This is a genomic window from Achromobacter sp. ACM02 (assembly GCF_014851605.1).
Lineage (GTDB): Bacteria > Pseudomonadota > Gammaproteobacteria > Burkholderiales > Burkholderiaceae_B > Achromobacter > Achromobacter aegrifaciens.
Map to the genome: position 1 here is coordinate 55,747 of NZ_JACUZY010000011.1, position 57,207 is coordinate 112,953.

Below are 57,207 nucleotides of genomic sequence, written 5' to 3' on the forward strand. Positions count from 1 at the left end.
GCGCCAGTCCTTGATGAACTGCAGGCGCTTGTTCTGTTCCAGGTAGTCCAGCAGCGTTTCGTTGACCGGAATCGGCTTGAGCGAGGCGCCCAGCTTCTTGGTCATGCCGTCCACATCGTTGTCGCCTTCGATGTCGTCGCGCACGGAGGCCAGGTCGGCCTGGTTCGCCAGGATGGTCTGGCCCTTCTGCGACAGCATGTAGTCCATCCACAGCTTGGCGGCGTTGCGGTTCTTGGCCTTCTTGCTGATGAAGGCCACGCGCGACAGGACCAGCGCGTAGTCGGTCGGGTAGGCCACGCCCAGCGACGGGTCGCTCTTGGCGCGCGTTTCGGCGTAGGAACCCAGGATGTTGTAGCCGATCAGGTTTTCGCCGGAGGACACGCGTTCCATCATGGTGCCGGTGGACGATTGCACGATCAGGCCGCCCGCGGCGATGCCCTTGAGCGTTTCAAAGTACTTGGGGTCGTTGACCTTGTCCTGCACCGCCAGCATGAAGCCCACGGCCGACTTCTCGATATCGTAGGTGGTGACCTTGTTCTTGAACTTGTCCGGCTGGCTGGCGATCAGCTTGGCCAGGGCGCCGTGCGTGGTGGGCACTTCGGCGGCGGGGATCAGGCGCTTGTTGTAGATGAACACGGCCGGTTCGTAGGTCGTGCCGTAGGCGGAATCCTTCCACACCGCCCAGGCCGGCAGCTTGCCGACTTCCGGTGACTTGTACTGCAGCGCGTAGTCGCTGGCCAGTTTCAGGGCCGAGTCCATCGACGAGCTCCAGACGACGTCGCCGCTGGTGCCGCCCGCCGCCTGCTCGCTGATGTAGCGGTTGTAGAGCTCGGTGCTGTTCATGTCGTTGTATTCGACCTTGATGCCCGGATACAGCGCTTCGAAGCCCTTGATGACGGGGCCAGCGGCCTTGGTATCGGTGGTCGAATAGATGACGACCTTGCCTTCCTTCTTGGCGCCGTCCAGGATCTTCTGGTAGTCGGCCGGGTAGCCGGCCGGCACTTGCTGCGCAAAGGCGCTGCCGGCGGCAAGGGCGAATGCAGCGGCGCAGGCGGCCGCCAGTTGGGACTTGGCAAGCATGGGTGTGTCTCCGATGAGTCTTGTGGTTGGAGCGGGATCCGTGTCCAGCTTGCGGGCATCTTAGGAGCCGGCGTCTGTCGTCGTCCTGTCATGGCGGCAGGATGCGTCTAGGGGAAATCCCTGGGCGGCGTGGGCGCGAGCGCGTTCGATCCTTACGGCCGCGCGGGCGTGTCCGTCACCAGCCGGATCCAGTTCTGCACGAAGCGCGAATGGCGGCGCTGGTCCAGGCCGACCAGCAGGGCCGGGCTCAGCACCACCGGCTGCACGATGCCCTGGGAACGCGCCAGCACCGCTTCGGAGGTCCAGCGGCCAGGCGTGTCTTCCATGATGGAGCCCAGCGCCGCATGGCTGGACGCCACCTGTTGTCCGGCCGGCGACAGCAGCCAGTCCACCAGCGCCCGGCCCAGCTCAGGGCTGGGTGCGGTGCGCGCGATCAGCACCGAGCGCGCCAGCACCAGCACGTAATCCTGCGGAAAGACCACGCCGATGGGCGCGCCCGCGGCCTGCCGCGACAGCGCGTAGGAGCCGAGGATGTTGTAGCCGATGTCGATCTGGTCGTTCTCGATGGCGTCCAGGATCTCGGCGCTGGTGGCCGACAGGCGCACGCCGGCCTGGCCCATGGCGTTGGCCAGGCCCCAGAAGTTCGACGACACCAGCTCGTCCTGCTCGGCCAGCAGATAGCCCACGCTGCTGGCTGCGATGTCATAGGTGCCGATGCGGCCGCGCAGCTTCGCGGCGTCGCGTTCCAGCAGGCGCAACAGGTCCTGGCGCGAGCGCGGCACGGTGGCTTCGGTATAGCGCTTGGGGTTGTAGACGATGACGGCCGGCTCGAAGGTGAAGCCATAGACCTCGTGGCGCCAGATGGCCCAGGAGGGCAGCTTGGCGGCGTAGGGCGAGGAATAGCTCAGCGCATAGCCGTCGTTGGCCAGCCGGATCTGCAGGTCGGAGGCCGAACTCATCAGCACGTCCACGTCCTTCAACTGCCCGGCGACGGCCGCTTCGTAGAGCTCGCGGCTGCCCATCTCGCGGTACACCACGGTGACGTCCGGCCGTTGCGACTGGAAGCCCTGGATCAGCGGCGCGACCACCGGCGTGTCCGTGGGTCCGGCGATGGTCAGGACCCGGGACGTGGGCTGCGGCGCGGGGTAGCGGGTGACGACTTCCGCGATGTCGGCGGCGCGTACCTCGGCGGGGGCCGAGCCCAGCAGCAGGCCCGCCATGCACAGCGCGCCCAGGCAGGCGGCTGCTGCGCGCCCCGGCGCGGAACGCGCCAGCGGCAGGATCACGCGCGCCGTCAGGCCGCCGCCCGGACGGTCCTGCAGCCAGAGCGAACCGCCGTGGGCGGCCGCCACCGAGCGCACGATGGAAAGCCCCAATCCCGACCCGGGCTGCGTTTCGCCGGCGCGGCCGCGGGTGAAGCGCTGCTGCACGGCGTCCTTTTCATCGTCGGCCACGCCCGGCCCGCGGTCCGACACGGTGAGCGCCACGCGAAAACCCGCCACGGGCGTGGCCTGGATGTCCACGGGGCCGTCGGGCGCATAGCGCAGGGCGTTGTCCACCAGGTTGCGCAGCATTTCGCGCAAGGCGACCCGGTCGCCGGCGATGCGGGCGCGGCGGACCTCGGGCGCGATCTCTATGCGCAGGCGCTGCGCTTCCAGCGGGCCGATGCGGCGGCGCGTTTCGTTGACGGTCTCGGCTACGCCCACCAGCGTGCGCGATCCCTTGCCCAGGCGGTGCGTGATGGTGGCATCCATCAGCAGCTGATTGATCAACTGGCTGGCATGGGTGGCGTTCAGATGGATGCGTTCGAGGCGCGCGTGCAGCCTTTGCTGATCGGTTTCTTCCAGGGCGACTTCGGCTTGGGCGCGCAGCGAGGCCAGCGGCGTACGGACCTGGTGGGCGGCATCCGCCACCAGGGTGTTGAGCGTGCCCATGACGCCGGACAAGCGCTGCATGAAGGCGTTCAGCGCTTCGACCAGCCGTCGCACTTCTTGCGGCACAGGCGTCACCAGCGGCGCCAGGTCGTCGGGCGCGCGGCTGCGCAATTCGCGCTCCACCACGGCCAGCGGCGCGAAGGCCCGTTGCACCCCGAACCACAGCAGGCCCAGCGCCACCAGGGACACCACTACCAGCGGCAGTGCGGTGCGCCCCAGGATCTCGTCGGCCAACGCCTCGCGCGAGCCCAGCGTCTCGGCCACTCGCACCGTCACCCAACCCGCATGCTGGCTGGCGGACACCAGCCGGCCTACGGTGGCGACGCGCACGGGTTCGTCGTGATAGCGCAGATAGGCGAACACCGGCGTGGCCGACTGCGCCAGCGGCATGCCGGGCGCCAGGTCGTCGTAGCCGGTGATGAGGCGGCCGTTCGAGGTGCGGGCCTCGTAGAACACGCGCTCGCCGCCGGACAGCATGGCCAATGAGGACACCGGCGGTTCGACGGTGACGTTGTTGTCTTCGATCTGCACCGAGCCGGCGATGGTCAGCGCCGACGCCGCCAGCAGCCGGTCAAACGCCTGTTCCGCCGCGCGCTGCGCGTAGCCGCGCAGGAAGAACACCAGCCCGATCAGCGCGCAGGCCAGCAGCAGCACGCCCAGCGCGAAGACACGGCGGCGGATGGAAAAGTTTTCAGGGTTCTTCATGGCTGCGGGCCTGATAGCCGACGCCGCGCACGGTGACGATATCGATCGAGGCGCCCGTCAGCTTCTTGCGCAGCCGCGATATCAGCAGCTCCAGCGCATTGAGCGTGCCGTCGTCCAGGTCGAAGAGCTGGTTCATCAGCCGTTCCTTGGCGACGGTCTGGCCCAGCTTGCCGAGCAGGATCTCCAGCAGACGAAATTCGCGCCGGCCCAGCTCCAGCGGCGCGCCGGCCACGCTGACATCGCGGTTGGCAAGGTCCAGGCTGAGATTGCCATAGACGGTGACGCTGCTGGTCTGGCCGGCGGGGCGGCGCATCAGCGCGCGCAGCCGGGCTTCGAGTTCGCGCAGGTCGAAGGGTTTGACCAGATAGTCGTCGGCGCCCAGGTCCAGCATGTCGATCTTGTCTTCGATTTCGGAACGCGCGGTCATGACGAGCACAGGGGCTTCCAGACCGGCGGCGCGCAGTTCCCGGATGACGGTGAAACCATCTTTGCCGGGCAGGTTGATGTCCAGCACCAGGGCATCCCAGGTCTCGCCCAGGCCCCAACGCAACGCCGCCACGCCGTCGCGTACCCATTGCACGCTATGGCCGGCGAAACGCAGCTTGCTTTCCACGGCATCGCCGAGATCGAGATTGTCCTCGACCAGCAAAATGCGCATGTGTTGTCTCCGTGTCTTTTGTGGCTTTCGGGGGAGTGTAAAGGGCTGGGATGGTTCTGTGGGTTTGGGGTTTGGTGCTTGCGGTGGTGGTAGGTTCTTAAGGCGCCTGTCGCGTCGGCGGCCTGCGGGGCGCGGGGCAACGATTGCGGTCCGGAGCGTTCGCTCCGGACTTGCCTCGGCGGCCCCCCCCTTCGTCATCTTCGTCCAGGCCTTCGGCCTTCCCTTCAGATTCCCTCGGGCTTATCGACGCCCCGCGCCCCGCAGGCCGCCGACGCGACAGGCTCTGTCAGTTGAATCTTCACGGGCGCTTGGGGCGGTCGGTGTGCTTGGCGTCCTTGCCACGGCTAGTGGGTTGGGGCGTGTCTTGCGGGGCCCGCCCCAGGCCGGCCGCGCGGGCGGCCTTTTGGGGCTTACGCGGCGTCTTGCGTCGCGCGATGGCGCTGCGCGCTGGTGGAGGGGGGCGTTCTCGTGGTGACACGCATGGCAAGTGAGAACCGGGTCCGGGTTTGGTAGGGGGCTGTATCGGGACGATGGCCACGCGCTCGCGTCGGCCCGTAATCGTCACTTCAACGCGGATGCCGGATGGGTGGCGCGCGTCCGGATCTGCATGCGCAAGCGGCTGTCCGTCGCGCGCCACCCATCACCACCATCCCCCAAGAGCTGGAGACCAATAGCAAACCATTCGTCGCATACGCGCAAGCGAACACAATCGAAATTCAGAAAATCACGTATGTCATTCACGGCCGCCCGCGCGGCCGAGAATGACGGGCAGCACAAGAATCGCCCCTGACCACGGCTCTAGCAGCGCATGAGTCCAAGACGCACGTAGCCCGTCAGCGCGGGCGCCTGAGGGGTGGGCAACCTCGATGCGCCCGAGGGAATCTGAAGGGAAGGCCGAAGGCCTGGACGAAGATGACGAAGGGGCAGTCCGGAGCGAAGGCTCCGGACCGCAATCGTGGGCGCCCACCCCTCAGGCGCCCGCGCCGACGGGCGGCCTACGAAGAAATCGCAGCGCATCGCCCAAAGACGCCGGAGCAAAAGAAACCTACTCCTGCCCACCCACAGCCGGACTGATCTCTCCGATATACCGGCAATCCAGCTCCAGAGACAACTCATCCATCCCCAGAATATCAATCTCCACCGCAGTCCCCCGCTCCAGCTCCGGCATTCCCCCCACCCGAGTCACCAGCGGCGCATTCGCGAACCGCACCAGATCCTCGCGCAGCACGTGCGCCACCGTGCGGGTCACGTTGTGCTGCTTCAGCCAGCGCAGGCACCAGTAGCGTTCCATCGCGCTCTGGAACTCCGCCCAGGCCGCGTATTGCGCATCGAAGGCGCCGATAATGGCGAACAGGTCCGCGTCGCGCGGCTTGAAAGGGGCGACCAGGCGGGCGGACACGCCGTGCTCGACCGCAGCGATCAACTGCCACTGGTTCACCAGGTCCACATAGCGGCGCAGCGGTGAAGTGCTCCAGGCGTACTGCGGCACGCCGATGGCCTCGTGCGGCAGGGCCTGGGTGCTCATGCGCACGCGGCCAGCCTGTTGCGAGCGGTAGATGCCCGGCACGCCATGCTGGTGCAGCAGGCCGCCCCAGAGGTTGTTCGCCAGGATCATGTATTCCGCCACCATGCGGTCCAGCGGCGCGTTGCGCTGGCGCGGCACCAGGCGTACCGGCGTGTCGGGATCGTCGGGGTTGCCGTCCAGGTAGAAGCTGTACTCTACCCGCGAATTGTTCTCAGGCTTGCCGCGCACGTTCTCGCGCTGCGCCGACAGGGCCTGGGCCAGCTTCCAGAGCGGACGCAGCCAGTGGCCGTAGGGCAGGTCGGCCGACGGATCGGACAGGCTGGCTTCCGTGACCTGGGCGTCCAGCATGTTGTGGCGCAGATTCTCGCGCACCACGATACGTTCCAGGCGGGTTTCCGATTCGATGATTTCGCCGGTTTCCGGATCGGCCACCACGTACAGGGACAGCGCCGGCACTTCGCGGCCGGCGTCCAGCGAAAACGCCTGGATGATGCTGTCCGGCTGCATGGGGATCTTGTCGCCCGGCATGTAGACGGTGGACAGGCGCGCGCGCGCCAGCTTGTCGAAATCGCTGTCGCGGGTCACGGTAATGCCCGGGGCCGCCACGTGCACGCCGACGCGCAGGCGGCCGTCGGGCAAGGTGGAGACGGACAGCGCATCGTCGATTTCCGTGGTCGTGACGTCGTCCACCGAATAGATTTCGGCGTCGGACAACGGCAGCTCGCGGTCGATGGCAGGCAGTTCCAGGTCCGGGAACGCCAGTCCGCGCGGGAAATTCACCGCCAGGAAGCGGCGCTTGTGCAGCGCCAGCGCATGCGGCCAGGCGCCCAGTTCCAGCAGCAGGCGGTCGGGGCTCTTGCCCAGCTTGGCGCAGGCGGCGTCCAGCGCCTTCCATTGCTGCGAATTCTTGTCCGGGCGGATCAGCAGCGACTCCGCGGCCTGGGCGATGGGCTCGGGCAGGCGTCCGGCAGCCATTTCATCCACCCATTCCTGCTGCTGCTCGGCCTGGCGCTGCTTTTTCTCCAGCGCGGCCAGGGCGGCGGCCAGAATGTCCGGCGGGGCGGGGCGGTAGCGGCCCTTGCCGCGACGGTGGAAGTACGCCGGCGCGCCGTGCAGGCGCATCAGCAGCGCGGCCTGTTCCACCGGCGTGGGCGCGTGGCCGAAGTAGTCGGCGGCCAGCGCGGGGGAGTCGAATTCATCCTGCGGCGCGCATTCCCACAGGAATTGCAGGTCCAACGTTTCGGCGGTCGCGGCCGCCTGGCTCATCAGCGCGGCCGGTTCGGGCGCGGCGAAGTTGAACAAGGTGTTGGCGCGCTTGATCTTGCTGCGCTTGCCGGATTCCGATTCCACCTGCAGGCTGGCGTCGGTCTCGGACAGGATATTGCCGGCCTTGAAGCTGCCGTCGTCTTCGTAAAACACATACATGGTGGGGATCGTCCTGGGCGGCGCGCACGCGCCGCCTTGCGCTGCTTATAGAGTGTAGAAGTCTGATACTGATTATTGGGGGCGAACCTGCTTGTCGCCAAGGGCGAATTCAAGCACTTCGGGCATCCAGTCCGCAAAATCGGACAAACCGTGGTCGCTGCCTTGCACGATGCGCTGGCGGCAGCCCGCGTAGCGGTCGCGCATCTCGCGCCAATCCAGCACCTCGTCGCCGGTGGCCGCTACCAGGAGGTAGCGGTCGGGCTGGGAGATGCGGGGGACATGGATGGCGGCCAGTTCGTCCACGTATTCGGGCAGGAAGACGAACGGCGCGTCGGAATGATACATGCGGTGCTCGCCGATCTGGGTGGCGAGGTCGCGGGCGGCCTCGACCGCCGGATTCAGCAGCACCGCCTTGCAGCCCAGCTGTTCGGCCAGCCAGGTGGCATAGAAGCCGCCCAGCGACGAGCCGATGATGGTCAGCGCACGGGGCGAGTCCGCGCCTGCCAGCTGGCGCCGGGCGATGTCCAACGCCTGCGCGACGGCTTCGCGCGGGCTGGCGGGCAGTTGCGGGCAGGCCCAGGCCGCCGACAGGCCGCGTTCGGCCATGGCGTCGGCCATCATCCGGGCCTTGAAGGAGGTCGGCGAGGAACGGAAACCGTGCAGATAAAGAATCATGGCTCGCCTTTGCGGTGTCTTTGCCGGAATCAGCCGCGCGCCTGCAAGGCGTCCAGCAGCTTGCCGTGCACGCCGCCGAAGCCGCCGTTGCTCATGACCAGCACCTGGTCCCCCGGACGCGCCGCGCCCGCCACGGCGGCGACCAGCGCGCCGATGTCATCGTAGCTGGAAGCGCGGTCGCCCAGGGGCGCCAGCACTTCGGCCGGATTCCAGCCCAGGGCGTGCTTGCCGCAATGGGCGCCGAAGCAGAACACCAGATCGGCGTCGGCCAGGGCCCCGGGCAGGCGGGCGGCCATGGTGCCCAGTTTCATGGTGTTGGAGCGCGGTTCCAGCACGGCCAGGATACGGGCCGGCCCGACCTGGCGGCGCAGGCCTTCCAGGGTGGTGGCGATGGCGGTGGGATGATGCGCGAAATCGTCGTAGACCTTGATGCCGTTGACCGTGCCGCGCAGTTCCATGCGGCGCTTCACCCCCGCGAAGCGACTCAGGGCCTCGATGCCCTGGGCTGCCGGCACGCCCACGTGTTCGGCGGCGGCCAGAGCCGCCAGCGCGTTCATGCGGTTGTGCTCGCCCGTCAGGTTCCAGCGCACGGTGCCGGCAGTCACGCCGCCGCGCAGCACGCTGAATGCGCCCTCGGCATCCGGAGCCGTCGCCTGCCAGGCACCATCGGCGCCGAACGTGACGGTTTCGGACCAGCATCCGCGCGCAATCACGCGGTCCAGCGCCGCGCAGTGGGCCGGGCGCACGATGCGGCCCGATCCAGGGATGGTGCGCACCAGATGATGGAACTGGGTCTCGATCGCTGCCAGATCGGGGAAGATGTCGGCGTGATCGTATTCAAGATTGTTCAGGATGGCCGTGCGCGGACGGTAGTGCACGAACTTCGAGCGCTTGTCGAAGAAGGCGGTGTCGTACTCGTCCGCCTCGATCACGAAGGGGCGGCGCGACGGATCGAAGCGCGCGGACACGTGCAGGTCCTGTGCTACGCCGCCGATCAGGAAATTGGGCGCGAGCCCCGCGGCTTCCAGCACCCAGGCCAGCATCGAGCTGGTGGTGGTCTTGCCGTGGGTGCCCGCCACCGCCAGCACGTGCTGGCCGGGCAGGATGTTGTCGCCCAGCCATTGCGGGCCGGACACGTAGCGCGCGCCCGAATCCAGGATGGCCTCCATCAAAGGATTGCCGCGGCTGACCACGTTGCCGATCACGAAGAGATCGGGCTTGAGCGCCAGCTGTTCGGCGCCGAAGCCTTCGATCAGCTCGATGCCTTGTTCGGACAGTTGCGTGCTCATGGGCGGGTACACGCCCGCATCGCAACCAGTGACCTTGTGGCCGGCGGCGCGCGCGATCAGCGCCAGACCGCCCATGAACGTACCGCAGATGCCAAGAATATGCAGGTGCATTGAAAACTCTCCTGTCCTGCATTGTATATATATAGAGTGGCGGCCAGCCGCGGCCCGCGCGGCGCAAACCTGCGGCAGCGGTTATGATCGCGCCATGAATCGACGCCTACTTCTTTCCGCCGGCGTGGCCATAGCCGCCACGGTTGCGGGCGGCTACACCCTGATGGGCCGCAAGACCTCGACGCCCTCGGCCGCAGCCGATGCCGGCGATCCCGTCGCCGCCCTGATGCAGATGCCGCTGCCCGACCTGAACGGGGCGTCCCATACGCTGGCGGGCTGGAAAGGCCAGCCCATCGTGGTCAATTTCTGGGCAACCTGGTGCGCGCCGTGCGTCCGAGAAATGCCCGAACTCGACGTTTTGCAGAAAAAGTACCCGCATGTACGATTTGTCGGCATTGGTGTCGATTCGGCTGCGAATATGCAAAAATTTGTCGAGAAAGTACAGGTTTCCTACCCCTTGTGGGTGATAGGGGCCGGCGCCATCGATACATTGCGTAAGCTGGGAAATCCCAGCGGCGGCCTGCCTTTTACTATTGTTTTCAATGCAGATGGCGGAATTAACCGGAAGATATTGGGTGAAATCCAGCCCGACGACCTGGATCGCACCCTATCTGGTTTAAAGGCGTAAGTCTGTTGGACAAATAGTAGGAATTGGCGTAAAAAGCTGGTTTATCGGCTGTTTTGCCAACAATTGGCAAACCACTCATTGGCAAGCGCATGGCGCAAAACATACTGGTATTGCATGGCCCGAACCTGAACCTGCTCGGCACCCGAGAACCTCACATCTACGGCAGCCTTACGCTGCAACAGATCAACGAGGGACTTGAGCTGCTCGCAGGCGAACTGGGCGCCACGCTGACAGCGTGGCAAGGCAATCACGAAGGCGCGCTGGTTGACCGCATCCAGGCGGCCCGGCAAGACGGCACCGACTTCATCATCATCAACGCGGCGGCATATACGCACACCAGCGTCGCAATTCGCGATGCGCTGGCTGGGGTCGCGATCCCATTTATTGAAGTACATTTGTCCAATCTGTATAAGCGAGAGCCCTTCAGGCATCACTCTTATCTGTCCGACTTGGCGGTAGGCCTCATCAGCGGCCTCGGCGCGGATGGCTACGAGGCGGCTCTGCGTTACGCAGTGCGGCACTGATCTCGCACCAAACCACAGCATTTACATCTTATACGGCGCGGACCCGACGCTGGGACGTCGCCGACACTATCTCGGGAAGCAGCTTCTATGGACCTCCGAAAACTCAAAACCCTGATCGACCTGGTGGCTGAATCGGGCATCGCCGAGCTGGAAATCACCGAAGGCGAAGGCAAGGTGAGGATCGTCAAGTTCTCGCAGACCTTGCAACCGGTCGCCTACCACCACCCCGAAGCCGGCGTGCCGGCGGCGCCGGTGGCCCAGGCCGTCGCTCCGGCCGCGCCCGCCGCCGCCGAAGCTGCGCCGGTGATCCAGGGCCATGTCGTGAAGGCTCCGATGGTCGGCACGTTCTATCGCGCGCCGAACCCGGGCGCCGCGCCGTTCATCGACGTCGGCGCCACCGTCAAGGAAGGCGATCCGCTGTGCATCATTGAAGCCATGAAGCTGCTCAATGAAATCGAAGCCGACAAGTCCGGCGTCATCAAAGAAATCCTGGTCGAAAACGGCGAGCCCGTCGAGTACGGTCAACCCCTGTTCGTCATTGGCTGATAGCTGAAAATGTTCGAAAAAATCCTGATCGCCAATCGGGGCGAAATCGCCCTGCGCATTCAGCGCGCTTGCCGCGAGCTGGGCATCAAGACCGTGGTGGTGCACTCCGAAGCCGACCGCGAAGCCAAGTACGTGCGCCTGGCCGATGAATCGGTGTGCATCGGGCCCGCGCCGTCGCGTGAAAGCTACCTGAACATGCCGGCCATCATTTCGGCGGCCGAAGTCACGGATTCCGAGGCAATCCACCCGGGTTACGGGTTCTTGTCCGAAAATGCCGACTTCGCCGATCGCGTCGAAAAGAGTGGCTTCGTCTTCATCGGTCCGCGTCCCGACACCATCCGCCTGATGGGCGACAAGGTCAGCGCCAAGCGCGCCATGATCGAAGCCGGCGTGCCGGTGGTGCCGGGTTCGGAAGGCGCTTTGCCCGACGATCCGCAGGAAATCGTCCGCATTGCGCGCGAAGTCGGGTATCCGGTCATCATCAAGGCGGCAGGCGGCGGCGGTGGCCGCGGCATGCGCGTGGTGTACACCGAGGCTGCGCTGCTGAACGCCGTCACCATGACGCGTTCCGAAGCGGGCGCCGCGTTCAACAACCCCGAAGTCTATATGGAGAAGTTCCTGGAGAATCCGCGCCACGTGGAAATCCAGGTGCTTGCCGACGGCGGCCGCAACGCGGTCTGGCTGGGCGAGCGCGACTGCTCCATGCAGCGCCGTCACCAGAAGGTCATCGAGGAAGCGCCGGCGCCCGGCATCGCGCGCCGCCTGATCGAGCGCATCGGCGACCGTTGCGCCGATGCCTGCCGCAAGATGGGCTACCGCGGCGCGGGCACGTTCGAGTTCCTGTATGAAAACGGCGAGTTCTATTTCATTGAAATGAACACCCGCATCCAGGTCGAACACCCGGTTACCGAGCTGATCACCGGCGTGGACCTGGTCCAGCAGCAGATCCTGATCGCCGCCGGCGAAAAGTTCACGCTGCGCCAGCGCGACATCACCTTCAAGGGCCACGCGATCGAATGCCGCATCAACGCGGAAGATCCGTTCCGCTTCGTACCCAGCCCCGGCCGCATCACCAACTGGCACACGCCGGGCGGCCCGGGCGTGCGTATCGATTCGCATGCGTTCAACGGTTATTTCGTGCCGCCGAACTACGACTCGATGATCGCCAAGGTCATCACCTACGGCGACACGCGCGACCAGGCACTGGCCCGCATGCGCACCGCGCTGTCGGAAATGGTGGTGGAAGGCATTTCCACCAACATCCCGCTGCATCGCGAAATGCTGCAGGACGCCCGCTTCATCGAAGGCGGCACCAGCATCCATTACCTGGAACACAAGTTGGCTCAGCGTCCCTGACCGCGATCCGGGGGCTTTCCGCTCCCGGGCCGCTCCTGTTTTGTTTTACGGTCAACGGGCCGCGGCGCAAGCCGCGGCCCGTTGACCAGATGGAAGAATCATCATGCGTGAACTCGTGCTCCATTGCCTGGAGGCGCAGGCCGAAGCCCTCTCGGATGCCCTGCTGGAAGCAGGCGTGCTGTCGGTATCCGTCGAAGATGCCGACCTGGGCACCGACGACGAGCGTCCCTTGTTCGGCGAACCGGGCACCGAGCCCGACGTGCAGGCCTGGGACCGCAACCGCGTCGTCGCCCTGCTGCCCGACGGAGCCGATCCCGCGCAGATCATGGAAGAAGCCGCCGCAGCGGGCGAACTCGATCCCGCCGTGTTCGAGGGCTGGAGCCTGCGTGACGTGCCCGACGCCGACTGGGTGCGCCTGACACAGTCGCAGTTCGGCCCCATCCATATCGCCGAACGCCTGTGGATCGTGCCCAGCTGGCACCGCGACAATCCCGATGTGCCGGCCTTCGAGCCGGACGCCGCCACCCAGGAAGGCGCAATCCACATCGAGCTGGATCCGGGCCTGGCCTTCGGCACCGGCAGCCATCCCACGACGCATCTGTGCCTGGCCTGGCTGGAAGCCGAGTTGCCGGCCGGCGCCACGCTGCTGGACTACGGCTGCGGCTCGGGCATCCTGGCGATCGCCGCGCGCAAGCTGGGCGCGGGTCCGACTCAGGCGGTGGATATCGACGCCCAGGCAGTGCAGAGCACCATCTTCAATGCCGAGGTCAACCACGTCGAGCTGCAGGCCATGCTGCCCGACGGGCTGGCGGATGGCACGTTCGAAGTGGTGGTCGCCAACATCCTGTCCAACCCCCTGAAGGTGCTGGCGCCCATGCTGGCCGGACGCGTCGCCGCGGGCGGCCATCTGGTCTTGTCCGGCGTGCTGGAACGGCAGGCCGAGGAAGTGGCCGCCGCCTACGCGCCCTGGATCGCCATGTCGGTCTGGCGCGCGCGCGACGGCTGGGTGTGCTTGCACGGCCAGAAGGCCTGAGCGCTGCCACCGCTGGATCGCGCCATGGCCCTGACCACCCGTTGCCCGCAGTGCGGCACCACCTTCAAGGTGGTGCCTGACCAGCTGCGGGTCCGTAATGGCCTGGTGCGCTGCGGCGCCTGCTCGACCGTGTTTGACGGGCGCGCCTGCCTGCTGCCGGCCGCGGGCGCGGCGCCGCAATCCGTGCCGCCGGCCGCACCGCCGATGCCGGTGACGCCCGCCGCCAGCCAGGCCGCACCAGTCTTGGCGACGCCCGTTGCGCCGCAGGTGCCGGTTGCCCCCATTGCGCCTCTGCCTCCCGCCGCACCGCCGCCGGAGCGTCCCGCGCCCGCGGTGGATTTTTCACAGATCGCGCCCTGGGACGACGAGCCCGAACCGCCGCGCGCACCCGTGGCGGCGCCCTACAGTCCGCCCGCGGTGCCGCCTGCCGTGCTGCGCGGCCGCGACGATATCCGCCGGCGCGCCGAACCGATCCCAGGCGAGGAAGATGCAAGGCGTCATGAATCGGACGACCTGGCCGACGACGACGTAGGCGATGACGAGGATCCGCTGCGCTGGACTGCGCCCGCGGCTTCGAGGGCGGGGCATCATGCCGACACGGCCGTGCGCGGCCAGCATGCGGAGCCGTCCTTCACCATAGGCCGCGCTCGCGCCGACGTGCGTGACGAAGCGCGCGACGACGAATATGACAACGAGTACGCCGACGAGCATCGCGACGACGACCCCGACGATTACCGGGAACACTACCGCGACGATCACGGCCCCGATCGCGAAGACGCTGGCGAGCCCGTGCTGGGCGACACCCGCACGCGTTATTCCAGCGCCACCGACGTGGGCCGCGCGCCGCCCGAATTCCTCGACCAGGACCGCGAGGAGCGGCAAGGCCTGCTGCGCAAGCTATGGGGCTACGCCTGCCTGATCGGCCTGATCGCGCTGGGCCTGCAACTGGCATACGTGTACCGCACCGATATCGCCAATTCCGTGCCCATTCTGCGGCCGGCGCTGGAGATGGCGTGCCAGCCGCTGGGCTGCACCGTGGGGTACGCGCGTCGCCTGGAACTCATACACATCACTTCCTCGTCGCTGCAGCCGCCGACCGGCGCGGCAGCGATCGATGACGGCCGCAGCCGCCTGGTGCTGACGGTGGTGATGCGCAACCGTCACGACAAGCCGCAGCACTGGCCCGCCCTGATGCTGGACCTGAACGACCTGTCGGACACGGTGGTGGTGCGCCGCGCGCTCAAGCCCGAAGATTATCTGACGCCCGAGCAACTGCGCGGTCCTTTCGCGCCTCAGGGCGAATTGAAGATTTCCGTGCCGATTGAAGTGACTGGCGTCCAGGTCAATGGCTTTCAAATCAATAAATTCTTTCCTTAAGGGATGACTCGCATGGCTACCCCAGTTCTGGTTTGCGGTTCGATGGCGTTCGACACCATCGCGGTGTTTGAAGGACGTTTCAAGGAACACATTCTGGCCGACCGCATCCAGTCGCTGAGCGTGTCGTTCCTGGTGCCCAGCATGCGCAAGGAATACGGCGGCTGCTCGGGCAACATCGCCTACAACATGAACCTCCTGGGCGGCAAGCCAGTGCCTGTCGCGACCGTGGGTGAAGACGCGGGCGAGTACATGGAGCGCATGGCTGGCCTGGGCATCGACGTCAGCCGCGTGAAGGTGATTCCGGAAACGTTCACCGCGCAGTGCTTCATCACCACCGATCTGGACGACAACCAGATCACTGCCTTCCACCCGGGCGCCATGTCGCACGCGGCGGAAAATGATCTGAGCGACGCCGACGCGGCCTGGGCCATCGTTGCGCCCGACGCCAAGGAAGGCATGTTCGCCCATGCCGAGCGCCTGCATAAGCGCGGCATTCCGTTCATTTTCGACCTGGGCCAGGCCATGCCGCTGTTCGACGGGGCGGACCTGGAGCGCATGCTCAAGCTGGCGCAGGCGCTGACGGTGAACGACTATGAAGCCGGCGTGGTGGAACAGCGCACGGGCCGCAGCATGGACGACATCGCCCGCAGCTTGCAGGCCGTGGTGGTGACGCGCGGCGCGGAAGGCGCCACGTTGCTGACCGAAGGCAAGACCATCCAGATTCCGCCGGTGCGCGCGGCCCAGGTGGTCGACCCGACCGGCTGCGGCGACGCGCAGCGCGGCGGCCTGCTTTACGGCCTGACCAGCGGCTGGAACTGGGAAGACAGCTGCCGTCTGGGCAACGTCATGGGCGCCATCAAGATCGCTTCGCGCGGCCCGCAAAACCATGCGCCATCGCGCGCCGAGATCGACGCCGTGCTGCACGCGACCTACGGTATTCATCTGCCGCTCTAAACCCCTCGGGAACCCTGCAGTTGCGCTGCGGTCGAAGCGTTGGCGAGGGTTGAAGACGCCGTGTTCCGGCGTCTTTTGCGGCTGTGTTTTTCAGCTTCTGGCGGTGCGTTTCAGTGTGTTGCAGCATCGCTGGCCCCAATTCGGGGCCAGGGTATGATGAGTACATCGTCGGCAACGGCCGATCGAGGAGTCCAAATGAATCAAAGCAAAACTTTTTCCCTGGTGACGCCGCGCGCGGGGCGCTGGCTGGCGATCGCCGCCGTCGTGACCTCGATGGCGGTCCTGGGCGGCTGCGCCAACCGCAGCGCGTCCAGCGGCGTCTACAGCTATGACCAGGCGCAGCGCGAGCAGATCGTCCGTACCGGCACGGTCACCGGCGTGCGTCCTATCGTGATCCAGAACGACAAGTCCAGCGGCGTCGGCATGGTGGCCGGCGGCGCGCTGGGCGGCGTGGCGGGTAACGCCATCGGCGGCGGCACCGGCCGCACCATCGCCACTGTGGGCGGTGTCATCCTGGGCGCGCTGGCGGGTAACGCCATCGAGAACCAGACCGGCAAGAATTCCGGCTACGAAATCACCGTGCGCCTGGACAACGGCGAAACCCGCGTGGTTGCGCAGGAAGCCGATGTGCCCATCAGCGTGGGACAGCGCGTGCAGGTGATCAGCGGCTCCGGCCCGACCCGCGTTACGCCGATGTAATGACCAGTCCAGCGCCGCTTGCGGCGCGGCCACGCAAAAGCCCCCGTCAGGGGGCTTTTTTATTGCCGGTGCATGGGGCGAAAAGGGGGGCAAGGCGGCAAAAGCTGGATAAGCGTAAAAATCTGTCGCTCGGCCGCAACGCGGCGCCCAGGGACTTACCCGCGAACGTTACGTTTGCCAGCGTTTTCTCGCGATTTCCTCCAAAAGCGTCATGGCGATTTGACGAACGTGGTGCCATGATTGCGCCTGCGATCGACGTCGCATTGCGAAAATCATGTAACTGAGTGCATCGGAACGTCGATTGCCGGGGGGCTGGATATTCAGCCTGGTTTCAGCAGTTTCTCTGTAATCTCGTCGTCCTGAATCCCGGGGCGGGGGATTGTTGGCCGATCAGGCCTGTAACGCCGCACTATCTATGCATACCGAGCAAGAACTCCACACCAAGATCGGCGAGATCGTCGAGTCGATCGTCATGAAGAAAGTCACCCCCGATACGCAGTTGATTGCCACAGGCCTGGTCGATTCGCTCGCCGCCGTGGACATCACGCTGGCGGTCGAGTCGGAGTACGGCTGCAGCATTCCGGCTCCCGAGATCGCGGAGCACCTACAGTCGGTCCGCACGCTTGCCGGCTATGTCGCTGCCCATACTTCGTAATACCCGGCTGTTGTCTCACGTCGCGGCAGCCGCGACGGCGGTGGCTCTGGCGGTGGGTACGTATTGCGGCGCGGACGATCTGCTCAGCCGCGTCGTGAATCCCATGTCGGCGCCCTCGGCCGCGGGCTCCGCCAAGAGCAACTACCTGCCCAACCTGGGGCCGGACTGGGGTACGCAGCACGTCAACCTGAACCGCCTGGGCAACGCCCTGAGCGATGGCACGCTGGTCGTACTCGGCTCGTCCGAACTGTCCAGCCACGACTTGCGCTTCGTGCCTTACCGCTTCTTCCCCGAAGAGCTGAAAGTGCCGACGCTGGCCTATGGCCACGCCATGTTCCAGTCCTATGGCATCGTCAGCGTGCTGGAGTCGGTGGCGGATTCGCTCACGCCCAATACACGGTTGGTGATCATGCTGTCGCCGGCCTGGTTTGCCTCGGGCGGGCAGTTGCCGCGCAGCGCGTTCGCGGAGCACGTCACGGGACCGGTCTGGGACCGGCTCTGGGACCAGCCCAACACGCGCGAACAGATGCAGAACTGGATCAGCGACAACGCCAATTGGGGCCTGCTGTGGCTCATCGCCAATGGCCAGGTTGCCGAGCTGAAGGACAAGCTGGCGCTGTGGTGGCATGCGCGCAAGGAACCTGCACCCGATCGTCCGCGCACCAAGCTATCCGTGCCGGCGCACCGCTACGTGTCGTGGCCGTCGGCCGCACGCCTGGACCAGGGCCAGTGGGGCCGGCTGACGCATCAGGCGCGCGTGGTCGAACAGGACCTGGGCGGCCATAACCCCTACGACGTGCGCGACGATTACTACAAGCAGTACCTGGCGGCGCTGTATTCGCCAGCCCGCAACGAGTTCGCCGACATCGATCCGATCACCCGCACGGAACTCGGCGACCTGTCGCGCGTGATGGCCTTGCTGCAGAAGCGCAAGGTCCACGCCTACTTCGTCATCCAGCCCTTCAATCCCAAGCTCATCCTGGACGTGGAACGCTTCGACCCGGTGGTGGCCGCCATCACGGGCATGTGCGAGCGCTACCAGATGGGCTGCCTGGATCTCTACAGCATCCCCTTTGAACCGGGCATGCTGCGCGACGACATGCACCTCGCCGAACTTGGCTGGGCCATGGCCGATCAAGGCATTGCGGAGTACTTTTCCCGATGAGCAAGATTCTTCCCGCGGCCGCGCCCGAGGCCGGCCGCGCTGTTGAAGGGCAGGAAACCCGCAAGGCGGCCGTCGCCTGGGGCCGCCGATTTCTCTGGCACCTATGCCTGTATATCGGCGTGATCCTGGTGTTCGTGCTGCAGGCGCAGCCCACCACGGGCAGCGGCGGGCCGATCAAGGTCGAATTCCAATACCAACAGTTCTGAGCCCGCCATGGAATTGTTCGCAAGCTTGAGCTTTTTCGGCGGCGCCTTGTGCGGCGGCCTGGGCCTGTTGGCCTACCGTTCCTTTGGCATGCCGTTCCGTATCGGCTACCGCCACATCATCGGCGTGATCTGCCTGGGCGTGTGGATGGCGGTGTTCTGGGCGCGCCCGTATCAACCCATCGCCTTGCTGGCCATTTCCGGCACCGCGCTGTGGGCGGTGCGGCGCAACTACATCCCCACCTGGCTGGCCGTGATCATCACCATGACGCCGCTGCTGCTGGTGAAGACGGGCGTGTCGCACCTGGGCGCCATGCTGGGGCTGTCCTTCGCCACGTTCCGCGCCATCGACGTGCTGCTGTTCGCGCAGCGCAACGAACGCGTGTCGCCGCTGGACTACTTCATCTACCTGTTTTTCCCGCTGACGTTGCTGGCCGGTCCCATGTACCGCTGGCGTAATTTCCAGGCGGACCTGAAGCGCGGCTACGAAGGCGTGAACCTGAACACCTGGCTCAGCGGCCTGGAGCTCATCATGCTGGGCGTAATCCAGAAGTTCGGCGTGGCCGAACTGATCTGGCGCTACGGCCTTGCGACGCTGGACGCGCATGACTATTCGTTCACTGGCGTGGCGCTCAACGCTACGCTCTACAGCGCCTATCTGTTCTTCGACTTCGCCGGCTATTCCACCATGGCGATCGGTATCGGCATGCTGTTCGGATTCACGTTGCCGATCAACTTCCGCAATCCGCTGGCCACACTGAACCCGCAGGATTTCTGGCGCCGCTGGCACATCAGCCTGTCGGAGTGGTTGCGCGACGTGGTGTTCATGCCCATCTACAAGGCGCTGAGCAAGACCAAGTTCTTTGGACGCCACCGCATGGCGGCGCAGAACATCGGCATCTTCGCGACCTTGCTGGCCATGGGCGTCTGGAATGGCCTGTCGCTGCACTACATCGTCAGCGGCCTGATGTTCGGTGCGTACTCGGTGGGCCACAACCTGCTGATCAACGCGGCGCGCACCCGCCCCGCCTTGCAGGCTGCGCTGGCGCAGCCCGTCATGCGCTTTCTCGGGCGCGTGCTCACCCTGATTCTTGCTGCGCTGGCGCTGTACGTGTTCAGCGGCCGCAGTCCCATCTGACGCCGGGAGTTTCGGCATGCGTTTCGATCTGAAGTCTTTCCAGTTCACAGATACCGGATATGCGCCCGACGCGCCTGCGGTCGTCGCCGCCGACCGCAGCCTGAGCTGGTCGCAATTGCGCGCCGAGGCAGGTGCCTGGGCCGACGAGGCGCGCAGGCAGGGCGTGGCGCCGGACGTGCCGGTGGCCATCTATGGTCACAAGGAAGCTGCATTCTTCGTCGCCATGGTCGGCGCCTTGCTGATCGGGGCGCCGTTCGTGCCGGTGGATACCATCTATCCGCAAGAGCGTTTGCGCCGCATCGTCGAGATCGTGCGCGCCGCCGCCGTGTTCGATGCCGCCAGCGGCAGCTTCACGTCGGGCGAGGGCGCCATGCTGGCCGAGCGCGGCCTGGCCTACGTCATGTTCACGTCCGGCAGCACGGGTGACCCGAAGGGCGTGCAGATCGGCCGCGAAAGCGTGGGCCTGCTGGGCGACTGGATGCTGGGCAGCTTCGGTCTGGGCGAAGCGCCCGTGTTCATGAACCAGGCGCCATTCAGCTTTGACCTGTCCATGTACGAAGTGTTCGCCACCTTGGCTGCGGGCGGTTGCTGCGTGCTGAATGCACGCGAACAGATTGCCGCGCCTGCTGCCTGGATGGCCCGCCTGGCGGAGCACGGTGTGACGGTCTGGGTGTCCACGCCGTCGTTCGCGCATCAGCAACTGGCCAACCGCGATTTCTCGCCGGCCGCATTGCCTGGGTTGCGCACCTTCCTGTTTTGCGGCGAGCCGCTGCCCGCGGCGCTGGCCAAGAAGCTGCGCCAGCGTTTCCCGGACGCCGTCATCCTCAATACCTACGGCCCCACGGAAGCCACCGTGGCGACCACCTGGATCGAAGTCACGGACGCCGTCCTGGCCGCGCACGACCCGCTGCCCGTGGGGCATGCCAAGCCGGATAGCGTGCTGATCGTGGACGAAGGCGAGATCTGCATCGTGGGCGACCACGTCATGCGCGGTTATCTGAATCGCCCGGACCTGAACGAAGCCAAGCTCTACACCTACGCTGACGGCCGCCGCGCCTTCCGCACGGGCGACCTGGGCCAGATGGAGAGCGACGGCCTGCTGTTCTGCCGCGGCCGCATGGACGACCAGATCAAGTTGAACGGCTATCGCATCGAGCTTGCCGAGATCGACGAAGCGCTGCATGGCCTGCCGGGCGTGGAGGGCGGCGCCTGCGCAGTGCTGCGCAGGCCCGACGGCACGGCGGTGCGCTTGATCGGATTCGTGGCGGGGGTGGAGGAGCAGGCGCCGCGCATTTTGGCGCCTGAGGCGCTGGCGGGCTGGAAAGAGCGGCTGGCGCAGCGCTTGCCGCCTTATATGGTGCCGTCCGAGCTGGTGGCCTGCGCGGCGCTACCGATGTCGAACAATCACAAGATCGACCGCAAGAAGCTGGTCGAGATCTACGCCGGCATTCCGGCGTAAGGGCCGGCGGGGCGTGGCCCCGCCGCTTTACAGACCCACCATGCGCTGGCTGATGTTGGACAGCACCATCAACAGCACCTGCGCGACGATCAGCAGCACCAGCGGCGAAAAGTCGATCGCGGTGCGCGGCAGCAGGCGGCGGATGGGGTCCAGCATGGGCGCGGTCAGCGCCTGCAGCAGCGGCATCATGGGCGCCATCGGATTCACCCACGACAGCACGGCCTGGATCAGCGTCAGCCATACCACCAGGTTCAGCGCCCATTTGACGGCCATGATCAGCGCCGAGCCCATGACCCTGGGCAGGTAATCCAGCGGAATCAGCGCACCGATCACCACCAGCCAGATCAGCACCAGATAGACCAACGCGGACAACCACACGGCGACGAGGCTGGTCCAGTCGATCTTGTTGCCGGCGGGAATGATCTTGCGCAGCGGCATCACCAGCCAGTTGGTGACTTGGTAGATGAAGCGCGACAACGGGTTGAAGGGGTGCAGCCGTATCGCGTGCATCCAGGCGCGCGCAATCAGCGCCGCGCCAAACAGCGTGAACACGATTTCGAGAAGGAAACGCAAGATTTCATCGAGCATGGACACGGTCACCCTGAAAAAGAGGAGTCAATTGTCGCATGCCCAGGCGAAAAATCGCCTGCAGGCCGCGCGCGCTCGCCGTTCTGGAGGATGCTGGCCGATGCCGGACCGCGCGGACACGAAAAAGCCGCCCGGCTTAAGCCAGGCGGCTCTGCGAAGCTAGTGCTTCGAACCGTCCGGATTAAGGACGGCCACCCGTCGGGAACGGCCACGACGCGGCGGGGTTCAGCGCGGTCTTCGCGCCCGGAGCAGCAGCCGTGGACGGCGGCGTTGCGGGCTTCTTCGGAGCGGCTTTCTTCGCAGCGGGCTTCTTGGCGGCAGCAGGCTTCTTGGCAGCAGCAGGCTTGGCTGCAGCAGGAGCCTTCTTGGCAGCGGGGGCCTTCTTGGCAACAGCCTTCTTGGCGGCAGGCGCCTTCTTGGCTACGGCCTTCTTGGCAACCGCCTTCTTGGCAGCAGGAGCCTTTTTGGCGACGGCCTTCTTGGCTACCGCTTTCTTGGCGACGGCCTTCTTGGCGACGACCTTCTTGGCTACGGCTTTCTTGGCAACCGCCTTCTTGGCGACAGCTTTCTTGGCCACGGCCTTCTTGGCGACAACCTTCTTGGCTACCGCTTTCTTGGCTACCGCTTTCTTGGCGACTGCCTTCTTGGCGACGGCCTTCTTGGCTACCGCTTTCTTGGCGGCGACCTTCTTGACTGCCGGCTTCTTGGCGGCAACCTTCTTCACTGCCGGCTTCTTGGCAGCGACTTTCTTGACGGCTACCTTCTTGACGGCAGCTTTCTTGGCCGGTGCGGCCTTCTTCGCTACTGCCTTCTTGGCGGCGGGCTTCTTCACCGCTTTCTTTACGGCTTTCTTGGCTGTTGCCATGGTCATGCTCCTTAGGTTCAGGGGTCCCAGAACTTAAACCCGTGCCCCGATCCGCCAACAAGGCGCATCGTGCCCGGGCTATTCATCGGCGCAAGCCGCTGTTCTGTGCGAGCAACAGCTACTACGGTTTGCGCTAATGAATTCGGCACAGCCATTTGATATGGCCCCCGCTCCTTTGGCGCGAGCCATTTCAAATGGCGCCGGTAGACGACCTGATCACAGGCCGCCGACCGCTTGTTCTACGTGTGTTCGATTGCCCCCACGCCGCGCCTTCGGCTTGCTGCCCCCCGAGGGGGCGCGTTTTGCCTTGGGGCGGCCCGGCGGCAAAACACCCTGACCAGGGAGAACATCATCAAGCCTGTCGCGAACGCGACGCTCCTTGCATCTGGAGCGTGCCCGCGCCGGGCCTGATGACGTACTGCTTTTACTCCCAGCTCAGCGTGCCACCGGTTTGGTATTCGATCACGCGAGTTTCAAAAAAGTTGCGTTCCTTTTTAAGATCGATCATTTCCGCCATCCACGGGAAGGGATTTTCTTCCTGCGGGTACAGCGGTTCGATACCGATTTGCTGGCAACGACGGTTGGCGATGAAGCGCAGGTAGGATTTGAACATAGGTGCGTTCAAGCCCAACACGCCGCGCGGCATCGTGTCTTCGGCGTAAGCGTATTCGAGTTCGACCGCTTTGCGGAAGAGTTCTCGAATTTCTTCGCGGAATTCCGGCGTCCACAGATGCGGATTTTCCAGTTTGACGGTGTTGATCAGGTCGATGCCGAAATTGCAGTGCATGGATTCATCGCGCAGGATGTACATGTACTGCTCGGCGGCGCCGGTCATCTTGTTCTGGCGGCCCAGCGCCAGGATCTGCGTGAAGCCAACGTAGAAGAACAGGCCTTCCATCAGGCAAGCGAAGACGATCAGCGACTTCAGCAGCGTCTGGTCGGCTTCGGGGGTGCCCGTCTTGAAGTTGGGGTCCGCGATCGCGTCGATGAACGGGATCAGGAACTCGTCCTTGGCGCGGATGGACGGCACTTCGTTGTAAGCGTTGAAGATCTCCGCTTCGTCCAGGTCCAGGCTTTCGACGATGTATTGATAGGCGTGCGTGTGGATCGCTTCTTCAAACGCCTGGCGCAGCAGGAACTGGCGGCACTCGGGCGCCGTGATGTGGCGGTAGGTGCCCAGCACGATGTTGTTCGCGGCCAGCGAGTCGGCGGTGACGAAGAAACCCAGGTTGCGCTTGACGATGCGGCGCTCGTCCTCGGTGAGCCCGTTCGGGTTCTTCCAGAGGGCGATGTCGCGCGACATGTTGATCTCTTGCGGCATCCAGTGGTTGGCGCAAGTCGCCAGGTACTTCTCCCATGCCCACTTGTACTTGAAGGGCACGAGCTGATTGACGTCGGTCTGGCCGTTGATGATGCGCTTGTCGGCAACCTTCACGCGTTGCGAGGTGGCGGAGCCGCTGGCGGTCAGGCCAGCCGCGTGTTCAGGCGCGGCAGGCGTCGGCATGGCGGTGTCGCCGAAAACACCGGTCGCCGCCCGGACTGCGGGCGCAGCCTGCCCGCCCGCCGCGGGTGCGGGCGATTGTGCAGGTTGCGTGGCGATGGTGTCGTCTTCCCAATTAATCATGATTCATTCTCCGGAGGCGGTTATTGGCAGGCTTCGCACTCTTCGAAGCCGGGGTCGCCCGGCCGCATGGTGCAAACCGCCCCGAGAACTTCGGGTTCCGGCAAAACAGGTGCAGCAGCGACAGCAGGACCAGCGGACGGTGCGCCCGCCGAGACGGCGTTCAATTCGCCGCCGCGTCCCGTGGACTTCTCGGCGCTGGTGGCGCCAAGCGTACGCAGGTAGTAGGTCGTCTTCAGGCCGCGCTTCCAGGCCAGCTTGTAGGTGTCGTCCAGCTTCTTGCCCGACGCGCCCGACATGTAGATGTTCAGCGACTGTGCTTGATCGATCCACTTCTGGCGGCGCGACGCGCATTCAACCAGCCAGCTCGGTTCGACTTCGAACGCGGTGGCGTAGAGGTCGCGGAGTTCGGAAGGTACGCGATCGATGCGGGACAGGCTGCCGTCGAAGTACTTGAGGTCGGCGACCATGACTTCGTCCCAGAGACCGAGTTTCTTCAGGTCACGCACGAGGTAATCGTTAACGACCGTGAACTCGCCGGAGAGATTCGATTTGACGTACAAGTTCTGGAAAGTGGGTTCGATGCACGCAGATACACCAATGATATTGGAAATAGTCGCGGTTGGGGCGATTGCGATGCAATTGGAGTTGCGCATGCCATGTTGTTTGATGCGCGCGCGCAACGTATCCCAATCGAGCGTGCTCGACTCATCAACTTCAACGTGACCACCGCGTTCATCGCGCAGCATCTTCAACGTGTCTTGCGGCAAGATGCCGCGCGACCACAGCGAGCCTTCATACGATTGATAACGGCCGCGCTCTTCAGCGAGCAGGCTCGAGGCCCAGTACGCGTGATAGCACACGGCTTCCATCGAACGGTCGGCGAATTCGACAGCGGATTGTGATGCGTAAGGCACGCGCATCATCTGCAGGCAGTCCTGGAAGCCCATGATGCCCATGCCCACCGGACGATGGCGCGCGTTGGAATTGCGGGCCTTGTCGACGGCGTAGTAGTTGATGTCGATCACGTTGTCGAGCATGCGCATGGCGATGCTGACCGTGCGCTTGATCTTGTCGTGGTCGAGTTCGAAACCGCCGCCGGCAGCCGGCTTCATGTGCGCGACCAGGTTCACAGAACCCAGGTTGCACACCGCGATTTCGGATTCGTTGGTGTTCAGCGTGATCTCGGTGCACAGGTTCGAGCTGTGCACGACGCCGACGTGCTGCTGCGGCGAACGGATGTTGCAAGGATCCTTGAACGTGATCCAGGGGTGGCCGGTTTCGAACAGCATCGACAGCATCTTGCGCCACAGGTTCAGCGCCGGCATTTTCTTGAAGAGCTTGAGCTCGCCGCTGGCGACGCGCGCTTCGTAGCCCACGTAGGCTTCTTCAAAGGCGCGGCCGTACTTGTCGTGCAGGTCGGGGCAGTCGGACGGCGAGAACAGCGTCCACTCGCCGCCTTCCATGACGCGCTTCATGAACAGGTCGGGAATCCAGTTCGCCGTGTTCATGTCGTGCGTGCGGCGGCGCTCGTCGCCGGTGTTCTTGCGCAGTTCCAGGAATTCTTCGATGTCCAGGTGCCACGATTCCAGGTACGTGCAGACAGCGCCCTTGCGCTTGCCGCCCTGGTTGACCGCGACGGCGGTGTCGTTGACGACCTTCAGGAACGGCACGACGCCCTGGCTTTCGCCGTTGGTGCCCTTGATGTGGCTGCGCAGCGCGCGCACCGGGGTCCAGTCGTTGCCCAGGCCGCCGGCGTACTTGGCCAGCAGCGCGTTTTCCTTGATGGCGTCGTAGATGCCTTCCAGGTCGTCGGAGACGGTGGTCAGGTAGCACGACGACAGCTGCGAGTGCAGCGTGCCCGAGTTGAACAGCGTCGGCGTCGAGCTCATGAAGTCGAACGAGGACAGGATCTCGTAGAACTCGATGGCGCGGGCTTCGCGGTCGGTCTCGCGCAGCGCCAGGCCCATGGCCACGCGCATGAAGAACACCTGCGGCAGTTCGATGCGCGTGCCGCGGATGTGCAGGAAGTAGCGGTCGTACAGGGTCTGCAGGCCGAGGTAGCCGAATTGCAGGTCGCGCTTGGCGTTCAGGGCGTGGCCCAGCTTGGTCAGGTCATAGCTGGCCAGATCGGGCGACAGCAGGCCGCCTTCGATGCCGCGGGCGATGAAGGTGGGGAAGTACTCGGCGTAGCGGGCGGCCATGCCGTCCTGCGAGACTTCTTCGCCCAGCACTTCCTTGCGGATCGTGTGCAGCAGCAGACGGGCGGTGACCTGGCTGTAGGCCGGGTCCTTTTCGACCAGCGCGCGCGCGGACAGGATGGCGGACTTGAACACTTCGTCGACGGGGATGCCGTCGTAGAGGTTCTTGACTGTTTCCTTCAGGATCGCTTCCGTGTCGATGAATTCGGCCAGGCCTTCGCCGGCGGCTTCGATGGTGGCGCGCAGCTCAGCCAGATCCAGCGGGCGGCGCACGCCGGCGTCGGTCACGTTCAACACGTGTTCCTGCGGGGCGGCGGCCTTTTCCTGGTTGTCGGCGGCGGCGGCAGCGGCGGCAGCGCGTTCCTGCGTGCGCTTTTCGCGGTACAGCACGTAGGCGCGGGCGACGTCGTGTTCGCCCGAGCGCATCAGGGCCAGTTCGACCTGGTCCTGGATGTCTTCAATATGGAAGGTGCCGCCGTTGGGGCGGTTGCGCACCAGCGCGTTGACGGCCTGGCCGGTCAGGTTCTCGACCAGCTCACGCACGCGCGCGGAGGCCGCGCCCTGGCCGCCGTTGACGGCCAGGAAGGCCTTGGTCATGGCGATGGCGATCTTGTTGGGTTCGAACCCGACCACCGAGCCATTGCGGCGAATGATGTTGTAGCTGGCCCATTGCCCGCCATTGGGGTCGGCAGGGGAATCGGTTTGGGAGGGCGGCACGGCCGAGGGCCGGGTCACAGAGGCGATCGTAGTCTGCATGGAAGCTCCTGTGCGAAAAGCGCGTAGATAGCGACATGACGGCGTCATGTCAGGTACAAAATCGGATCTTTTGAGGGGGTCGTAACGCTAGGACGGCTTAGTCCAAAAGGCGTGGCCGACGGGAATCAGCTCTTAAGCGACCACAACATATAGTGTAGCATCCCTCGTTGGACACTAATTCTAGTGATCGAGTACGACAGGGACAAGAAAAAAATAAGACGAAGTTCACAAAAGGTTGTTACCAAATGCACTAGGCGCGCCCAGCAAGGCGCGCCCAGGAAGGTGCCGCTCGGAGCGAATGTTTATGCGGTCTTCCGCAGGGGCATATCGCGCGGGGCAGGCGCCGTATAGGTTTGCATCAAGCGGCCCAACTCCGTCCGATACTTCTCGACGTTTGCAGCCTTCACGTGACCGAAGCCGCGGATGGTTTCTGCAAGGCCGGCGATTGTAGCCGCTTGAGCCAGCTTGTCGCGGGTCAACCCTGCGAGCAACTGGTCTATGGTCTGGCGGTACTCGCGCACCAGCGCCCGTTCCATCTTGCGTTCGGCGGTGTGGCCGAAGGGATCGAACCAGGTGCCGCGCAGGCCCTTCAGGCGCGTCAGCATTTTCAGCGCGGTCATGGTGCGCGGGCCCAGCGTCATCTTGCGCGGCACGCCGGTGCGCGGGTCCTTGCGGGCGAAGATGGGCGGGGCCATGTGAAAGCGCAGGCTGTAGTCGCCTTCGAACTGGCCCTGCAACTGCGCCTGGAAGGAGGCGCCCGTGTAGAGCCGCGCGACTTCGTACTCGTCCTTGTAGGCCATGAGCTTGAAGAGGCCGCGTGCGACAGCGAGCGCCAGGCGCGGCGTCTTGGCGTCGGGCGCCAATTCGCGTTCGCGCGCCGCGACGGCCTCGACCACGTCCTGGAACTGGCGGGCGTAGTCGGCGTTTTGATAGGCGGTCAGGTCTTCGATGCGGCGGGCGACGGCGCGTTCGAACGATTCGGGCACGTGCAGTTGCACGACCTGGGCGCGCGGGCGCAACGCGCCTTCCAGCGCGTCGGGCTGGTGCGCTGCCAGACGGCCGCTGTCGAAGGCAGCCCGGTTGGCGGCCACGGCCACGCCGTTGAGTTCGATGGCGCGGTTGATGGCGGCCTGCGACAGCGGCACGCCGCCGCGCTGCCAGGCATAGCCCAGCATGAACATATTGGACAGGATGCTGTCGCCGAACAGCGCCAGCGCGGCCTCGTGCGCGTCGATCGCGACGGTGTTGGATTCGCCCGCGGCGTGGCGGATCTTGGCCAGCAGCGCTTCGGGCCGCATGGCCGCGTCCGGGTTGCGGGTGAAGTCGGAGACCGGGGCCACGTAGCTGTTGACCGTGACCTGGGTGTGGCCGCGGCGCAGCGCGCCCAGCGAGTCCGGCGCCACGGAGGCGACCGGGTCGCACAGGATCGCGGCGTCGGCCTGCTGCCAGTCCAGGCGTACCGGGCCGGCAGGCGCGCCGGCAGGCGCCAGGCGGATGTGGCTGACGACCGTGCCGCCTTTCTGCGCCAGGCCGGTCAGGTCCAGCACCGCGGCGGACAGGCCTTCCAGATGCGCCGCCATCGACACGATGGCGCCGATGGTGATGACGCCGGTGCCGCCCATGCCGGCGACCAGCAGGCGATAGGGATGGTCCAGCGCGGGCATGGCCGGCAGGGGCAATTGCGCGATCAATTTCTGCAGGCGTTCCTGGTCGGCCTTGGGCGCCGCGCTCTTCTTGGGCTTGCCGCCCATCACGGAGACGAAGCTGGGGCAGAAGCCTTCGGCGCAGGAATAGTCCTTGTTGCAGCTGGACTGGTCGATGGCGCGCTTGCGGCCATAGGGCGTTTCCAGCGGCACCACCGACAGGCAGTTCGATTGCACGCCGCAGTCGCCGCAGCCTTCGCAGACGGCGCTGTTGATCAGCATGCGGCGCGCCGGGTCGGGAAATTGGTTCTTCTTGCGGCGGCGGCGCTTTTCAGCGGCGCAGGTCTGGTCATGGATCAGCACGGTCACGCCGGGGATCTCGCGCAGCTCGCGCTGCAGCGCGTCCAGTTCGCGGCGGTGGTGCACCTTGATGCCGGCGCCCAGGTCCACGCCTTGGTACTTTTCGGGTTCGTCGGTGGTGACGACGATGCGGGCGACGTTCTCGCCGCGCAGTTGCTGGCAGATGCTGGGCACCGAGATCGGGCCGTCGATGGGTTGGCCGCCCGTCATGGCCGTGGCGTCGTTGAACAGGATCTTGTAGGTGATGTTGGCCTTGGCGGCCACGGCCTGGCGGATGGCGAGATAGCCGGAGTGGTAATAGGTGCCTTCTCCCATGTTCTGGAAGATGTGCGGCATCTTGGTGTAGCGCGACAGGCCGATCCAGTCCACGCCTTCGCCGCCCATCTGCGTCAGGCCGCCGGTGTCGCGGTCCATCCAGGCGGCCATGTAGTGGCAGCCCACGCCCGACAGCGCCTGGCTGCCTTCGGGCACCTTGGTCGAGGTGCTGTGCGGGCAGCCCGAACAGAAATAGGGGCGGCGGCGCATGCCGTCGGCATCGTTGGACAACGGCGCCTGGCACGCGAATGCGGACAGGTCCGCCGCCAGCGGCAGGCCGGCGGCGCGGCTGAGCCAGCTGGCCAGCGGCTGCGCCAGCAGGGAAGGGCGCAGCTGGCCGGCCGAGGGCACCAGCGCTTCGCCGTCGAAGCCTTTCTTGCCGATGACGGTGGGGCGGTCCGGCAGGTTGAACAGCAGGTCCTTGATCTGGCTTTCGACCACGGCGCCCTTTTCCTCGATCACCAGGATGTGCGAGAGGCCGCGCGCGAATTCCAGCAGACGTTCGCTATCCAGCGGCCAGGTCAGGCCGGGCTTGTAGATGCGCACCGGCGCGTTGGCGGTGACGGTGTCCACGCCCAGGCGCGACAGCGCTTCCATGGTGTCCAGGTGCGCCTTGCCCACCGTGACGATGCCGACAGTGGCCTTGGGCGCCGGACAGGTCAGGCGGTCGATGCTGTGGCGGCGCGCGAATGCGGCCACGGCCTTCATGCGCAGGTTCATGCGCGTTTCGATCGCCAGCGACAGGAAGTCGCGCGCGGAATATTCCAGCGATTCGGGCGGCATGTCCGGATCCGCCGGCATGTCGTAGCGCTGGGCAGGGGCGGGAACGAAGGAATGCCCGCATTCGATGGTTTCGGACACGGCCTTGAAGGCGACCCAGGTGCCCGAGTAGCGTGACAGGGCCCAGCCCCACAGCGCGAAGGTTTCGTATTCGTCGATGGAGGCGGGATGCACGATGGGCATCTGCCAGCCGATCAGCGAGGCCTCGCTGGAGTGCGGGATGGAGGACGAGACGGCGGTGTGGTCGTCGCCCACCACCACCAGCACGCCGCCGTTGCGCGATGCGCCCGCGGCGTTGCCATGATGCAGCGCGTCGCCGGCGCGATCCACGCCGGGGCCCTTGCCGTACCACATGGCATAGACGCCATCGACGTTGCGGTCGGCGCGCACGCCGGCCTGCTGGGTGCCCATGACCGCGGTGGCCGCCATGTCTTCGTTGATGGCGGGCAGGAAGGTGATCTGGTTGGCGTCCAGCGCCTTTTGCGCCTTCCACATGGCCATGTCCACGCCGCCCAGCGGCGAGCCGCGGTAGCCCGAGACGAAGCCGGCCGTGTTCAGGCCGCGTTCGCGGTCCATCCGGGCTTGGGTGAGCATGATGCGCACCAGCGCCTGGGTGCCGGTCATGAAGATGCGGCCGGAGCTGCGGGTGAGGTTGTCGGCGAGCTGGTACTCGAGGTCCAGCTGGGGTTCGGCGGCGGGGGTACCGTCCATGGTGAATACTCCTGGTTTCGGCACCATGATAGGTTCGCGAGCCATCAGGTTTATTGCGTTTTTGGATCGTGCTATCCCTATAATTCGCAATGAACGTTTCGTGTTCGATAAAAACCAGGAGACTAAGCGATGGACAAGACCGATATCGGCATCCTCAAGGCCTTGCAGGAGGACGGCCGGGCCTCGGCGCAGCAGCTTTCAGAGAAGGTGGGGCTGTCGGCCGCGCCGGTATGGCGGCGGGTGAAGGCGATGGAGGCCAGCGGGGTGATCCAGGGCTATAGCGCCCAGGTGGACCGCAGCAAGGTGGGGCTGGGCTGCATGTTCGCGCAGATCAGCCTGGAACGGCACTCCGCCAATACGGTCGAAAACTTCGAGCGCTCGGTGCGCGACGCGCCCGAAATCCTGGAGTGCTACGCGGTGACGGGGGATTCGGACTTCCTGCTGAAGATCCTGGTCGAAAGCCCGGAGGCCTATGACCGTTTCCTGCACCGGTTCCTGTTCAACATGCCGGGCATACGGCAGACGCGCACCATCGTCGCGCTGCGCGAAATCAAGCACGAGCAGCGCCTGCCGCTGTAGATAAAGCGGGCCCTCTCTATATAGATATAGGAGGGCCCCGAATTTATTGGGGTTGGATGCCCGAGATCCGGATCCATTCCTTCCAGCGCGCGGTGTCTTCCTTCACAAAGGCATCGAAGCGCGCCACGTCCATCGATTCCGGCGTCAGGCCCAGGGCGCGCAGCTTCTTCGCAGTCGCTTCGTCCTTCACCGCCGCCTGCATGTGGGCGTTCATCTTTTCCACGATGTCCTGCGGCGTGCCTGCCGGGGCCGACAGGCCGAGCCAGCCGGCAACGACGAAATCCGGATAGTAGGTGGCCATGGTCGGCACGCTGGGCCAGGCCGCATGCGGCTGGGCGCCGGTGACGGCAATGGGGATGAGCCCCTTGCCGTCGATCTGGCCCATTGCGGTCAGGTAGTCGACGAAGGCGAAGTTGATCTGCTTGCCGCGCAGGTCGGTGATGATCTGCGTGATGTTCTTGTAGGCAGCGCCGGTGATCTCGATGCCGGCGCGTTGCTTCAACAGTTCGGACGGCACTTGCGAGGACGAGCTGTAGTAGCCGAAGAAGACCTGTCCGGGATGCTGCTTGGCATAGGCGACCAGGTCGGGCACCGTGCGGTACGGGCTGTCGGGCGACACCACGCCGACCGTGCCGAAGGTGCCCAGCATGCCGACCTGGCGGAAGTCCTTCTGCGCGTCGTAGGGCAGGCTCTTGTAGAGGAACTGGTTGGCCGAGTGGGTGGAGTTGGTGGACAGCAGGAAGGTATAGCCGTCCGCCGCGGCGTTCTTTGCGGCGTTGGTGCCGACGATGCCGCCGGCGCCGGGACGGTCCTCGACCACCACGGTCTGGCCGGTCTTTTCGCCCAGGTATTGCGCCAGGGTGCGCGCGGTGAGGTCGGCCGCGCCGCCGGCGGCGGACGGCACGATGAGGGTCACGGGTTTCTCGGGCCAGCCGGCGGCGTGCGAGGCCGCGGCCAGCAGCAGGCCGGCGCCGATCAGGGCCGGACGGAGGGAACGGGGAATGGACATGCTTGTCTCCTGATGGCGCGATTGCGCGTCGTTGTCGTTGTTGTCGTTGGTATTGGGGGGGCGATCAACCGAATTGGCTGCGGTGCCAATCCAGGATGGCGGCGGCGCTGACTTGCCATTGGTCCGCGTACATCATGCAATGCGGTTGGCCGGCAAGCACGGCGTGTGAAAAACCGAAGCGGTGCGCGATCGCCAGATCCTGGCCTGGCGGATGGCGGTCATGCGTGTCCAGGCCGGCTTCCAGGCACAGGCCGGGAGCGTGGATGGCGGCGGCGTCGACGGGCACGCGCAGCAGATAACGGTCGTTGAGCACCTCCGGACTTTCGGGGCACAGGCGCCGCGATACCGAGGCGACGTTGCGGTCTGGCGAGGTCGCCAGAAAGCGCGCGCGGATTTCGGCGTCGTTCGGCGCGCTGCGCGGCAGGCCTTCGGGGACAGGGGGCAGCGCTTGCGCGCCGGGCAGGTCGCCGGGCGGCGACGGCGCCAGCAGGACCACGCCCGCCACCGTCCGCTGGCTGGCGCCCAGCAGCGCGGGCAGCGCGCCCATGCTGTGGCCGATGACGACCGTGGGACGAGCCAGCGCGTCCAGCGCGCTGACGACATCCTGGCCCAGGTCGGCGATGCCAACCGACGCAAACGCCGCGTCCTGGGGCAGGGCGCCGTGGCCGCGCAGATCCAGCGCCGCGCAGGCGAGGCCGGCGCGGGCGAAGAAATCCAGATAGTGCGCATAGCACCAGGCGCCGTGGTAAGCGCCGGGCACGAACAGCAGGCCTGGCCTGTCGTCCCGAGGATCGGCGCCGACTATCAGGCGGCCCTGGCCGGCGGGATGCGCGGGCAATTGGTCGACGCGGTTGAAATCCAGCGGGTCGGCGCGGGTGGAAAGAGGCGGGAGCAGCGAGTCGGCATTCATGGTGCGGCCATCTTAGGTGCGGCCGAACTATCAGAAAACTTTATTTTTCATATGATTGGATAAGTTTCACTGATCGAGGCCAGCCATGCGCCCCTTGCCCGAGATTTCCATCACGCACTACCGCCACTTCCTGCTGGTGGCCGAGCTGCGCAGCTTCCGCGCGGCCGCGGCGCGGGCCTTCCGCTCACAGCCGGCGTTGTCGCTGTCCATCCGCGAGATGGAGCAGCGCCTGGGGCAGCCGCTGTTCGAGCCGGGCAACCGTGGCACGCTTACGCGATTCGGGCAGGATTGCCTGCCGCTGGCGCGTGAACTGGTGCAGCACCACGACCGCGTGGCGGGCGCGCTGTCGGGGCTGGCAAGCAACGAGGCCGGCACCTTGACCATGGCGTCCGTTGCCACCGTGGCCACGCACTGGTTGCCGGAACTGGTGGCGACGTACCGCGAACGCTATCCGGCGGTGGCGTTGCGCCTGTTCGACGACAACTCGGAAGGCGTGGAGCGCATGGTGCTGGCAGGGGAGGCGGAGCTGGGCGTGTGCAGTCCGGTGTCGCAGGACCGGCGACTGTCGTTCGAGCCTTTGCTGCGTGATGCCTTCGGCCTGGTCTGCCATCGCGGCCATCCGCTGGCCAGGCGCAAATCGGTGACCTGGCGCGAGATCGAGGACCTGCCTCTGGTCGGCACCATCGCCCATCGCCAGCTTGCCGGCTATCCGCAGGCGGCCTTCATGCTGGACCGGCAGGTCTTCGTGTCCAACATGATGTCGCTTCTGGCCATGCTGGAACGCGGCGTCGGCGTCACGGTGCTGGCGCGGCTGGGCGTGCCGCCGGACTCACGCGGACTGGCCTTCGTGCCGCTATCCGCCCCGCGCATCGAGCGTGAACTGGGCATCACCCGGCTGGCCGGCCGCAGCCTGTCTCCGGCTGCCGCGCGCATGGAGGAAATGCTGCGCGCGAAGGCCGCGAAACGCGGCCGCACTGTCGCTTGAAACCAACGCATTTTTGCGATTTGCGGCCATAAAACAGGCCAATTCCGGGGCCTACTGTTGCGCAATTGCACTGGTCGCGGATCGCCGTTGATTCTTCGCAAACGGCTCTTTAGAGTGCGTGATGTTTGCTGCGCGAGGGACGCGCCGGGGTGCTCGGTGCGGCGCGTCGACAGACGTGTTGAGGAAGTCATGAGCAGTGTGTATTTGCGTACGGCGGGCGTCGCCTGCGCCGTTCTGATCCTGGCCGGCTGCGCCGCCAGAAAGCCCGCCACCATCACCGAGGCCCAGCCCGCGGAACCGCCCAAGCCGGTGGCCTGCGTGCCCGCCAAGGCCGGCGATCCCATGATAGGCACCTGGCTGTCGAACAGCCGCCCGCGCGACGTCAGCGGCGATCTGCAATCGCTGATCGTGCTGTCCGCCGATGGCACCATGGCCTATGAATCCCTGCTGAAGATCGGCCGCAAGACGCGTCCCGCGTTGCGCGAGACCGGCTGCTGGAGCGTGGCGGACGGCATCTACACGATGCAGACCACCAAGTCCGCTGGCGAACTGGTGGACGCCAACGATCCGATCTACCTGAACCGCTACCGCGTCGAAAAGGTCGAGAAGACCCGCCTGACGATGCGTGAGCTGAAAAACGGCGGCCAGGTCATGACCGCGCGCCGCATGCCCACGGGCTACCGCCTGCCTTATTGAGCGTTGCGCGGGACGGACATTCCGCCCCGCGGCAAAGCCAAGATGGCCGGGCTGCGGTAAGGTGCGGTCTTCACCCATCGCCCGCAGCCGGTCATCCATGCCTGCCTTGTCCTCCGAAGCGCGCGCCATCGCGCTGCTTGCCCTGGCCGCTTTCGTCAGCGCCAGCGCCTTCCGCATTTGTGATCCCATGTTGCCGCAGCTGGCGGCGGAATTCGGCACCACTACAGGCCAGGCCGCGCGCGCCGTGACCGCGTTCGCCGTGGCCTACGGCGTGTTGCAGATGTTCTTCGGCCCCCTGGGCGACCGCTACGGCAAGTACCGCGTCGTCAGCATCGCGACCTTTGCCTGCGCGCTGGGCAGCGCCGGCGCCGTGGTTGCCGGGTCGCTGGACGTGCTGGTGTTCTGCCGCGTCCTCTCCGGCGCCGCGGGGGCGGGCATCGTGCCGTTGTCGATGGCCTGGATCGGCGACAACGTGCCCTACGAACGCCGCCAGGCCACCCTGGCGCGTTTCCTGACCGGCACCATCCTCGGCATGTCGGCCGGCCAACTGGCTGGCGGCCTGTTTGCCGACACCGTGGGCTGGCGCTGGGCGTTCGCCGCGCTGGTCTGCGGCTATCTGATAGTGGGTGTGCTGCTGTTGCTGGAAGTGCGGCGCCAGCAGGTCTCGGGCCTGGGCCAGGTGGATCCCGGCGCGGCGCGCCAGGGCTTCGTGGCGCAGGCGCGGCTGGTGTTGAGTACGCCCTGGGCGCGCATCGTGCTGGCGACGGTATTCGTCGAAGGCCTGCTGGTGTTCGGCGCCCTGGCTTTTGCGCCTTCCTACCTGCATGAACGCTTCGGTATCTCTCTGACCGCCGCGGGCGCGCTGGTGGCCGTGTATGCCGTCGGCGGCTTGCTTTATACGGTGGTTGCCGGCCGCATCCTGAAACGCCTGGGCGAACGTGGGCTGGCGATCGCCGGCGGACTGGTGCTGGGCGTGGCGTTCCTGTCGTATTTGCTAGGTCCGGTTTGGATGTGGAGCTTGCTGGCCAGCGTGCTGGCGGGTTTCGGCTACTACCTGCTGCATGCCACGTTGCAGACGAATGCGACGCAGATGGTGCCGTCGGCGCGCGGCACGGCCGTCGCGTGGTTCGCGTCCTGCCTGTTCATGGGCCAGGCGGCGGGCGTGGCCTTGGCGGGCGCGGTGGTCGACGAGATCGGGCCTGCCGCGTTGTTCGGCGGCTCGGCGGCGCTGTTGCCCTTGCTGGGCGCGTTCTTCGCGCGCGCATTGAAGGCGCGCGCGGCCATCCAGCAAGCCTGAAGGAACGGCTGAAAACACCGCGGGCCTTGCTCATTCCAGGATGAGCAAGGCCCGCGGTGTTTTTGGGACAGGCGCTTAGATCGCAGCCAGGCGCTTGAGCACCGTCTGCTTGCCCAGCAGGGCCAGCACGGCGTCCACGGCCGGGGTCTGGGTCTGGCCGGTGACGGCGACGCGCAGGGGAATGGCCAGTTGCGGCATCTTCATGCCGCGATCGGCCAGCACGGCCTTGATCAGGGCGGACAGGGCTTCGCGGGTCCAGTCCGCGTCCTGGGCGCGCTGGGCGAAGTCGGCCAGCGCTTCGCGCGCGGGGGCGGTCAGGTGTTGCTCGGCCAGCTCGGCGGGCGCGCCCTTGAACTCGGCGCAGAACAGCATGGCGCCGTCGGCCAGTTGTTCCAGCGTTTCAGCGCGGTCCTTCAAGAGGCCCATGACGCCCGGCAGGTCGATCTTTTCCGGATGGCCGCCGCGGTTCGCCACGCGCGGCGCCACGCGCTCGGCCAGTTCGGCGTTGTCCATCTGCTTGATGTAGTGGGCGTTGACCCAGTTCAGCTTCTTCGGATCCCACTGCGAGGCCGACTTGGACAGGTGCTTGGTGTCGAACCACGACACCAGCTGGTCGCGCGAGAAGAGTTCGTCGTCGCCGTGGCTCCAGCCCAGGCGCGCCAGGTAGTTGACCATGGCTTCCGGCAGATAGCCTTCGTTGTCGTACTCCATGACGTTGACGGCGCCATGGCGCTTGGACAGCTTTTCGCCGTCCGGACCCAGGATCATGGGCACGTGGCCGTATTCGGGCAGCGCGGCGCCCAGCGCGCGCAGGATGTTGATCTGGCGCGGGGTGTTATTGACGTGGTCGTCGCCGCGCAGCACGTGGGTGATGCCCATGTCCCAGTCGTCGACCACGACGCAGAAGTTGTAGGTGGGCGTGCCGTCCGGGCGCGCGATGATCAGGTCGTCGAGTTCGGTGTTGTCGAAGCTGATCGTGCCCTTGACCATGTCGTTCCAGGAGGTCGCGCCTTCCTGCGGGTTCTTGAAGCGCACCACGGGCTTGCGGCCTTCCGGGATGGCCGGCAGGGTCTTGCCGGGTTCGGGACGCCAGGTGCCGTCGTAGCGCGGCTTGTCGCCGCGGGCGCGGGCGGCTTCGCGCATGGCTTCCACTTCCTCGGGCGAGCTGTAGCAGTGGTATGCGGTGCCGGCGGCCAGCATCTGCGCGACCACCTCGCGGTAGCGGTCCATGCGCTGCATCTGGTAGAAGGGGCCTTCATCGGGCTGCATGCCCAGCCAGTCCATGCTGTCCAGGATGGCCTGCACCGCTTCCGGCGTGGAGCGTTCCACGTCCGTGTCTTCGATGCGCAGCACGAAGGTGCCTTGGTGGTGGCGTGCGAAGGCCCAGGAGAACAGCGCCGTGCGGGCGCCGCCCAGATGCAGGAAACCCGTGGGCGAGGGCGCGAAACGGGTACGAATGGGGGTAGAGGCGTTGGAAGTCATAGGTGGCAATGATAGCGGCTGCGGCGCCACAAATCGGCGTCAGGCTGGGCCCATGTCAAACGTAGGGCGGGGTTGTCTTGTTACGATGAGGGGTATTTTAGATTAGGGCCTGCTAACACCATGTTGCGACATGCTCTCGCTCCGATGTTCGAGCCCGCCTCGCTGGTGATCGTCGCCGACCGGCCGCTGCCGGCGGCGGCCTCGTTGCCGCCCGCGCTCAAGGGCAAGACCACAGTGGTGGCCTGCGAAGTCGGCGCCGCGCCGGACCTGCCGGACACGTTGCAGGGCCTGGCCCAGGGCGAACGGCCTGATCTGGCCCTGGTTTGCGTTTCGCCCGCCGTCCTGCCGGAAACGCTGCGCAGGCTGTCGCCGCTGGCGCCGCGCTCGGTGATCCTGTTGCCGCATGAACTGCCCGACCCGTATCCACGCGGCACGCTGGCGCTGTGCCGCGCCTGGGCCGAGGAAAACCGCTGCGAATTGCTGGGTCCGCGCTCCTTCGGCGCCCAGCGGCCGCACGCCGGGCTGAACCTGAGCCAGCACCCGGTGCTGGCGCGCGCCGGCCGCGTGGCGCTGTTGGCGCAGTCGCGCTCCATCATGGCCGCGGTCATGGACTGGGCCGAAGATGTGCACATCGGCTTTTCCACCGCCGTGTCGCTGGGCGACGAGGCGGTGGTGGGCCTGTCCAAGGTGCTGGACTACCTGGCCAGCGATCCGCGCACGGACAGCATCGTGCTCTATCTGGAAGACGTGGGCCCTGCCCGCGAATTCATGAGCACCTTGCGCGCCGCGGCTTCGATCAAGCCCGTGATCGTGCTGAAGGCCGGCCGCGCGGACACCGACAGCGCCGATGCCATCTTCGACGCCGCGCTGCGCCGCGCGGGCGCGGTGCGGGTACGCTATTTCGTGCAGCTGTTCTCGGCCGTCAAGGTGCTGGGCTACACGCGCCGTCCCAAGGGCCGGCGCGTGGCGCTGATCTCCAACGGCAGCGGACCGCCCCAGCTGGCCATGGACCTGATCGGCCCGGACGCCGCCGTGCTGCGCGCCGAACTCGCGCCCGCGACCCAGCGGACGCTGGCGGCCATGCTGGAGCCGGACGCGGCCACCGCCAATCCCGTCATCACCTTCACGCCGCTGACGCCCGAACGCATCCGCGCCATGCTGGACGCGGTGCTCGACGATGCCGGCGTGGACGGCGTGCTGGTGCTGCTGGCACCGGACGCGCTGGCCGACATGCCGGCGGTGGCGCGCGAGCTGGCGCAGATCGCACCCAAGGCGAAAAAGCCGGTCGTCACCTGTTTCATGGGCGATGCCGGCATGCGGCCGCTACGGCGCATGCTGGACGACGCGGGAACCTCGGCTTTCCGCACGCCGGAATCGGCCGCGGATGCCTTCGGCGTGCTGGCGACGCATCACTACAACCAGCAACTGCTGTTGCAGACACAGCCGCCGGAGCCGGCCAGCCATGTGCCGGACCTGGGCGCCGCGCGCGAGATCCTGGCGCGCGTGCGCGCGGAATGCCGGCGCGAACTGAATACCTCTGAAATCCGCAGCCTGCTGGCCCTGTTCTACGTGCCGCTGCGCGACATGCCGATGGACGTGGCGGCGGCCGAGCCGGAATCCCGCCCCATGGCGATCCGGGTGCGGCGCGATCCGCAGTTCGGCCCCGTCATCCGCTTCGGCGCGGGCGGTCCGGACGCGGTGCTGTCGCAATCCGACCGCGGCGTCGACCTGCCGCCGCTCAACGGCTTCCTGGCCCGCCAGCTGATCGAACGCAGCCGGCTGTGGCGCCGGGTGCTGGCGCCGCGCATCGGCCACATGGCCGCCGAGGCGCTGCAACAGGCGGTGGTGCTGGTGTCCGAGCTGGTGTCGGAATTGCCGGATATCGAGTCCCTGGACATCGATCCGCTATACGCCGGAGAAACCCATCTGCGCGCCGGCGGATTGCGCATGACGCTGACCGAGAAGCCCGGCTGCGAAACGCCGCAGACCGCAGGCTATCCGCATATGGCGATCCACCCGTATCCGGCCCGGCTGGTCCAGGTGCGCCGCTTCGCCGACGGCATTCCCTGGGTGCTGCGTCCCATCCGTCCCGAGGACGGCGAGCCGCTGCAGGAATTCATCCGCGGCCTGTCGGAGCGTTCGCGCTACATGCGCTTCGTGTCCATGATGCGCGAGCTGACCCCGCGCATGGTGTCGCGCTACACGCAGGTGGACTACCACCGCGAGCTGGCGCTCGTGGCCGCTACGCAGGTGCCCAACCCGGCCAACCGCGGGCATCCGCGCGAGGTCCTCGTGGGCTTCGCGCACTACCTGCGCAATCCTGACGGCAGGGGGGCGGAGTACGCGCTGGTGATCGGTGACGACTGGCAACGCCGCGGCCTGGGCCGCCAGCTGATGTCGGCGCTGATCGACGCGGCGCGCGAACAGGGGCTGGAATACATCGACGGCCTGGTGTTGTCGACCAACCGGCCCATGTTGTCGCTGATGACCAGCCTGGGCTTCACCAACGACGCGGATCCGGAAGACCCGACGATGCGCCGGGTCTGGTTGAACCTGTCCTGATCCCAGGCCCGTTCAGGCGGTCTTTCTGGCCGCCTGGGCGGGCTTGAGCCGCGCGATCGATTCGTCCACCGACAGCACGTCGCCGAAGAACAGCATCCAGCCGTGCAGCGCATGCTCGTGCTCGGCGGGCGTGACGGCGGCCAGCGCGTCGTCCACCATGATGGTGCGGAAGTCCCGCATCATCGCGTCGCGGGCGGTGGATTCGCAGCACACGTTGGTGACCGTGCCAGCGATCAGCAGCGTGTCCACGCCGCGCCCGCGCAACAGCGGCTCCAGTTCGGAAGAGCCCGGCGCCATCGCGCTGTAGAAGCGCTTGGTCACGCGCAGGTCGGCGTCGTGCGCATGCAGGTCCTGATGCAAGGCATATCCGGGAGCATCGCGGCGCAGTGTTGCCAGGCGCCTGGCGCTGCGCTCCGGCGTCAACATCACGCCGTGATGGTGCGACCAGAACGAGTCGGCGTTATCAGAAGCGGTCTGCACCCACACGATGGTGCCGCCGGCGGCGCGCACCGCGTCGCACAGGCGGTTGATGGGGGCGATGATCTCGCGCGCCGGCGCGCATTCGCCCTGATAGCCGGGCAGCGTGAAGTACTGCTGCATGTCCACCACCACCACCGCGAGGCGCGCGGCGGGCAGTTCGTCATAGGGATGCAGGCGGCCCTGGCGGGCGATCACGCGGTCCTGCACCCATTGCGGGAATTCCATGGCGGCTCCTTATCCGTAGCGCCGCGCGATGGCGGCTTCGATGCGGTAGACGATCAGGTACATCACGCTGGAGATCACGGCCAGGATGGCGATGGCGGTCATGACGATGTTCAGCTTGAACACCTGGCTGCCGTTCATGATGAGAAAGCCCAGGCCGGAATCCGCCGACTGGAACTCGCCCACGATCACCCCTACCAGCGCCAGGCCGATGTTCATCTTCACCGCCGCGATCAACGTGGGCACGCTGCCCGGCAGCACCACCTTGGTCAGTACCTGCCAGCGGCTGGCGCCGAAGGTGTGGGCCAGCTTCACCTTGTTCAGGTCGATGCCGCGAAAGCCCGCATACACCACCATGATGGTCACGAACACCGCGATCGCCACGGCCATGCCGTACACCGCGTAGTCCGACCCCAGCCACAGGTAGAAGATCGGCACGAAGGCGATCTTGGGCATGGCATTGGCCACCACCAGGAAGGGGTCCAGCACCTTGTACAGGAAGTCCGACCACCACAGCGCCGCCGCCACCACGATGCCGATCGCCATGCTCAGGCCGAAGCCCACCAGCGTGGCGCTCAGCGTGGTCATGATGTGCTTGCCCAGGTTGCCGTTGTTCCAGAGTTCGATGAACGTCGGCCACAGCGCGCTGGGGTAGCTGGTCAGGAGCGGGTTGAGAATGTGCATGCGCGGCAGGATTTCCCAGGCGCACAGGAACACGGCCAAGAGCAGCGCCTGCGCGACGCGGATATGCCGGCGGCGGGCGCGGTCGCGCCGGAGGTAGTTCAGGTACTTCTCGCTGGGCGCGCGCACGGCGCGCAGCGGAACGGTGTTGGCGACGGGCGCGTTCATGGGTCAACCCTCCACGTGGACATCGAGCTCGTCCCACAGCTGTTTGAAGTAGGTATTGAATTCCGGCCGCGAGCGCGCCTGGAATGGCGTCGGCCGTGCCTGGCCGTCGCCGTAATGGATGCGGTACTGGCTCTTCAGGCGGCCGGGACGGCGCGACAGCACGATCACACGGTCGGTCATGGCGATGGCTTCGCCGATGTCGTGGGTGACCAGCACCACGGTCTTGCCTTCGCGCCTCAGGATGTCCACCACTTCGTCGGAGATTGCCAGCCGGGTCTGCGAATCCAGCGCCGAGAAAGGCTCGTCCAGCAGGATCACGTCCGGCTCGGTGACCAGGGTGCGGGCCAGCGCGGCGCGCTGCCGCATGCCGCCCGACAACTGGCGCGGCGTGTGCGACAGGAACGCGCCCAGTCCGCATTTCTCCAGCAGATGCACGGCGCGCGCCTCGCTGCGCGCATCGCGCCGGCCCTGGATCTCCGCGCCCAGCATGACGTTGTCCAGGATGGTGCGCCACTCGAACAGGTAGTCCTGCTGCAGCATGTAGCCGATGCGCGGATTGGGCTTGGTCACGGCCTGGCCGTCTATCATCACGGCGCCCGAGGTCGGCGGAATCAGGCCGGCGATCAGCGACAGCAGGGTGCTCTTGCCGCAGCCGCTTTGCCCGATCAGGCTGACGAATTCGCCCGCCGCCAGCGTGAACGACACATTCGACAGCGCCTCCGTCTCGCCTTCCTGGGTGAAATAGGAAAGACAGACCTCGCGCAGTTCGATCTTCGCCGTGGCGGTGTCCGGCTTCAGGTTGTGGATAACGGCGCCCATCATTGGGCCTTCTTCGCGAAGTCGGTCACCACCACGTCCTCGTACTTCACGCGGGCGTTGTCCTTCATGACCGCGCTGGCGATCAGCATGTCCTGCAACTGGTTCATGGCTTCGGCCGTCACCAGCGGCGTGGTCTTCCAGATCTGGTACTTCTTGTAGCGCTCGATGGCCTCGGTTACCGCGGCCTGGTCCATGCCGGGGAAGTAAGTCATGATCTGCGGCGTCAGCGTGGCCGCGGGCGTGTCCTTCACGTATTTTTCGGCGCGCGCCACCACGTCGGTCCAGGCCTGGATGACCTTGGGATTGTCGCGGATGTACTTGTCGGTGGCGGTGAAAACGGTGTAGTCCACCTGGCCGACTTCGTGGCCCACCGAGGCGACGATGTAGCCCTTGCCGTTGCGCACCAGTTCGCCGGCCTCGGGTTCAAGAAAGATGCCGTATTCGCCCTGGCCGGCCATCCAGGCGCCCGCGCGCGCGGGAATGCCGATATTGTTCAGCAGCTTCACGTCCTTTTGCGGATCCACGCCATGCTTGCGCAGCGCCGTTTCCAGGAACACGATGGGATTGGAGCCGGGGCGAAAGCCGATCACTTCCTTGCCCTTGAGCATGGACCAGTCGAACTTCTCCACCGGCTTGCGCGCCAAGAGGAAGAAGCCGTCGGTGGCGGTCAGACCGGCGAAGATCTTGGGCTTGACCGGGGATTCGCTGTTGTGGACGTAGATGGACGCTTCGGGCCCGATCAGCACGATGTCGGCGCTGCCGGACAGCAGGGCGGTCATGCCCTTGTCGGTGCCTTGCGAGGTCTTCATGGACACGTCCAGGCCGGCGTCCTTGAAGTAGCCCTGCGACAAGGCCACGTACTTGGGCACGTAAAGAATGGACCGCACCACTTCTTCGTAGCGGACCTTCACGGGGGGATTGAGGGCTTCGGCCTGGGCGGCCAGGGGGGCGAACAGCGCGAGCAGCGCCGCAACCGCCAGACGGGGCGATGGCAAGGATTTCACGGGACTTTCTCCTGCGTCTTGAATGCCACGCCGAAACCCGGCGCGACACGGCCAATGGGATGGATCGACAACAACAACAGGGAAGCCCGAACTGCTTGCTCGGGCCGGTAAGGCTTGGATCGAATACTATATTCAATACAAATAGGCGACAAGCTTTTTGCAGTTGGCGTTTTTCTCTATGGACGCAAGAAAGCCAGCCTATGAAAATTCCAGGCTGGGATACCACTTGGTATACAAAATGAAATCGCAGGCCGCCAGGGCCTGCAAGTGGGCGGGCAGGGGCGCCGGGCGCCTATCTGCCGCGATCAGGGCCGCCGGGCGCGGCCCTGCATGGTCCTCAGACCAGGACTTGATTCAGGAACTTGGAGATATCCGCCACTTCCTCGGCGCAGACCGAGTGCGGCATGGGGTAGGTGTGCCATTGCACGTCGTAACCCAGGCGCTGCAGTTCGGCCAGCGAGGCCTGGGCGCGCGGCAGCGACACCACCGGGTCGTACTGGCCGTGGGCCAGGAAGATGGGCGTGTCGTGATTGGCGCTGTGGCGTTCGGCCTCGGCCGTGTCCAGCAGCGGCAGATAGCCCGACAGGCCCATCATGCCCGCCAGCTTTTCCGGCAGGCGGATGCCGGTGTGCAGGGTCATGGCGCAGCCCTGCGAAAAGCCCGCCAGCACGATCTTCGAGGTCGGGATGCCGCGCGCGTTTTCGCGCGCGATCAGCTTGTGGATCGCAGCCTCGGAAGCGCGGATGCCGCTGGCGTCCTCGACGCGCACCAGGTCCATGACCAGGATGTCGTACCAGGAGCGCATCGCCATGCCGTTATTGATCGTCACGCGCTGCACGGGAGCGTTGGGGAATACGAAGCGCACCGACGCGCCGGCCGGCAGGTCCAGCTCCGGCACGATGGGCGCGAAGTCGTTGCCGTCGGCGCCCAGGCCGTGCAGCCAGATCACGGCGTGCGTGGGATTGGGGGCGGTTTCGATCTCGATGCAATCGAGCAGGTCGGTCGGAGCGTTCATGGACGGCGGACGGTGAAAATCAGAGGGTAAGGGTCTTCAGGGCCTGGAACAGCGCGCGGTAGTGCTTCTTCTGCGGCTCCTGGCCTTGCAGCAGGGCGGCGTTGGCCAGCTTTTCCTTGCGGGCGGCGCGGATCAGCGCGCGCAGCTGTTGCACGTCGGCCTGCGGATTGTTATTGAGCAGCCGGGTCAGGGCCTCGTCGTCGTCCAGCAGGCGGTCGCGCAAGGTCTCCAGCCGGTGCATGGCGGCGGTTTCCTCGCGCGAGCCGTTTTCCCAGACGTCGAGCTGGGCGCGGATCTCGTCGGCGGGCGCGTCGCGCATCAGCTTGCCCACGAAGTGAACCTGGCGCCGCTTGCCCTCGCGCCCGGTGGTGCGCTGCGCGGTGCGGATCGCTTCATAGAGGCGCTCCGCCAGCGGCAATTGCTTGAGGCGTTCGGGGGACAGTTCGATCAGCTGCTTGCCCAGGTCCAGCAAGGCGTGCATTTCGCGCTTGACCTGCGACTTGCTGGGACGGTCGTAGCCGTTCTCGTCGTAACCGTCGTCGACGGATTCTTCTTCAATATGGGAATTCATGGAAAACTGCGCAATGACAGACTTGGCTATGATAACCGTCTCTGCAAATTGGACAGCAATGGTTAAAACCTCCTCATCCTTGCCGCTGGCGGCGAATCACGCGCGTTTTTCTGAACTCGTCGAACAAACCCTCGCCTATGCGCGCCAGATCGGCGCCTCCGACGCAGCGGCGGAAGTCTCGGAAAGCCTGGGCCTGTCGGTCTCCGTACGCAAGAACGACATCGAAACCGTCGAACAGACCCGCGACCGTTCGCTGGACCTGACGGTCTACGCCGGCCAGAGCCGCGGTTCGGCCTCCACCTCCGACTTTTCCGAAGCGGCGCTGCGCCAGACGGTCGAAGCCGCCTGGCACATTGCGCGCCACACCGCCGCCGATCCGGCCGCCGGCCTGCCCGACGCCGATCAGCTGGCCACCGAATTCCCCGACCTGGACCTGCACCGCGCCTGGGGCGTGTCCACCGAAGAGGCCGCCGAGCTGGCGCTGCGCGCCGAGCGCGCCGCCCGCGAGGTCGATCCGCGCATCACCAATACCGATGGCGCCACCGTGGGCACCTACGAAGGCCAGTTCGTGATGGGCAACACGCGCGGCTTCCTGGGCGGCTATCCGTACTCGCGCCACAGCCTGTCGGTCGCGCCCATCGCCGGACGCGGCAATGGCATGCAGCGCGACTACTGGTACAGCTCCGAACGCGATCCTGCCAAGCTGGCCTCGCCGGAGGCCATCGGCCGCTACGCCGCCGAGCGCACGTTGTCGCGCCTGTCGGCCCGCCGCATCCGCACCGGCAAGTTCCCCGTCCTGTTCGAAGCGCCCCTGGCGCTGGGGCTGGTGGGCGCCTTGACCCAGGCCGCCAATGGCGGCGCGCTGTACCGCAAGGCCAGCTTCCTGCTGGACGCGCTGGGCAAGCCCGTCTTCCCCGAGCACATCAACCTGACCGAAGACCCGCACATCCGCGGCGCCATGGGCAGCTCGCCCTTCGACGACGAAGGCGTGCGCACGCGCCGCCGCAGCGTGGTGTCGGCCGGGGTGCTGGAAGGCTATTTCCTGTCGTCCTACACCGCCCGCAAACTGGGCATGACGACCACCGGCAACGCCGGCGGTTCGCATAACCTGGTGTTCAGTTCCACCCAGACCCGCCGCGGCGACGACTTCGAAGCCATGCTCAAGAAGATGGGCACGGGCTTTCTCGTCACCGAACTGATCGGCCAGGGCGTGAACTACGTCACCGGCGACTACTCGCGCGGCGCGTTCGGCTACTGGGTGGAAAACGGCCAGATCCAGCACGCGGTGCAGGAAATCACCATCGCCGGCAATCTCGCCGACATGTTCAAGCAGATCGTGGCGGTCGGCGCCGACACGATTTCGCGCGGCACCAAGACCACTGGCTCGATCCTGATCGAGCAGATGGCGATCGCCGGAATCTGACGTCGCTAGAGCGGCGGCCACATCATGGCCGCCGCGGACTTGCACGGCCCCCGGTCCTTGCACTGCTTTGCAGCCCCTGCGCGCTGCCCATTCGCGGACCCGCGTCACCCTCTATTTGCAAACCTTTACCCGCTGTCCTGTTAATGTCGGCCCATATCGGCGTGTAATATCCAGCGGGTATTGCGTGATGTCCCAGGTGTTGCGGTAAAGGAGCAAAGAGATGCAACGACGTTCGTTCTTGAAGCACGCCGGTCTCGGCGCTGTCGCCACCGGAGCCGCCGTCAGCGCGCCCGCGTTCGCGCAGGACATGCCCTCATTGAGCTGGCGCCTGTCTTCCGGCTTCCCCAGCGCCCTGGATCTGCGCATCGGCGCCGGCGAAAGCTTCTGCAAGTTCGTCTCCGAAGCCACGGGCGGAAAGTTCAACATCCGCCATTTCCCCGAGGGCGAGATCGTGCCCGCCGCGGACCTGATGGAAGCGGTCTCCACCAAGAAGGTGGAATGCGGCCATGCCTCGTCCCGCGCCTACTACGCCAAGAACCCCGTCTTCTGCTTCGACGCTGGCGTGCCCTTCGGCCTGAACGCCAGGCAGATGAACGCCTGGATGAGCGAAGGCGGCGGCCTGAGGCTGACCCGCGAACTCTTCAAGCCTGAAAAAATCATCAACTTTCCGCTGGGCAACACCGGCGCCCAGATGGGCGGGTGGTACACCAAGGAAATCAAGCGCGCCGGCGACCTGAAAGACCTGAAAATGCGCGTCGGCGGCCTGGCCGGTGACGTGCTGGCCAAGCTGGGCGTGGCGCCGCAGCAGGCCGATCCCGCCAAGCTGGCCGAAGCCTTCGAGAAAGACGGCCTGCAGGCGGTGGCGGGCGCGGGTCCCTACGATGACGACAAGCTCGGTCTTAATAAGGTTGCTAAGTATTACTACGCACCCGGCTGGTGGGCGCCTGGCGAGCAGCTGTCGCTGTATATCAACGACGAGGCCTGGAACGCGCTGCCCAAGAACTACCAGGCCGTGGTGGATGCCGCCGCACAGGCCGCGCATGCCGCCGCCATCGCCCGCTACGATGCCCGCAACGCGGCCGCTCTGGCCCAATTGACGGCAAACGGCGCGCAAATCCGTACATTCCCGCGGTCCATCATGGACCTGGCGTTCGAGGCCACGCAGCAACTCTACAAGGACTTGGGCGCCAAAGACCCCAGATTCAAGGCGATGCATGATAGTTACATGGGTTTTCGCGACAGCGAAATGCCATGGTTCCGCCTGACCGAAAGCGCCTACGACCAATACCTGGGCGTAGCGTTATCGGCCAGAACGTAGGACACTTACGCCTGCCGAATAACATTCGGCCAGCGTTAGGGTTTTTGCTAGTAACCACACGTTTTTTACAAAAAAATGGGCGGTTTGTAGGCTTTTGTTGAATGGCGTTCGAGTAGCCGCCTGATACAAAGGAGTAATATCCCGGGTCTTGACGCGCAAACATGGCGCCTTTAGGCGGCATCCGACGTCAATCCGGCAGGATTACATCAGCCCGGATTACCAATATTCCGAGACAGACTTTAAGGTGGTAACAACCATGCAATCCAAGACCAAGAAGCTGCTGGCCGCGCTGATCGCTGCCGGTATCGTCCCGGCTGCCCATGCGGCCGACATCAAGATCGGCGTGGCCGAAGCCCTGTCGGGCGGCGCCGCCCAGTACGGCGTGTCGATCCGCAACGGTTTCCAGCTGGCCGCTGATGAAATCAACGCCGCCGGCGGCATCAACGGCAACAAGATCGTGCTCGTGGTCGAGGACGAACAAGGCAAGAAAGAAGAAGCGATCAACGTCTTCAAGAAGCTGATCTTCAAGGACAACGTCCTGATGGTCTTCGGCCCGACGCTGTCCAACTCGGCCCAGGCCGCCGACCCGATCGCCCAGGCCGCCAAGACGGTCGCCTTCGGCACCTCCAATACCGCTGACGGCATCACCTCCATCGGCAACTACGTGTTCCGCAACTCGGTCACCGAAGCCGACGTGCTGCCGGCCACCATCGCCACCGTCAAGGCCAAGACCGGCCTGAAGAACGTGGCGGTGCTCTACGGCAACGACGACGTCTTCACCAAGAGCGGCTACGACAACTTCAAGAAGGCCCTGGAAGACCAGAAGATCCCGGTCACGACGACCGAAACGTTCGCCAAGGGCGACGTGGACTTCAAGGCCCAGCTGACCAAGATCAAGGGCACCAACCCCGACGCCATCGTGCTGTCCGCACTGCTGGCCGAAGGCGCCCCGATCATGGTGCAGGCCCGCCAACTGGGCCTGAACGTGCCCGTCATCGGCGGCAACGGCATGAACTCGGTCAAGATTTTCGACCTGGCCCCTGGCGGCGCGTCGAACAATCTGTGGATCGGCAGCCCCTGGTCGATCGAGAACAAGGCTCCCGAGAACGTCAAGTTCATCGACGCCTACAAGGCCAAGTTCAATGGCGCGCCGGACCAGTTCGCGGCCCAGTCGTATGACGCCATGTACATCGCCGCCCAGGCGCTGAAGAACGTCAAGATCTCGGGCGACCTGCCCAAGGATCGCGCAGCCCTGCGCGACGCGCTGCCCGCGGTCACCTGGACCGGCGCCACTGGCCCGTTCAAGTTCCGTCAGGCCAACGACCGCGCCGGCAAGCCCGCCGGCTACGATGCCGACCAGGCTCCCATCGTCAGCGTGACGAAGGACGGCAAGTACGTCATCGAAAAGTAAGCGCTGCGCATCCCCGCGCGGGGGGATGCGCCTTGCGGGCGGCGCGGCCGCTCGCAAGGCGCTTTTTATCGCAGGGCCGTCACCCTAAAAGAAATGCCTCCCCGCCGGGAGGCTCAAGGCCATGCAGTGGGCGCTGCATGGGGCCCTCACAGCTTTGGAAAGTCCCATCATGTTCGAACAACAATTCGTCAATGCCTTGTCGCTGGGCTGTGTGTATGCACTGTTCGCGCTGGGCTTCACGCTGATCTTCGGCGTGCTCGGGGTGATCAACCTGGCGCATGGCGCCGTCTTCATGGTTGGCGCCTACGCGGCACTGTTCGTCGTGCAGCAATTCAGCCTGCCCCTTTGGGCGGGACTGATGGCAGCGTTCTTCGTCGCCGGCTTCACCGGAGTCATCATCGACTACCTGGTGCTCAAGCCGCTGCGCAAGCGCAACGCGCCCCACCTGATCCCCATGATCGCCACCATCGGCGTGGGCATCATCCTGAACAACACCGCCCAGGGCATCTTCGGCGCAAGCAACCTGCGTTTCCCGCACGGCACCGTGCCCGAGGAAGTGATCGAGGTCGCCGGCCTGCACCTGACCGTCATTGAACTGGGCATCATCTTTCTGTCCTTCGCGCTGATGGCCGTGCTGATGTACGTCATGCGCCGCACGCAATTCGGCCGCGCCCTGCGCGCCATCGCCGAATCGCCCAAGGCCGCGTGGTTGCTGGGCATCAACGTCGAAAAACTGTTCGTCACCACCTCGTTCGCCGCGGCTGCCCTGGGCGGCGTGGCCGGCGTGCTGATCGGCCTGTACTCCAACGCGCTGTTCCCCCTGATGGGCCAGCCGATGCTGCACAAGGGCATCGCGGTCATCATCCTGGGCGGCATGGGCGACATCCGCGGCGCCATGCTGGGCGGCCTGTTCCTGGGCTTTGCCGAGGTGCTGTCGGTGGCCTACATCGGCTCCACCATGCGCGATGCGGTGGCTTTCGGCCTGCTGTTCCTGATCCTGCTAGTGCGCCCGCAAGGTCTGTTCGGCAAAGTGGTTCAACGCAAGGCTTAAAGAATGAGCGGATTCGAAAACTTCTGGGCCATTTACGGCAACCTGGTGCTCACGCTGGGCACCAACGCCTTGCTGGCCCTCTCCATCTGGCTGACCCTGGCTTGCGGCATGCTGGCCATGGCCAACGCAGCCTTCATGGGCATCGGGGCGTACACCGCCGCGCTGCTCACCATGAACTACGACGCGCCGTTCTCGGTCGCGCTGGCCGGCGGCATGGCCGCGCCCGCGCTGGTGGCGGCGCTGATCGGCTTGCCGACCTTGCGGCTGTCCGGGGTATATCTCGCCATGGCCACGCTGGGCTTTGGCGAAGTGGTTCGCGTGACCATCCTCAACACCGAGTCCATCACCGGCGGCGCGCTGGGCCTTAACGGCATCCCGCAGCTGACACAGTGGTGGCACGTAGTGCTGTCGGTCGTCATCGTGCTGTTCGTGCTGTGGCGCGTGCGGGCCTCCAAGATCGGACGCTCGTTCGACGCCATCCGCGGCGACGAAACCGCGGCCGGCCTGATGGGCATCGACGTGCGCGCCAACAAGATGCTGGCCTTCGTGGCCGGCGCGATGATCGCGGGTCTGGCCGGCGCCCTGAACGCGCACCTGACCTTCTTCATCGGCCCCAACGAATACGGTTTCGACCGTGGCGTGGAAATCCTGACCATGGCGATCCTGGGCGGCATCGGCGGCCTGGCCGGTCCCGTGCTGGGCAGCTTCATCATTACCGTGCTGCCCGAAATGCTGCGCGGTTTTGCCGATCTGCGCCTGGTCGCGAATGGAGTGATTCTGGTGGTGATTGTGTTGTTCCTGCCGCAAGGCATCTGGGATCCGGCGCGCTTCAAGCGCTGGATGCGCCAAGGACGCCAGGGAGGCAAGCGCCATGCTTGAGCTTTCTTCCGTCTCCAAGAGCTTCGGCGGCCTGCATGTGCTGCATGACGTCAGCCTGTCGGTTCCCGAAGGCGCCATCTTCGGCCTGATCGGCCCCAACGGCGCCGGCAAGACCACGGTCTTCAACCTCATCACCGGCCTGTTGCCGCCCAGCGGCGGCACCATCACGTTCAACGGCCAGAGCGTGCTGGACAAGAAGCCGCACCGCATCACGCGCATGGGCATCGCCCGCACCTTCCAGAACATCCGTCTCTTCAAAGAGATGACGCTGCTGGAGAACGTGGTGGTGGGCGCTTATCGCCACATGAACTACGGCTTCCCCAGCCTGCTGCTGGGCCTGCCGGGTTACCGCGAGCACGAAAAGCGCGCCCGCGAGCGCGCGCACGAACTGCTCACCTGGATGCGCCTGGACCACAAGGCCAACGACCTGGCGGATAACCTGTCCTACGGCGAACAGCGCCGCCTGGAGCTGGCGCGCGCGCTGGCCACCGAGCCCAAGCTGCTGCTGCTGGACGAGCCGGTCGCCGGCATGAACACCGGCGAGCGCGCCGAACTCATGCGCGAGATCCTGGCGATCCGCGACCGCGGCTACACCATCCTCATGATCGAGCACGACATGCGCTTCGTCATGGGCTTGTGCGAGCGCATCGCGGTGCTGAACTTCGGCAAGATCATCGCTTGCGGCGGACCCGACGAGATCCGCAACAACGAACAGGTCATCGAAGCCTATCTGGGCCGCGAAGACGACGAAGACACCGAACAAGCGGAGGCCGCCAAATGAGCGCCATGCTGGAAGTCCGCGGACTCGAGGTCAATTACGGCCACATCGAAGCCGTCCGCGGCATCGACCTGGACCTGAACGCCAAGGAAATCACCGCCCTGGTCGGCGCCAACGGCGCCGGCAAGTCGACCACGCTGCTGGCGCTGTCGGGCCTGCTGCCCAAGGCGCGCGGCAAGATCACTTTCGAAGGCGAGGACATCACCAACCTGCCACCGCACCAGTTGGTGGCGCGCGGTATCGTCCAGGTGCCGGAAGGGCGGGCCATCCTCACCACCATGACCGTGCTCGAAAACCTGGAGCTGGGCGCCTACCGCCGCGGCCTGAAGAACGTCGACTCGGACCTGGAATACGTGTTCAACCTGTTCCCGCGCCTGAAGGAACGGATCACCGGCATCGCCGGCAACCTGTCCGGCGGCGAACAGCAGATGCTGGCCATCGGCCGGGCCCTGATGGCCAAGCCGCGCCTGCTGCTGCTGGACGAACCCTCGATGGGCCTGGCGCCCATCGTGGTGCAGGAAATCTTCCGCTCCCTGCGCGCGATCAACGCCGACGGCCTGACCCTGTTCCTGGTCGAGCAGAACGTGCGCCAGGCGCTGAAGATCGCCCAGCACGGCTACGTGCTGGAGAACGGCGCCATGGCGCTGACCGGCACCGGCCGCGAACTGCTGGGCCATCCGCGCGTGCTGGAAGCCTACCTGGGCGCCTGAACCGGCGCTCCAGGGCGTGCGTCCCTGATTGTTTGGATGTGCCGGCGGCGCCTCAGGGCGCCGTCGGCGTATTTCCAACGCGGATTAAGTTGCCCACTTTTTGAGCAGCTGTGTTAGAATCGCAGGCTTTCCCTCATTTTGGCTAATGCACGGGCGGGTAATAACGCTTAGGCAAGACGCTGATATCGACTGAATATTTGGAAAACCCGACGGGTTCTTTCTTGGATTTCGGTCTAGTTCGGGGGAAAAAAACTGGCTGGATGGTCCAGCCAGGAAAATTTTTATTCTTAGGAACCATCATGAAGACCTTTGTGGCCAAGCCGCATGAAGTCCAACGTGACTGGTTTGTGATCGACGCCAAGGGCAAAGTCCTCGGTCGTGTGGCCAGCGAAGTCGCACGTCGTCTGCGTGGCAAGCACAAACCTGAATTCACGCCGCACGTTGATACCGGTGACTACATCGTCATCGTCAACGCTGCCGATATCGTTGTTACGGGCGCCAAGGCGAAGGACAAGAAGTACTTCCGCCACACGACGTACCCGGGCGGTATCCGTGAAACGAACTTCGAGAAGATGCAAGAGCGTTTTCCCGGCCGCGCCATCCAGAAGGCTGTCAAGGGCATGCTGCCCAAGGGTCCTCTGGGCTACGCCATGATCAAGAAACTGAAGGTGTACGCCGGTGCCGAGCACCCGCACACCGCCCAGCAGCCCAAGACGCTGGATATCTAAGGAAACGCCATGATCGGTAACTGGAATTACGGAACCGGCCGTCGCAAAACCTCGGTGGCTCGCGTTTTCATCAAGAAGGGCACGGGTAAGATCGTTGTCAACGGCAAGCCCGTCGACGACTTTTTCGCCCGCGAAACCGGCCGCATGATCGTGCGCCAGCCGCTGGAACTGACCGGCCACCTGGAATCGTTCGACATCAAGGTCAACGTGCACGGCGGCGGTGAAACCGGCCAGGCCGGCGCAGTCCGTCACGGCATCACGCGTGCCCTGATCGACTACGACGCGACCCTGAAGCCCGCACTGTCGCAAGCTGGCTTTGTCACCCGCGATGCCCGCGAAGTCGAACGCAAGAAGGTCGGCTTCCGCAAGGCACGTCGGCGCAAGCAGTTCAGCAAGCGTTAATACGCTGCTGCAAGAAAAGCCCGCTTCGGCGGGCTTTTTTTCGCACTGTTTGTTCCAGCGCCGGATGCGGTCCGGCCGTTGTACGTCCCGCGCGGAACTCCGCGCATTCCCTCCGGTCGGAAAGAAGGACTGCGGTGCCATTTCGGGCTCTTAGCCGCAACACCCGCTTTCCCGAGCGATACAATCGATCCTCGTTCTACGAAGAGCACACATCATGGCCCAAGCATCGAACACCCGCATCAAGGTTGGTATCGTCGGCGGCACCGGTTACACCGGCGTCGAGCTGCTGCGCTTGCTGTCGCAGCATCCCAATGTGGAATTGACCGCCATCACGTCCCGCAAGGAAGACGGGCTGCCGGTGGCCGACATGTATCCGAACCTGCGCGGCCGCGTGAATATCGCTTTCTCCGCGCCGGAAAAGGCCACGCTGACGGATTGCGACGTCGTGTTCTTCGCGACGCCCCACGGCGTTGCCATGGCCCAGGCCCAGGAACTCATCAATGCCGGCACCAAGGTCATCGACCTGGCCGCGGACTTCCGCCTGCAGGACATCCCCACGTTCGAACGCTGGTACAAGATTCCCCATACCTGCCCGGACATCCTGGCCGAGTCCCAGTATGGCCTGGTGGAGCTGAACCGCGAGGCCATCTCCAAGGCCCGCGTCATCGGCAACCCCGGCTGCTATCCCACCACCGTGCTGCTGGGCCTGGCCCCGCTGCTCGAAGGCGGCAAGAAGCTGATCGATGCGCAAACCCTGATCGCCGACTGCAAGTCGGGCGTCTCGGGCGCTGGCCGCAAGGCGGAAGTGGGCTCGCTCTTCTCCGAAGCCTCCGACAACTTCAAGGCCTACGGCGTGGCTGGCCACCGCCATCACCCGGAAATCGTCGCACAGCTGGAAAAGATCGCTGGCGGCAAGGTTGGCCTGACCTTCGTGCCGCATCTGGTGCCGATGATCCGCGGCATGTTCTCCACCATCTACGCGCGCATCCTGCCCGAGGCCCGCGATACCGACTTCCAGGCCCTGTTTGAACAGCGCTACGCCGACGAACCCTTCGTCGACGTGATGCCCGCCGGCAGCCTGCCGGAAACCCGTTCGGTGCGCGCCTCCAACAACCTGCGCATCGCGCTCAGCCGCCCCGGCAATGGCGACCAACTGATCGTCCTGGTGATCCAGGACAACCTGGTCAAGGGCGCCGCTGGTCAGGCCGTGCAGAACATGAACCTGATGTTCGGCATCCCTGAATCGACCGGCCTGGACCAGGTCGCGATCCTGCCTTGATGTACGCAGGCTTGCGGCCGTAAGGCCGCAAGCCGCCGCTCTTTATGCCCGCCGATTCCTCTACCACGCCCCAGCCTCGCTCCGCCGGCGGATTGGCGCGCGTATTCGTAGGCCTGCTGATCGGCGTGCTGCTGGGCGGTTCCGCCAGTTTTTTCTACGCTCGCAAGCTCTACCGGCCGCAGGATGCCGTGGTGATCAGCGCTCGGCAGGCCGAGGTCCAGGAAGAGGCCATGCGTCAGCAGTCGACCCAGCTGCGTTACACGCAGGGCCAACTGGACACCGCCGACGGCGAACTGGTCATCGAACGCGCCGCGCGCCAGGAACTGGAAACGCAGCTGCGCACGGTCCAGGCCGAGGTCGGCCGGGTCCGCGATCAACTGGCGTTCTATGAGCAGCTGTTGCCGCCGGGCCCCGAGGGTTCGGTGGACATCCGCGGCGTCGAGATCGACCGCAGTGGCGGCGGCCTGCGCTACAAGGTCCTGCTGATGCGCAGCGGCCGCAATGGCGGGTCTCCGTTTTCGGGCGCTTTGCGTTTCCAGGCCACCGGCATCCTGAAGGGCGAGACCGTGAAGGTGGATCTGGCGCCCATGCAGGTCAAGGCCGAATCCGGCTCCGTCGCCATTCCTGGAGACAGCACGCCGACCTCGCCGCTGGCCCTGCAGTTCGACCAGTATCAGCGCAGCCAGGGCATCCTGGCGCTGCCCGACGGATTTGTCCCCGAAAGCGTGACCGTCAGCGTCCTGGAGGGCGACACGGTCCGGGCGTCAAGAAGCGTCAAGCTCGAACTTTGAGTCTGCGCAAGCCCTGCGCTATAGTGACACTATGCGAGCGCCGTTGCCGCTCACCGAAATATGGCCGAACCGGCCAGGAGTGAACCATGAATGCAGTGACCGAAACCGTCGACCTGCAGGCCGCCCCGCCTGCTCCCCTGGTGTTTACCGACTCGGCCGCGGCCAAAGTGAAGGATCTGTTGGCCGAAGAAGGCAATCCTGAGCTGAAGCTGCGCGTTTTCGTGCAGGGCGGAGGCTGTTCGGGTTTCCAGTACGGCTTCACCTTCGACGAAGTCGTGAACGATGACGACACCGTGCTGGACAAGGCTGGCGTGCAACTGTTGGTGGATCCGATGAGCTTCCAGTACCTGGTCGGCGCAGAGATCGACTACAAGGAAGACCTGGAAGGCGCGCAGTTCGTCATCCGCAATCCCAACGCCAGCACCACCTGCGGCTGCGGTTCCTCGTTCTCGGTGTAATCACCCAGGCAGGAAAAGCAAAAGCCCTTCGGCGCGCCGAAGGGCTTTTTGCATGGGCGTGCGGTTTTCAGGCGGGATAGAGCGCGCCCAGGATGCGCGGGCCACGCGCGCCGGTGACGGCGGGCAGGCCCGCCGGCCTGCGCTGCACGAAGGCCTGCGCCAGCCAGGCGAACGCCAGGGCCTCGACTTCCTGCGCCGGCACGCCCAGCGCATCGGTGGCGTGCACGGGCCGCTGCAGGCAGTAGGCCAGCTCACGCATCAGGCCCGGATTGCGTGCGCCGCCGCCACAGACGAAGACTTCCTGCGTGCCCGCCGCGGCCGCATCGACGGCATTGGCGACCGTGCGCGCGGTCAGGCGTTGCAGCGTGGCCTGCACGTCTTGCGGCGCAGGCTTGGGGCCGTCGAACGCGGCCAGGCGGTCGTCCAGCCATTGCATGTTGAACAGGTCGCGCCCGGTGGACTTGGGCGGGGGCAGGGCGAACCAGGGTTCGCTGGCCAGCATTTGTTCCAGCAGCGGCGC

The 57,207-nt window shown here is 65.5% G+C and carries 51 protein-coding genes (2 of these 51 cut by a window edge); 30 read left to right on the forward strand and 21 right to left on the reverse strand.

All coding sequences use genetic code 11. The features are described 5' to 3' along the window. The 6 genes from IB258_RS27380 to mpl form a co-directional block, all read right to left on the reverse strand. Window positions 1-1,080 carry the 5' portion of an ABC transporter substrate-binding protein gene (locus IB258_RS27380; RefSeq protein ID WP_192330157.1) on the reverse strand. 18 nt of this gene lie to the left of the window's left edge, so only the first 1,080 of its 1,098 coding nucleotides appear in the window; its start codon is at window positions 1,078-1,080; the stop codon falls past the left edge of the window. A 152-nt stretch (window positions 1,081-1,232) separates the two neighbouring features. Beyond that, window positions 1,233-3,719, reverse strand: coding sequence for an extracellular solute-binding protein (locus IB258_RS27385; RefSeq protein WP_119450717.1), 2,487 nt, complete (start codon window positions 3,717-3,719; stop codon window positions 1,233-1,235). Beyond that, window positions 3,706-4,377 carry a response regulator transcription factor gene (locus IB258_RS27390; RefSeq protein ID WP_192353465.1) on the reverse strand — a complete coding sequence of 224 codons (672 nt, stop codon included), beginning with the start codon at window positions 4,375-4,377 and terminating at the stop codon, window positions 3,706-3,708. Before IB258_RS27390 ends, IB258_RS27385 begins: the two co-directional genes overlap by 14 nt. A 1,045-nt stretch (window positions 4,378-5,422) precedes the next feature. Then, window positions 5,423-7,327 (reverse strand): ribonuclease catalytic domain-containing protein, encoded by a 1,905-nt coding sequence (locus IB258_RS27395; RefSeq protein WP_054458317.1) that lies wholly within the window; start codon window positions 7,325-7,327, stop codon window positions 5,423-5,425. Window positions 7,328-7,399: 72 nt separating this feature from the next. Next, on the reverse strand, window positions 7,400-8,002 hold the full coding sequence (locus IB258_RS27400) for a YqiA/YcfP family alpha/beta fold hydrolase (RefSeq protein WP_054458319.1): 603 nt from the start codon (window positions 8,000-8,002) through the stop codon (window positions 7,400-7,402). Between the two features lie 29 nt (window positions 8,003-8,031). Beyond that, window positions 8,032-9,402, reverse strand: a complete 1,371-nt coding sequence (gene mpl, locus IB258_RS27405; protein WP_192353466.1) for a UDP-N-acetylmuramate:L-alanyl-gamma-D-glutamyl-meso-diaminopimelate ligase — start codon at window positions 9,400-9,402, stop codon at window positions 8,032-8,034. A gap of 94 nt (window positions 9,403-9,496) precedes the next feature. Between mpl and IB258_RS27410 the strand changes: the two genes are divergently transcribed. From IB258_RS27410 to IB258_RS27470, 13 genes are all read left to right on the forward strand, one after another. Then, window positions 9,497-10,030, forward strand: coding sequence for a TlpA disulfide reductase family protein (locus IB258_RS27410; RefSeq protein ID WP_054458322.1), 534 nt, complete (start codon window positions 9,497-9,499; stop codon window positions 10,028-10,030). Between the two features lie 89 nt (window positions 10,031-10,119). Then, the gene (gene aroQ, locus IB258_RS27415; RefSeq protein ID WP_013391376.1) at window positions 10,120-10,554 is read left to right on the forward strand and encodes a type II 3-dehydroquinate dehydratase; all 435 of its coding nucleotides are present in this window, start codon (window positions 10,120-10,122) and stop codon (window positions 10,552-10,554) included. Between the two features lie 87 nt (window positions 10,555-10,641). Next, window positions 10,642-11,100: an acetyl-CoA carboxylase biotin carboxyl carrier protein gene (gene accB, locus IB258_RS27420; protein ID WP_054458324.1), complete on the forward strand. Its 459-nt coding sequence runs from the start codon at window positions 10,642-10,644 to the stop codon at window positions 11,098-11,100. Between the two features lie 9 nt (window positions 11,101-11,109). Next, window positions 11,110-12,456 carry an acetyl-CoA carboxylase biotin carboxylase subunit gene (accC, locus tag IB258_RS27425; protein WP_054458326.1) on the forward strand — a complete coding sequence of 449 codons (1,347 nt, stop codon included), beginning with the start codon at window positions 11,110-11,112 and terminating at the stop codon, window positions 12,454-12,456. Window positions 12,457-12,559: 103 nt separating this feature from the next. Continuing rightward, on the forward strand, window positions 12,560-13,489 hold the full coding sequence (prmA, locus tag IB258_RS27430) for a 50S ribosomal protein L11 methyltransferase (protein WP_125471977.1): 930 nt from the start codon (window positions 12,560-12,562) through the stop codon (window positions 13,487-13,489). A 24-nt stretch (window positions 13,490-13,513) separates the two neighbouring features. Continuing rightward, entirely contained in the window at window positions 13,514-14,866 is a 1,353-nt protein-coding gene (locus IB258_RS27435) for a DUF3426 domain-containing protein (RefSeq protein WP_192353467.1), read from the forward strand. 12 nt (window positions 14,867-14,878) lie between these two features. Beyond that, on the forward strand, window positions 14,879-15,820 hold the full coding sequence (locus tag IB258_RS27440; protein WP_054458332.1) for a carbohydrate kinase family protein: 942 nt from the start codon (window positions 14,879-14,881) through the stop codon (window positions 15,818-15,820). Window positions 15,821-16,015: 195 nt separating this feature from the next. Continuing rightward, the gene (locus IB258_RS27445; RefSeq protein ID WP_013391382.1) at window positions 16,016-16,519 is read left to right on the forward strand and encodes a glycine zipper 2TM domain-containing protein; all 504 of its coding nucleotides are present in this window, start codon (window positions 16,016-16,018) and stop codon (window positions 16,517-16,519) included. Window positions 16,520-16,934: 415 nt separating this feature from the next. Then, the gene (locus IB258_RS27450; RefSeq protein ID WP_006226661.1) at window positions 16,935-17,174 is read left to right on the forward strand and encodes an acyl carrier protein; all 240 of its coding nucleotides are present in this window, start codon (window positions 16,935-16,937) and stop codon (window positions 17,172-17,174) included. After that, window positions 17,152-18,339, forward strand: a complete 1,188-nt coding sequence (locus IB258_RS27455; protein WP_054458333.1) for a D-alanyl-lipoteichoic acid biosynthesis protein DltD — start codon at window positions 17,152-17,154, stop codon at window positions 18,337-18,339. The genes IB258_RS27450 and IB258_RS27455 overlap by 23 nt, the downstream gene beginning before the upstream one ends. Then, window positions 18,336-18,545, forward strand: coding sequence for a hypothetical protein (locus IB258_RS27460; protein ID WP_054458336.1), 210 nt, complete (start codon window positions 18,336-18,338; stop codon window positions 18,543-18,545). Before IB258_RS27455 ends, IB258_RS27460 begins: the two co-directional genes overlap by 4 nt. Before the next feature lie 7 nt (window positions 18,546-18,552). After that, window positions 18,553-19,680, forward strand: coding sequence for an MBOAT family O-acyltransferase (locus tag IB258_RS27465; RefSeq protein ID WP_054458338.1), 1,128 nt, complete (start codon window positions 18,553-18,555; stop codon window positions 19,678-19,680). Window positions 19,681-19,696: 16 nt separating this feature from the next. Next, entirely contained in the window at window positions 19,697-21,139 is a 1,443-nt protein-coding gene (locus IB258_RS27470; protein ID WP_175161244.1) for a D-alanine--poly(phosphoribitol) ligase, read from the forward strand. A gap of 27 nt (window positions 21,140-21,166) precedes the next feature. On the opposite strand, the gene IB258_RS27475 is transcribed toward IB258_RS27470, so the two are convergent. The 5 genes from IB258_RS27475 to IB258_RS27495 form a co-directional block, all read right to left on the reverse strand. Continuing rightward, the gene (locus IB258_RS27475; RefSeq protein WP_054458342.1) at window positions 21,167-21,727 is read right to left on the reverse strand and encodes a YggT family protein; all 561 of its coding nucleotides are present in this window, start codon (window positions 21,725-21,727) and stop codon (window positions 21,167-21,169) included. Between the two features lie 181 nt (window positions 21,728-21,908). Beyond that, window positions 21,909-22,592, reverse strand: coding sequence for a histone H1-like DNA-binding protein (locus IB258_RS27480; protein WP_192330146.1), 684 nt, complete (start codon window positions 22,590-22,592; stop codon window positions 21,909-21,911). A gap of 424 nt (window positions 22,593-23,016) precedes the next feature. Further along, window positions 23,017-24,216, reverse strand: a complete 1,200-nt coding sequence (locus IB258_RS27485; RefSeq protein ID WP_192353468.1) for a ribonucleotide-diphosphate reductase subunit beta — start codon at window positions 24,214-24,216, stop codon at window positions 23,017-23,019. 20 nt (window positions 24,217-24,236) lie between these two features. Further along, window positions 24,237-27,170, reverse strand: a complete 2,934-nt coding sequence (locus tag IB258_RS27490) for a ribonucleoside-diphosphate reductase subunit alpha (protein WP_054458348.1) — start codon at window positions 27,168-27,170, stop codon at window positions 24,237-24,239. Between the two features lie 302 nt (window positions 27,171-27,472). Further along, entirely contained in the window at window positions 27,473-30,979 is a 3,507-nt protein-coding gene (locus IB258_RS27495; protein ID WP_119450712.1) for an indolepyruvate ferredoxin oxidoreductase family protein, read from the reverse strand. A gap of 129 nt (window positions 30,980-31,108) precedes the next feature. Between IB258_RS27495 and IB258_RS27500 the strand changes: the two genes are divergently transcribed. Next, a complete protein-coding gene (locus IB258_RS27500; protein ID WP_008159001.1) occupies window positions 31,109-31,558 on the forward strand; it encodes an Lrp/AsnC family transcriptional regulator in 450 nt (149 codons plus the stop codon). Between the two features lie 43 nt (window positions 31,559-31,601). Here the strand turns inward: IB258_RS27500 and IB258_RS27505 are convergent, their stop codons facing one another. Both IB258_RS27505 and IB258_RS27510 read right to left on the reverse strand, forming a co-directional pair. Continuing rightward, window positions 31,602-32,567, reverse strand: coding sequence for a tripartite tricarboxylate transporter substrate binding protein (locus tag IB258_RS27505; protein WP_054458547.1), 966 nt, complete (start codon window positions 32,565-32,567; stop codon window positions 31,602-31,604). 64 nt (window positions 32,568-32,631) lie between these two features. Next, window positions 32,632-33,477, reverse strand: coding sequence for an alpha/beta hydrolase (locus IB258_RS27510; protein ID WP_119450711.1), 846 nt, complete (start codon window positions 33,475-33,477; stop codon window positions 32,632-32,634). 85 nt (window positions 33,478-33,562) lie between these two features. Here IB258_RS27510 and IB258_RS27515 point away from each other — a divergent pair, with 85 nt between their 5' ends. The 3 genes from IB258_RS27515 (at window position 33,563) to IB258_RS27525 (ending at window position 36,455) form a co-directional block, all read left to right on the forward strand. Further along, entirely contained in the window at window positions 33,563-34,462 is a 900-nt protein-coding gene (locus tag IB258_RS27515) for a LysR family transcriptional regulator (protein ID WP_054458353.1), read from the forward strand. A 189-nt stretch (window positions 34,463-34,651) separates the two neighbouring features. Then, entirely contained in the window at window positions 34,652-35,158 is a 507-nt protein-coding gene (locus IB258_RS27520; protein ID WP_054458355.1) for a hypothetical protein, read from the forward strand. Window positions 35,159-35,255: 97 nt separating this feature from the next. Continuing rightward, window positions 35,256-36,455, forward strand: coding sequence for an MFS transporter (locus IB258_RS27525; RefSeq protein WP_192353469.1), 1,200 nt, complete (start codon window positions 35,256-35,258; stop codon window positions 36,453-36,455). A 75-nt stretch (window positions 36,456-36,530) separates the two neighbouring features. Here the strand turns inward: IB258_RS27525 and gltX are convergent, their stop codons facing one another. Beyond that, on the reverse strand, window positions 36,531-37,937 hold the full coding sequence (gltX, locus tag IB258_RS27530) for a glutamate--tRNA ligase (protein ID WP_125471968.1): 1,407 nt from the start codon (window positions 37,935-37,937) through the stop codon (window positions 36,531-36,533). Between the two features lie 120 nt (window positions 37,938-38,057). Here gltX and IB258_RS27535 point away from each other — a divergent pair, with 120 nt between their 5' ends. Beyond that, window positions 38,058-40,499, forward strand: coding sequence for a GNAT family N-acetyltransferase (locus tag IB258_RS27535; RefSeq protein WP_192353470.1), 2,442 nt, complete (start codon window positions 38,058-38,060; stop codon window positions 40,497-40,499). Between the two features lie 12 nt (window positions 40,500-40,511). On the opposite strand, the gene IB258_RS27540 is transcribed toward IB258_RS27535, so the two are convergent. From IB258_RS27540 to yjgA, 6 genes are all read right to left on the reverse strand, one after another. After that, entirely contained in the window at window positions 40,512-41,204 is a 693-nt protein-coding gene (locus IB258_RS27540) for an isochorismatase family cysteine hydrolase (protein ID WP_192353471.1), read from the reverse strand. Window positions 41,205-41,213: 9 nt separating this feature from the next. Further along, on the reverse strand, window positions 41,214-42,050 hold the full coding sequence (locus IB258_RS27545) for an ABC transporter permease (protein WP_054458365.1): 837 nt from the start codon (window positions 42,048-42,050) through the stop codon (window positions 41,214-41,216). A gap of 3 nt (window positions 42,051-42,053) precedes the next feature. Next, window positions 42,054-42,869 carry an ABC transporter ATP-binding protein gene (locus IB258_RS27550; RefSeq protein WP_042797538.1) on the reverse strand — a complete coding sequence of 272 codons (816 nt, stop codon included), beginning with the start codon at window positions 42,867-42,869 and terminating at the stop codon, window positions 42,054-42,056. Further along, a complete protein-coding gene (locus IB258_RS27555; protein ID WP_054458367.1) occupies window positions 42,869-43,873 on the reverse strand; it encodes an ABC transporter substrate-binding protein in 1,005 nt (334 codons plus the stop codon). The genes IB258_RS27550 and IB258_RS27555 overlap by 1 nt, the downstream gene beginning before the upstream one ends. A gap of 337 nt (window positions 43,874-44,210) precedes the next feature. After that, window positions 44,211-44,888, reverse strand: a complete 678-nt coding sequence (locus IB258_RS27560) for an alpha/beta hydrolase (RefSeq protein WP_054458369.1) — start codon at window positions 44,886-44,888, stop codon at window positions 44,211-44,213. Window positions 44,889-44,907: 19 nt separating this feature from the next. Further along, window positions 44,908-45,459, reverse strand: coding sequence for a ribosome biogenesis factor YjgA (gene yjgA / locus IB258_RS27565; protein ID WP_054458370.1), 552 nt, complete (start codon window positions 45,457-45,459; stop codon window positions 44,908-44,910). Window positions 45,460-45,517: 58 nt separating this feature from the next. On the opposite strand from yjgA, the gene pmbA reads away from it, so the two are divergent. The 12 genes from pmbA to erpA all read left to right on the forward strand — a co-directional run bounded on the left by pmbA (window position 45,518) and on the right by erpA (window position 56,687). After that, the gene (pmbA, locus tag IB258_RS27570) at window positions 45,518-46,882 is read left to right on the forward strand and encodes a metalloprotease PmbA (RefSeq protein ID WP_054458372.1); all 1,365 of its coding nucleotides are present in this window, start codon (window positions 45,518-45,520) and stop codon (window positions 46,880-46,882) included. Between the two features lie 220 nt (window positions 46,883-47,102). Further along, a complete protein-coding gene (locus tag IB258_RS27575; RefSeq protein WP_054458374.1) occupies window positions 47,103-48,200 on the forward strand; it encodes a TRAP transporter substrate-binding protein in 1,098 nt (365 codons plus the stop codon). A 256-nt stretch (window positions 48,201-48,456) separates the two neighbouring features. Further along, window positions 48,457-49,611, forward strand: a complete 1,155-nt coding sequence (locus IB258_RS27580) for an ABC transporter substrate-binding protein (protein WP_054458376.1) — start codon at window positions 48,457-48,459, stop codon at window positions 49,609-49,611. Window positions 49,612-49,780: 169 nt separating this feature from the next. Then, window positions 49,781-50,662: a branched-chain amino acid ABC transporter permease gene (locus IB258_RS27585; RefSeq protein WP_054458379.1), complete on the forward strand. Its 882-nt coding sequence runs from the start codon at window positions 49,781-49,783 to the stop codon at window positions 50,660-50,662. Between the two features lie 3 nt (window positions 50,663-50,665). Next, a complete protein-coding gene (locus IB258_RS27590; protein ID WP_054458380.1) occupies window positions 50,666-51,541 on the forward strand; it encodes a branched-chain amino acid ABC transporter permease in 876 nt (291 codons plus the stop codon). After that, window positions 51,534-52,322, forward strand: coding sequence for an ABC transporter ATP-binding protein (locus tag IB258_RS27595; protein ID WP_054458382.1), 789 nt, complete (start codon window positions 51,534-51,536; stop codon window positions 52,320-52,322). The genes IB258_RS27590 and IB258_RS27595 overlap by 8 nt, the downstream gene beginning before the upstream one ends. After that, window positions 52,319-53,029: an ABC transporter ATP-binding protein gene (locus tag IB258_RS27600; protein ID WP_054458384.1), complete on the forward strand. Its 711-nt coding sequence runs from the start codon at window positions 52,319-52,321 to the stop codon at window positions 53,027-53,029. The genes IB258_RS27595 and IB258_RS27600 overlap by 4 nt, the downstream gene beginning before the upstream one ends. 299 nt (window positions 53,030-53,328) lie before the next feature. Then, a complete protein-coding gene (gene rplM, locus IB258_RS27605; RefSeq protein WP_013391412.1) occupies window positions 53,329-53,757 on the forward strand; it encodes a 50S ribosomal protein L13 in 429 nt (142 codons plus the stop codon). A gap of 9 nt (window positions 53,758-53,766) precedes the next feature. Continuing rightward, the gene (gene rpsI, locus IB258_RS27610) at window positions 53,767-54,159 is read left to right on the forward strand and encodes a 30S ribosomal protein S9 (protein ID WP_006217310.1); all 393 of its coding nucleotides are present in this window, start codon (window positions 53,767-53,769) and stop codon (window positions 54,157-54,159) included. A 214-nt stretch (window positions 54,160-54,373) separates the two neighbouring features. Continuing rightward, window positions 54,374-55,438, forward strand: coding sequence for an N-acetyl-gamma-glutamyl-phosphate reductase (gene argC, locus IB258_RS27615; RefSeq protein WP_054458385.1), 1,065 nt, complete (start codon window positions 54,374-54,376; stop codon window positions 55,436-55,438). Window positions 55,439-55,482: 44 nt separating this feature from the next. Continuing rightward, window positions 55,483-56,229 carry a DUF6776 family protein gene (locus tag IB258_RS27620; protein ID WP_054458387.1) on the forward strand — a complete coding sequence of 249 codons (747 nt, stop codon included), beginning with the start codon at window positions 55,483-55,485 and terminating at the stop codon, window positions 56,227-56,229. Window positions 56,230-56,315: 86 nt separating this feature from the next. After that, entirely contained in the window at window positions 56,316-56,687 is a 372-nt protein-coding gene (gene erpA, locus IB258_RS27625) for an iron-sulfur cluster insertion protein ErpA (RefSeq protein WP_013391415.1), read from the forward strand. A gap of 67 nt (window positions 56,688-56,754) precedes the next feature. On the opposite strand, the gene IB258_RS27630 is transcribed toward erpA, so the two are convergent. After that, on the reverse strand, window positions 56,755-57,207 hold the final stretch of the coding sequence (locus IB258_RS27630; RefSeq protein ID WP_370539861.1) for an anhydro-N-acetylmuramic acid kinase. Its footprint extends 669 nt past the window's final position; only the last 453 of its 1,122 coding nucleotides appear in the window; its start codon lies off the right edge, out of view; it ends in the stop codon at window positions 56,755-56,757.

Coding starts and splice junctions, on each gene's coding strand:
- IB258_RS27385 (WP_119450717.1), bottom strand. CDS start 3,719: ATGAAGAACCCTGAAAACTTTTCCATCCGCCGCCGTGTCTTCGCGCTG.
- IB258_RS27390 (WP_192353465.1), bottom strand. CDS start 4,377: ATGCGCATTTTGCTGGTCGAGGACAATCTCGATCTCGGCGATGCCGTG.
- IB258_RS27395 (WP_054458317.1), bottom strand. CDS start 7,327: ATGTATGTGTTTTACGAAGACGACGGCAGCTTCAAGGCCGGCAATATC.
- IB258_RS27400 (WP_054458319.1), bottom strand. CDS start 8,002: ATGATTCTTTATCTGCACGGTTTCCGTTCCTCGCCGACCTCCTTCAAG.
- mpl (WP_192353466.1), bottom strand. CDS start 9,402: ATGCACCTGCATATTCTTGGCATCTGCGGTACGTTCATGGGCGGTCTG.
- IB258_RS27410 (WP_054458322.1), top strand. CDS start 9,497: ATGAATCGACGCCTACTTCTTTCCGCCGGCGTGGCCATAGCCGCCACG.
- aroQ (WP_013391376.1), top strand. CDS start 10,120: ATGGCGCAAAACATACTGGTATTGCATGGCCCGAACCTGAACCTGCTC.
- accB (WP_054458324.1), top strand. CDS start 10,642: ATGGACCTCCGAAAACTCAAAACCCTGATCGACCTGGTGGCTGAATCG.
- accC (WP_054458326.1), top strand. CDS start 11,110: ATGTTCGAAAAAATCCTGATCGCCAATCGGGGCGAAATCGCCCTGCGC.
- prmA (WP_125471977.1), top strand. CDS start 12,560: ATGCGTGAACTCGTGCTCCATTGCCTGGAGGCGCAGGCCGAAGCCCTC.
- IB258_RS27435 (WP_192353467.1), top strand. CDS start 13,514: ATGGCCCTGACCACCCGTTGCCCGCAGTGCGGCACCACCTTCAAGGTG.
- IB258_RS27440 (WP_054458332.1), top strand. CDS start 14,879: ATGGCTACCCCAGTTCTGGTTTGCGGTTCGATGGCGTTCGACACCATC.
- IB258_RS27445 (WP_013391382.1), top strand. CDS start 16,016: ATGAATCAAAGCAAAACTTTTTCCCTGGTGACGCCGCGCGCGGGGCGC.
- IB258_RS27450 (WP_006226661.1), top strand. CDS start 16,935: ATGCATACCGAGCAAGAACTCCACACCAAGATCGGCGAGATCGTCGAG.
- IB258_RS27455 (WP_054458333.1), top strand. CDS start 17,152: ATGTCGCTGCCCATACTTCGTAATACCCGGCTGTTGTCTCACGTCGCG.
- IB258_RS27460 (WP_054458336.1), top strand. CDS start 18,336: ATGAGCAAGATTCTTCCCGCGGCCGCGCCCGAGGCCGGCCGCGCTGTT.
- IB258_RS27465 (WP_054458338.1), top strand. CDS start 18,553: ATGGAATTGTTCGCAAGCTTGAGCTTTTTCGGCGGCGCCTTGTGCGGC.
- IB258_RS27470 (WP_175161244.1), top strand. CDS start 19,697: ATGCGTTTCGATCTGAAGTCTTTCCAGTTCACAGATACCGGATATGCG.
- IB258_RS27475 (WP_054458342.1), bottom strand. CDS start 21,727: ATGCTCGATGAAATCTTGCGTTTCCTTCTCGAAATCGTGTTCACGCTG.
- IB258_RS27480 (WP_192330146.1), bottom strand. CDS start 22,592: ATGGCAACAGCCAAGAAAGCCGTAAAGAAAGCGGTGAAGAAGCCCGCC.
- IB258_RS27485 (WP_192353468.1), bottom strand. CDS start 24,216: ATGATTAATTGGGAAGACGACACCATCGCCACGCAACCTGCACAATCG.
- IB258_RS27490 (WP_054458348.1), bottom strand. CDS start 27,170: ATGCAGACTACGATCGCCTCTGTGACCCGGCCCTCGGCCGTGCCGCCC.
- IB258_RS27495 (WP_119450712.1), bottom strand. CDS start 30,979: ATGGACGGTACCCCCGCCGCCGAACCCCAGCTGGACCTCGAGTACCAG.
- IB258_RS27500 (WP_008159001.1), top strand. CDS start 31,109: ATGGACAAGACCGATATCGGCATCCTCAAGGCCTTGCAGGAGGACGGC.
- IB258_RS27505 (WP_054458547.1), bottom strand. CDS start 32,567: ATGTCCATTCCCCGTTCCCTCCGTCCGGCCCTGATCGGCGCCGGCCTG.
- IB258_RS27510 (WP_119450711.1), bottom strand. CDS start 33,477: ATGAATGCCGACTCGCTGCTCCCGCCTCTTTCCACCCGCGCCGACCCG.
- IB258_RS27515 (WP_054458353.1), top strand. CDS start 33,563: ATGCGCCCCTTGCCCGAGATTTCCATCACGCACTACCGCCACTTCCTG.
- IB258_RS27520 (WP_054458355.1), top strand. CDS start 34,652: ATGAGCAGTGTGTATTTGCGTACGGCGGGCGTCGCCTGCGCCGTTCTG.
- IB258_RS27525 (WP_192353469.1), top strand. CDS start 35,256: ATGCCTGCCTTGTCCTCCGAAGCGCGCGCCATCGCGCTGCTTGCCCTG.
- gltX (WP_125471968.1), bottom strand. CDS start 37,937: ATGACTTCCAACGCCTCTACCCCCATTCGTACCCGTTTCGCGCCCTCG.
- IB258_RS27535 (WP_192353470.1), top strand. CDS start 38,058: ATGTTGCGACATGCTCTCGCTCCGATGTTCGAGCCCGCCTCGCTGGTG.
- IB258_RS27540 (WP_192353471.1), bottom strand. CDS start 41,204: ATGGAATTCCCGCAATGGGTGCAGGACCGCGTGATCGCCCGCCAGGGC.
- IB258_RS27545 (WP_054458365.1), bottom strand. CDS start 42,050: ATGAACGCGCCCGTCGCCAACACCGTTCCGCTGCGCGCCGTGCGCGCG.
- IB258_RS27550 (WP_042797538.1), bottom strand. CDS start 42,869: ATGGGCGCCGTTATCCACAACCTGAAGCCGGACACCGCCACGGCGAAG.
- IB258_RS27560 (WP_054458369.1), bottom strand. CDS start 44,888: ATGAACGCTCCGACCGACCTGCTCGATTGCATCGAGATCGAAACCGCC.
- yjgA (WP_054458370.1), bottom strand. CDS start 45,459: ATGAATTCCCATATTGAAGAAGAATCCGTCGACGACGGTTACGACGAG.
- pmbA (WP_054458372.1), top strand. CDS start 45,518: ATGGTTAAAACCTCCTCATCCTTGCCGCTGGCGGCGAATCACGCGCGT.
- IB258_RS27575 (WP_054458374.1), top strand. CDS start 47,103: ATGCAACGACGTTCGTTCTTGAAGCACGCCGGTCTCGGCGCTGTCGCC.
- IB258_RS27580 (WP_054458376.1), top strand. CDS start 48,457: ATGCAATCCAAGACCAAGAAGCTGCTGGCCGCGCTGATCGCTGCCGGT.
- IB258_RS27585 (WP_054458379.1), top strand. CDS start 49,781: ATGTTCGAACAACAATTCGTCAATGCCTTGTCGCTGGGCTGTGTGTAT.
- IB258_RS27590 (WP_054458380.1), top strand. CDS start 50,666: ATGAGCGGATTCGAAAACTTCTGGGCCATTTACGGCAACCTGGTGCTC.
- IB258_RS27595 (WP_054458382.1), top strand. CDS start 51,534: ATGCTTGAGCTTTCTTCCGTCTCCAAGAGCTTCGGCGGCCTGCATGTG.
- IB258_RS27600 (WP_054458384.1), top strand. CDS start 52,319: ATGAGCGCCATGCTGGAAGTCCGCGGACTCGAGGTCAATTACGGCCAC.
- rplM (WP_013391412.1), top strand. CDS start 53,329: ATGAAGACCTTTGTGGCCAAGCCGCATGAAGTCCAACGTGACTGGTTT.
- rpsI (WP_006217310.1), top strand. CDS start 53,767: ATGATCGGTAACTGGAATTACGGAACCGGCCGTCGCAAAACCTCGGTG.
- argC (WP_054458385.1), top strand. CDS start 54,374: ATGGCCCAAGCATCGAACACCCGCATCAAGGTTGGTATCGTCGGCGGC.
- IB258_RS27620 (WP_054458387.1), top strand. CDS start 55,483: ATGCCCGCCGATTCCTCTACCACGCCCCAGCCTCGCTCCGCCGGCGGA.
- erpA (WP_013391415.1), top strand. CDS start 56,316: ATGAATGCAGTGACCGAAACCGTCGACCTGCAGGCCGCCCCGCCTGCT.